At 73.2% G+C, this 50527-nt stretch carries 48 protein-coding genes and 2 pseudogenes; 27 read left to right on the top strand and 23 right to left on the bottom strand.

The features are described 5' to 3' along the window. Positions 1–166: 166 nt before the first annotated feature. From OP86_RS20740 to OP86_RS38845, 4 genes are all read left to right on the top strand, one after another. A complete protein-coding gene (locus OP86_RS20740; RefSeq protein WP_245231815.1) occupies positions 167–781 on the top strand; it encodes a TetR/AcrR family transcriptional regulator in 615 nt (204 codons plus the stop codon). Beyond that, complete coding sequence (locus OP86_RS20735; RefSeq protein ID WP_030061360.1) at positions 778–1689, top strand: SDR family oxidoreductase; 912 nt, start codon at positions 778–780, stop codon at positions 1687–1689. The genes OP86_RS20740 and OP86_RS20735 overlap by 4 nt, the downstream gene beginning before the upstream one ends. 266 nt (positions 1690–1955) lie before the next feature. Further along, positions 1956–2987, top strand: a complete 1032-nt coding sequence (locus OP86_RS20730; protein ID WP_033332728.1) for a glycosyltransferase family 2 protein — start codon at positions 1956–1958, stop codon at positions 2985–2987. Between the two features lie 213 nt (positions 2988–3200). Next, positions 3201–4472, top strand: coding sequence for an FAD-dependent monooxygenase (locus OP86_RS38845; protein WP_280921456.1), 1272 nt, complete (start codon positions 3201–3203; stop codon positions 4470–4472). 6 nt (positions 4473–4478) lie between these two features. Here the strand turns inward: OP86_RS38845 and OP86_RS35985 are convergent, their stop codons facing one another. Then, a complete protein-coding gene (locus OP86_RS35985) occupies positions 4479–4760 on the bottom strand; it encodes a hypothetical protein (RefSeq protein ID WP_030058845.1) in 282 nt (93 codons plus the stop codon). 139 nt (positions 4761–4899) lie between these two features. Here OP86_RS35985 and OP86_RS20715 point away from each other — a divergent pair, with 139 nt between their 5' ends. From OP86_RS20715 to OP86_RS20705, 3 genes are all read left to right on the top strand, one after another. Beyond that, complete coding sequence (locus OP86_RS20715) at positions 4900–5604, top strand: hypothetical protein (RefSeq protein ID WP_245231814.1); 705 nt, start codon at positions 4900–4902, stop codon at positions 5602–5604. A 171-nt stretch (positions 5605–5775) separates the two neighbouring features. Then, entirely contained in the window at positions 5776–6291 is a 516-nt protein-coding gene (locus OP86_RS20710; RefSeq protein ID WP_051830339.1) for a hypothetical protein, read from the top strand. A 240-nt stretch (positions 6292–6531) separates the two neighbouring features. Further along, positions 6532–7230: a hypothetical protein gene (locus tag OP86_RS20705; protein ID WP_078653630.1), complete on the top strand. Its 699-nt coding sequence runs from the start codon at positions 6532–6534 to the stop codon at positions 7228–7230. Between the two features lie 77 nt (positions 7231–7307). Here the strand turns inward: OP86_RS20705 and OP86_RS20700 are convergent, their stop codons facing one another. After that, on the bottom strand, positions 7308–8285 hold the full coding sequence (locus OP86_RS20700) for an AraC family transcriptional regulator (RefSeq protein ID WP_033332725.1): 978 nt from the start codon (positions 8283–8285) through the stop codon (positions 7308–7310). 196 nt (positions 8286–8481) lie between these two features. On the opposite strand from OP86_RS20700, the gene OP86_RS20695 reads away from it, so the two are divergent. Beyond that, positions 8482–9390 (top strand): MBL fold metallo-hydrolase, encoded by a 909-nt coding sequence (locus OP86_RS20695; RefSeq protein ID WP_030058857.1) that lies wholly within the window; start codon positions 8482–8484, stop codon positions 9388–9390. 116 nt (positions 9391–9506) lie between these two features. Here the strand turns inward: OP86_RS20695 and OP86_RS20690 are convergent, their stop codons facing one another. The 3 genes from OP86_RS20690 to OP86_RS20680 all read right to left on the bottom strand — a co-directional run bounded on the left by OP86_RS20690 (position 9507) and on the right by OP86_RS20680 (position 12023). Continuing rightward, positions 9507–10121, bottom strand: a complete 615-nt coding sequence (locus OP86_RS20690) for an FMN reductase (protein WP_030058859.1) — start codon at positions 10119–10121, stop codon at positions 9507–9509. Further along, positions 10118–11227: an LLM class flavin-dependent oxidoreductase gene (locus tag OP86_RS20685; RefSeq protein ID WP_033332722.1), complete on the bottom strand. Its 1110-nt coding sequence runs from the start codon at positions 11225–11227 to the stop codon at positions 10118–10120. Before OP86_RS20685 ends, OP86_RS20690 begins: the two co-directional genes overlap by 4 nt. A gap of 217 nt (positions 11228–11444) precedes the next feature. Further along, on the bottom strand, positions 11445–12023 hold the full coding sequence (locus OP86_RS20680) for a Dps family protein (RefSeq protein WP_030058864.1): 579 nt from the start codon (positions 12021–12023) through the stop codon (positions 11445–11447). A 276-nt stretch (positions 12024–12299) separates the two neighbouring features. On the opposite strand from OP86_RS20680, the gene OP86_RS20675 reads away from it, so the two are divergent. The 5 genes from OP86_RS20675 (at position 12300) to OP86_RS20655 (ending at position 17867) form a co-directional block, all read left to right on the top strand. Beyond that, the gene (locus OP86_RS20675; RefSeq protein ID WP_030058866.1) at positions 12300–13487 is read left to right on the top strand and encodes a low temperature requirement protein A; all 1188 of its coding nucleotides are present in this window, start codon (positions 12300–12302) and stop codon (positions 13485–13487) included. A 365-nt stretch (positions 13488–13852) separates the two neighbouring features. Continuing rightward, on the top strand, positions 13853–15739 hold the full coding sequence (locus OP86_RS20670; RefSeq protein ID WP_030058867.1) for an amidohydrolase: 1887 nt from the start codon (positions 13853–13855) through the stop codon (positions 15737–15739). 166 nt (positions 15740–15905) lie between these two features. Further along, on the top strand, positions 15906–16568 hold the full coding sequence (locus tag OP86_RS20665; protein WP_030058869.1) for a hydrolase: 663 nt from the start codon (positions 15906–15908) through the stop codon (positions 16566–16568). A 56-nt stretch (positions 16569–16624) separates the two neighbouring features. Next, positions 16625–17149, top strand: coding sequence for a DoxX family protein (locus OP86_RS20660; protein ID WP_033332718.1), 525 nt, complete (start codon positions 16625–16627; stop codon positions 17147–17149). Further along, complete coding sequence (locus tag OP86_RS20655; RefSeq protein ID WP_030058871.1) at positions 17130–17867, top strand: YoaK family protein; 738 nt, start codon at positions 17130–17132, stop codon at positions 17865–17867. Before OP86_RS20660 ends, OP86_RS20655 begins: the two co-directional genes overlap by 20 nt. A gap of 14 nt (positions 17868–17881) precedes the next feature. Here OP86_RS20655 and OP86_RS20650 read toward each other — a convergent pair whose 3' ends face one another. From OP86_RS20650 to OP86_RS20590, 13 genes and pseudogenes are all read right to left on the bottom strand, one after another. After that, on the bottom strand, positions 17882–20218 hold the full coding sequence (locus tag OP86_RS20650; protein WP_030058873.1) for an Orn/Lys/Arg family decarboxylase: 2337 nt from the start codon (positions 20216–20218) through the stop codon (positions 17882–17884). A gap of 90 nt (positions 20219–20308) precedes the next feature. Continuing rightward, positions 20309–20893, bottom strand: a pseudogene (locus OP86_RS39215) (ATP-binding cassette domain-containing protein); the annotation flags it as partial. A gap of 1100 nt (positions 20894–21993) precedes the next feature. Next, positions 21994–23769 (bottom strand): ATP-binding cassette domain-containing protein, encoded by a 1776-nt coding sequence (locus OP86_RS20640; RefSeq protein ID WP_245231813.1) that lies wholly within the window; start codon positions 23767–23769, stop codon positions 21994–21996. Continuing rightward, positions 23766–25058, bottom strand: a complete 1293-nt coding sequence (locus tag OP86_RS20635; protein ID WP_033332716.1) for a cytochrome d ubiquinol oxidase subunit II — start codon at positions 25056–25058, stop codon at positions 23766–23768. Before OP86_RS20635 ends, OP86_RS20640 begins: the two co-directional genes overlap by 4 nt. Next, positions 25051–26415, bottom strand: coding sequence for a cytochrome ubiquinol oxidase subunit I (locus OP86_RS20630; RefSeq protein ID WP_051830338.1), 1365 nt, complete (start codon positions 26413–26415; stop codon positions 25051–25053). The genes OP86_RS20635 and OP86_RS20630 overlap by 8 nt, the downstream gene beginning before the upstream one ends. Before the next feature lie 138 nt (positions 26416–26553). Continuing rightward, on the bottom strand, positions 26554–26940 hold the full coding sequence (locus OP86_RS20625; RefSeq protein ID WP_245231812.1) for an SsgA family sporulation/cell division regulator: 387 nt from the start codon (positions 26938–26940) through the stop codon (positions 26554–26556). A 159-nt stretch (positions 26941–27099) separates the two neighbouring features. Next, complete coding sequence (locus tag OP86_RS20620; RefSeq protein WP_030058886.1) at positions 27100–28092, bottom strand: AraC-like ligand-binding domain-containing protein; 993 nt, start codon at positions 28090–28092, stop codon at positions 27100–27102. Between the two features lie 109 nt (positions 28093–28201). Then, the gene (locus OP86_RS20615) at positions 28202–29017 is read right to left on the bottom strand and encodes a carbohydrate ABC transporter permease (protein ID WP_030058888.1); all 816 of its coding nucleotides are present in this window, start codon (positions 29015–29017) and stop codon (positions 28202–28204) included. Beyond that, positions 29014–29943 (bottom strand): carbohydrate ABC transporter permease, encoded by a 930-nt coding sequence (locus OP86_RS20610; protein ID WP_078653629.1) that lies wholly within the window; start codon positions 29941–29943, stop codon positions 29014–29016. The genes OP86_RS20615 and OP86_RS20610 overlap by 4 nt, the downstream gene beginning before the upstream one ends. Further along, complete coding sequence (locus OP86_RS20605) at positions 29915–31156, bottom strand: ABC transporter substrate-binding protein (RefSeq protein WP_030058894.1); 1242 nt, start codon at positions 31154–31156, stop codon at positions 29915–29917. The genes OP86_RS20610 and OP86_RS20605 overlap by 29 nt, the downstream gene beginning before the upstream one ends. A 145-nt stretch (positions 31157–31301) precedes the next feature. Beyond that, positions 31302–32066, bottom strand: a complete 765-nt coding sequence (locus tag OP86_RS20600; protein ID WP_245231811.1) for an alpha/beta fold hydrolase — start codon at positions 32064–32066, stop codon at positions 31302–31304. A 90-nt stretch (positions 32067–32156) separates the two neighbouring features. Continuing rightward, entirely contained in the window at positions 32157–34904 is a 2748-nt protein-coding gene (locus tag OP86_RS20595; RefSeq protein WP_033332713.1) for an ATP-binding protein, read from the bottom strand. Positions 34905–35186: 282 nt separating this feature from the next. After that, positions 35187–35912, bottom strand: a complete 726-nt coding sequence (locus OP86_RS20590) for an alpha/beta fold hydrolase (RefSeq protein ID WP_030058901.1) — start codon at positions 35910–35912, stop codon at positions 35187–35189. A 245-nt stretch (positions 35913–36157) separates the two neighbouring features. Between OP86_RS20590 and OP86_RS20585 the strand changes: the two genes are divergently transcribed. The 4 genes from OP86_RS20585 to OP86_RS20570 all read left to right on the top strand — a co-directional run bounded on the left by OP86_RS20585 (position 36158) and on the right by OP86_RS20570 (position 39187). Continuing rightward, positions 36158–36994, top strand: coding sequence for an alpha/beta fold hydrolase (locus tag OP86_RS20585; RefSeq protein WP_030058902.1), 837 nt, complete (start codon positions 36158–36160; stop codon positions 36992–36994). A 198-nt stretch (positions 36995–37192) separates the two neighbouring features. Then, on the top strand, positions 37193–37612 hold the full coding sequence (locus OP86_RS20580; protein WP_051830337.1) for a DUF8189 domain-containing protein: 420 nt from the start codon (positions 37193–37195) through the stop codon (positions 37610–37612). A 186-nt stretch (positions 37613–37798) separates the two neighbouring features. Continuing rightward, positions 37799–38398, top strand: coding sequence for a TetR/AcrR family transcriptional regulator (locus OP86_RS20575; protein WP_051830336.1), 600 nt, complete (start codon positions 37799–37801; stop codon positions 38396–38398). 66 nt (positions 38399–38464) lie between these two features. Continuing rightward, positions 38465–39187 carry a VC0807 family protein gene (locus OP86_RS20570; RefSeq protein WP_051830335.1) on the top strand — a complete coding sequence of 241 codons (723 nt, stop codon included), beginning with the start codon at positions 38465–38467 and terminating at the stop codon, positions 39185–39187. 109 nt (positions 39188–39296) lie between these two features. On the opposite strand, the gene OP86_RS20565 is transcribed toward OP86_RS20570, so the two are convergent. Both OP86_RS20565 and OP86_RS20560 read right to left on the bottom strand, forming a co-directional pair. Continuing rightward, entirely contained in the window at positions 39297–39749 is a 453-nt protein-coding gene (locus tag OP86_RS20565; RefSeq protein ID WP_030058907.1) for an iron chaperone, read from the bottom strand. A gap of 378 nt (positions 39750–40127) precedes the next feature. Next, positions 40128–40652: a nuclear transport factor 2 family protein gene (locus tag OP86_RS20560; RefSeq protein ID WP_245231810.1), complete on the bottom strand. Its 525-nt coding sequence runs from the start codon at positions 40650–40652 to the stop codon at positions 40128–40130. A gap of 122 nt (positions 40653–40774) precedes the next feature. Here OP86_RS20560 and OP86_RS20555 point away from each other — a divergent pair, with 122 nt between their 5' ends. The 4 genes from OP86_RS20555 (at position 40775) to OP86_RS20535 (ending at position 44163) form a co-directional block, all read left to right on the top strand. Then, positions 40775–41641, top strand: coding sequence for a LysR family transcriptional regulator (locus OP86_RS20555; protein ID WP_033332712.1), 867 nt, complete (start codon positions 40775–40777; stop codon positions 41639–41641). Positions 41642–41864: 223 nt separating this feature from the next. Beyond that, positions 41865–42683 (top strand): maleylpyruvate isomerase family mycothiol-dependent enzyme, encoded by an 819-nt coding sequence (locus tag OP86_RS20550; RefSeq protein ID WP_030058912.1) that lies wholly within the window; start codon positions 41865–41867, stop codon positions 42681–42683. 181 nt (positions 42684–42864) lie between these two features. Continuing rightward, a complete protein-coding gene (locus OP86_RS34985) occupies positions 42865–43341 on the top strand; it encodes an HAD family hydrolase (RefSeq protein WP_078653628.1) in 477 nt (158 codons plus the stop codon). A 180-nt stretch (positions 43342–43521) separates the two neighbouring features. Then, positions 43522–44163 carry a hypothetical protein gene (locus OP86_RS20535; RefSeq protein WP_030058916.1) on the top strand — a complete coding sequence of 214 codons (642 nt, stop codon included), beginning with the start codon at positions 43522–43524 and terminating at the stop codon, positions 44161–44163. A 140-nt stretch (positions 44164–44303) separates the two neighbouring features. On the opposite strand, the gene OP86_RS36740 is transcribed toward OP86_RS20535, so the two are convergent. After that, on the bottom strand, positions 44304–44657 hold the full coding sequence (locus OP86_RS36740; protein ID WP_157849794.1) for a hypothetical protein: 354 nt from the start codon (positions 44655–44657) through the stop codon (positions 44304–44306). Between OP86_RS36740 and OP86_RS39210 the strand changes: the two genes are divergently transcribed. Beyond that, on the top strand, positions 44641–44838 hold the full coding sequence (locus tag OP86_RS39210) for a helicase associated domain-containing protein (protein WP_425337763.1): 198 nt from the start codon (positions 44641–44643) through the stop codon (positions 44836–44838). The genes OP86_RS36740 and OP86_RS39210 overlap by 17 nt on opposite strands. A gap of 91 nt (positions 44839–44929) precedes the next feature. Then, entirely contained in the window at positions 44930–45802 is an 873-nt protein-coding gene (locus tag OP86_RS20525; protein WP_209440357.1) for a nucleoside hydrolase, read from the top strand. A gap of 380 nt (positions 45803–46182) precedes the next feature. On the opposite strand, the gene OP86_RS20520 is transcribed toward OP86_RS20525, so the two are convergent. Next, a complete protein-coding gene (locus tag OP86_RS20520) occupies positions 46183–47868 on the bottom strand; it encodes a rhamnogalacturonan lyase B N-terminal domain-containing protein (protein ID WP_030058920.1) in 1686 nt (561 codons plus the stop codon). 430 nt (positions 47869–48298) lie between these two features. Here OP86_RS20520 and OP86_RS20515 point away from each other — a divergent pair, with 430 nt between their 5' ends. From OP86_RS20515 to OP86_RS20500, 4 genes are all read left to right on the top strand, one after another. Beyond that, the gene (locus OP86_RS20515; protein ID WP_030058921.1) at positions 48299–48496 is read left to right on the top strand and encodes a hypothetical protein; all 198 of its coding nucleotides are present in this window, start codon (positions 48299–48301) and stop codon (positions 48494–48496) included. 502 nt (positions 48497–48998) lie between these two features. Continuing rightward, positions 48999–49229, top strand: a complete 231-nt coding sequence (locus tag OP86_RS20510) for a hypothetical protein (protein ID WP_030058922.1) — start codon at positions 48999–49001, stop codon at positions 49227–49229. 330 nt (positions 49230–49559) lie between these two features. Next, positions 49560–49727, top strand: coding sequence for a hypothetical protein (locus OP86_RS20505; protein ID WP_157849793.1), 168 nt, complete (start codon positions 49560–49562; stop codon positions 49725–49727). Between the two features lie 109 nt (positions 49728–49836). After that, positions 49837–50112, top strand: coding sequence for a hypothetical protein (locus OP86_RS20500; RefSeq protein ID WP_030058924.1), 276 nt, complete (start codon positions 49837–49839; stop codon positions 50110–50112). A gap of 7 nt (positions 50113–50119) precedes the next feature. On the opposite strand, the pseudogene OP86_RS37515 reads toward OP86_RS20500, so the two are convergent. Beyond that, positions 50120–50527: pseudogene (locus OP86_RS37515) on the bottom strand (hypothetical protein); the annotation flags it as partial.

Below are 50527 nucleotides of genomic sequence, written 5' to 3'. Positions count from 1 at the left end.
GAAGACGGCATACGAGATTTCTGCCTGTCTCGTGGGCTCGGAGATGTGTATAAGAGACAGCCCCTGTACCGCCCCCGTATCGCCCCGCCTCGCTCCCGTGTTTGCCGACGTGCGGTGTCCGGTGTTTAATAAATGAACAGGCATTTATTAACGAGAGGTGACGACGGTGGCACGCCCCCGAGGGGTCGACGACGCGGTGATCCTGCGCGCGGCGGCACGGGTCATGGGCCGGGTCGGGCCCGCAGGCCTCACCCTGGCCGCCGTGGCGGGCGAGGCCGGGGTCGTCCCGGGCACCCTCGTGCAGCGGTTCGGCTCCAAGCGCGGGCTGCTCCTGGCGCTCGCCGACCAGTCCGTCCGGGACGCCGACGAGCTGATCCGGCGGGTGCGCCGCACGCACGACGGCGCCCTCGCCGCCCTGGCGGAGCTGCTGACGGAGACGACGACGCAGCTGGCCACGCCGGAGGCGTTCGCCAACCACCTGGCCTTCCTGTGCGCGGACCTCGCCGACCCGCAGCTCCACGAGCGCGCCCTGGCCGTCCACCACGCCCAGGCGCGAGCGATCGGGGAACTGCTGGCGCAGGCGGCCGGCGCCGGAGAGCTGCGCGCCACGACGGACGTCACGGCGCTGACCCGCACCGTGCAGGCGGTCACCGCCGGCGCGGGCCTGACCTGGGCCCTCGACCGCGAAGGCACCCTCGGGCAGCGGCTGCGACAGGAACTCGACGCCGCCCTCTCGCCCCACCTCCCGCCCCACCCCGCCGACGACCCGGAGGAATCATGACGACCGACAAGCGCCCGCTGGCCGGAAAGGTGGCCCTCGTCGCCGGAGGCACCCGGGGCGGGGGGCGCGGCATCGCCGTCGAACTCGGAGCGGCCGGCGCCACGGTGTACGTCACCGGCCGCAGCAGCACGGGCGGCCGCTCCGGCCTGGACCGCCCGGAGACCATCGAGGAGACCGCCGAACGGGTCACCGCCGCCGGCGGCCTGGGCATCCCCGTCCGCACCGACCACAGCCGCCCCGAGGAGGTCCGGGCCCTCGTCGACCGGATCGCGGCCGACCAGGACGGGCGGCTCGACGTCCTGGTCGACTCCGTCTGGGGCGCGGACCCGCTGACCGACTGGGACCACCCCCTGTGGGAGCAGGACCTCGACACCGGCCTGCGGCTGCTGCGGCAGGCGGTGGACACCCACGTGATCACCAGCCGGTACGTGCTGCCGCTCATGGTCGCCCGCAGGAGCGGCCTGGTCGTCGAGGTCACCGACGGCAACACCGCCCGCTACCGAGGCTCCTTCTTCTACGACCTGGCGAAGTCGACGGTCATCCGCCTCGCCGTCGCCCAGGCCGCCGAGCTCGCGCCGCACGGCGTCGCGGCCGTGGCGCTCACCCCCGGCTTCCTGCGCTCGGAGGCCGTACTGGAGCACTTCGGCGTCACCGAGGAGAACTGGCGCGAGGGCGCGGCACGGGATCCGGACTTCGCCCAGTCCGAAAGCCCCGCCTACCTGGGCCGGGCCGTGGCCGCCCTGGCCGCGGACCCGCACGTCATGGCCAAGAGCGGGAAGGCGCTGGCCACCTGGGGCCTGTACCGGGAGTACGGCTTCACCGACGCCGACGGCACCCGGCCGGACTTCGCCGCCCACTGGGCCGAGAACCTGGAGGAGAAGTTCGGCCCCCTGGGGGACCCGCTCTGACACCTGCCCCGCCCTGCCCCGCCCACCTGCCCCGCCCGGCCCCGCCCTCGGGCGGTCCGGGTCGCGGCGGTCCGGGCCGCGGCCGTCCACGCGCGGTTGACGCCGGACACGCCTGCTCCACCGTCCGGCAGGCCCGACGCCACCCCCCGTTCGCCCAACGGCCGTATGCTGTCCCTACATTCGGGCCACTGCCGGTGATCGGTCGTCGGCGGCGCGCACCCGCCCGGCCCGCCCGGCCCGTCCGCTGCTGAGCGAAAGGCCGCCCGATGGCCCCGCGCCTGTCCGTCGTCGTCCCGATCTACAACGTCGAGCGCTACCTCCGGGAGTGCCTGGACTCGATCGCGGCCCAGACCTTCGAGGACTTCGAGTGCGTCATGGTCGACGACGGCTCGACCGACGGCGGCCCCGCCATCGCCGAGGCGTACGCGGACCGGGACCGGCGCTTCCGGCTGGTCCGGCAGGAGAACAAGGGCCTCGGCGCCGCCCGCAACACCGGCTGGCGCCACCTCGCCCCCGGCACCGCCTACCTCGCCTTCGTCGACAGCGACGACGTCCTGCCCCCGCACGCGTACGAGCTGATGATCCGCACGCTGGACGAGACCGGATCCGACTTCGCCACCGGCAACGCGATGCGCCTGCGCACCACCGGCCTCACCCCCTCGCACGCCCACCGCCGCCCGTTCCGCGAGACCCGGCTGCGCACCCACGTCAGCGAACTGCCCGCCCTGGTCACCGACCGCACCGCCTGGAACAAGGTCTACCGGCGCTCCTTCTTCGACGCCGCGGGCATCCTCTACCCCGAGGGCATCCTGTACGAGGACGCCCCGGTCAGCGTGCCCCACCACTTCCTCGCCGACCGGGTCGACGTCCTCGCCGACCCGATCTACCACTGGCGGGTCCGCGAGGACGGCGAGCTGTCCATCACCCAGAAGCGGACCGACCCGCGCGGCCTGGTCGACCGGGTCCGCTCGATGGAACTGGTCCGGGAATGGCTGCTCGCCCGCCCCGAGCCGGCGTTCGCCGAGCACCTGCGCGCCTACGACCGCAACTGCCTGGTCGAGGAGATCCCGATGTTCTTCTGGTCCGTCCCGGACGGCGACCGCGGCTACCGCGAGGCCTACCAGCAGCACGTCAGCCGACTGCTCCGGGCCATCGGCCCCGACCCCCTCGCCGACCTGAACACCCAGCTGCGCCTCAAGTACCGCCTGACCCTGGCCGACCGGATGCACCGCTTCGTCGCCGTCCAGCGCCTGCACCGCCTCGCCCGCCGCACCCGCCAGGCCACCGCCCGCACCTGACCCGGGCATGAAGGCGGGGGCGATCAACGTGCCGACGGCCGAGGCGCTCGACCGCCGCGGCCTGCTGCCCGCCGCCGAACGGGTGCAGCGGGACCTGCTCGCGCGAGTGGGGCCCCTCGCGAACCCGCCCGACGGCCATCAGCCCGGTACCGGAGACGGCCCGGCGCCGGCCTGCCGGCAGACCGGCCGCGCTTCACCGGGCACTTCGCGGGGATGGTCCTCGACCCCGGCCTCGTCGACTGGGCCGACCAAGACCTCGCCGCGCACACCGCGGTCGCCAGAGCACGGATGGTGCCGCAGCGCGAGCTGGAGGAGCTGCTGGCCGACCACGTCGCGCGGCTCGGCGTCCCGGTGCGCCGCGGGGTGGAGGTCACCGCGCTGGAGGACACCGGCGACGGCGTGCTCGTCGCCACCACCGCCGGCCCGGTGCGCACCGGGTGGCTGGTCGGCTGCGACGGCGGGCGCAGCACCGTACGCCGCCTCACGGGCATCGCCTTCCCCGGCACCGACCCCGAACTCACCGGACACCTGGCGGTCGTCGACATCGCCGACCCGGAGAAGCTCGCCGACGGATGGACGTGGTCGGCCCGGGGCGCCTACCGCTGCGGGCCGCAGCCCGGGCGGGTGGCCACCGTGGAGTTCGGCCGCGCGCCCGCCGACCGTACGGAGCCCGTCACCCTCGACGAACTGCAGGCCGTACTGCGCCGGGTCTCGGGCACCGACGTCACGCTGACCGCGCTGCGCGGCGCCGCGACCCGCTGGAGCGACAACGCCCGCCAGGCCGCCGCCTACCGCTCGGGCCGCGTGCTGCTGGCCGGCGACGCCGCGCACGTGCACTCGCCGTTCGGCGGCCAGGGGCTCAACCTCGGGGTCGGCGACGCGATGAACCTCGGTTGGAAGCTCGGCGCCGTGGTCGCCGGGTGGGCGCCCGAGGGGCTGCTCGACACCTACGACGCCGAACGCCGCCCGCTGGGCGCCTGGGTGCTGGACTGGACGCGCGCCCAGAGCGGGGCGATGCGCGGGGACGCCGCGTCGGCCGCGCTGCGGCAGGTCCTCGCCGACCTGCTGGGCACCCGGGACGGCGCGACCCACGCGGTCAAGCAGATCTCCGGCGTCACCCAGCGCGTCGACCTGCCCGGCGGCCACCCGCCGGTCGGCCGCTGCGCCCCCGACCTGTGGCTGACGGACGGCTCCCGGCTGGCCGACCACGGCCACGGCGGCGGGTTCCTGCTGCTCGACCGCACCCCGGACGGTACGCTCGCCCGCCTCGCCGGGGCCTGGAGCGGGCGGGTGACCGGCCTTGCCGACGCGGGCGGTGCCGGTACGGGAGGTGGAGACGCAGCACCGGCCGGGGTGCTGGTCCGCCCGGACGGGGTGGTCGCCTGGGCCTGCGACACCGGCCGCACCGCCGACGCGGCCGCGGGCCTCGAAGCCGCCCTGCACCGCTGGGCCGGCGCACCCTCACCCTCGGCCGGCGCGCGGTAGCCGCCGTCAGGCCGGGCCCGGGACGGCACGCGGGACCGCGCCCGGGGCGGCGTCGTCGAGCAGGGCGAGCAGCCGGGCACGGACGTCGGCGGCCGCCTCGCGGGTGACCGGGTCCTCGCTCTCCAGCTGCGGGGCGATCAGCTCCGCGGCCGCGGCCAGGAGCGGGAGGGGCACCTGTGCGGTGCGCAGGTGGAGGAGCTGGGAGGCCGCCCGCTCGCCGGGCGTGGCGGGGGCGGGGGCGCTGGGAATCAGGGCGGTGATGCCCCGGGGGAGTTGACTGCCGGTCACCCGCCCATTGTCCCGTGCGCGGACCGGTGGTGATCACCACCGCGCCAGCGAGCCCCCCGAGCCCACCCTGAGCCCCCGTGAAGCCCGCGTCCCGTAAAGGTGGTGCTCCCGGGTGGAGCGGGGCGGGAGGATGACCGGCATGAATGCGATCATCAGTTTGGACCTGGCCGGTTTCGTTCCGCGCGAGGACGAGGAGGACGCCGGCGGCGGAAGCCGGGTGTGGGACGACGAACGCGGGGTGGTCCTGTCCGTCCACGACTTCGCGCTCGTCCCGGACCTGGTGGCCCCGCTCGACGCGGGCGAGCGGCTGCTGCGCGAACTGGCCCGCCACACCGCGCGGAACGGGGCCGCGCTGATCGAGGCCGAGGTCCGCCCACTGGGCGGCGTGCCGGGGCTGTGGCAGCTCGCCAAGGCCCCCAAGGCGGCCGGCCCCGGGCAGGTGTTCGTCGGGGCGTGGACGGTGCCGCGGGACCGGTGCAGCGTGGTGCTGAAGGTGCAGGCCGCCGAGGGGCCGATCAGCGGCATGCGGGAGGCGGTGGTCGCCGACCGCGTCGGGTTCGACGCCTACTTCCGCCCCCACCCCTACGACCCGCAGCTGCGCGCACCGCTGCCGTACCACGTGGGCGACCTCCCGGAGTGGGACGCGCACTTCCCGTCCCACCCGCTGACGCTGGTGCGGGAGACGCTGGCCCGGGTCGGCGCGAGCGCGGTGCTGGACGAGCGGTTCCGGGCCCTGCCGCCGTTCACCGGACCGGCTGCCGACGGCCCGGCTGTCGACGGCGGGGTGGCCGACGGCGGGGCTGTGACGGAGGAGCCCCGGCGGCGGTGGTGGCGGGGCCGCTGACCCCGCAGGTCCGCGGTGAACCGGACGGCGCGCGGCCTCCGTTGGCATGAGCACAGGGGTGGAGGGGCTCCGTCCCGTCGGCCGGTGGACGGAACTCCGGGTCCGCACACCTCCGATGACACCGTGCCGCGGCCGGCCGGGTACCGGCGCCGCAGCGGAAAGAGGGGAACGATGAGGAACAACGGAACGGTCAAGCGCGCCCTGTCACTCGCCGGCGCCGCGCTGGCGCTGGCCTCCGTCGCCGGGCTGACGTCGGCGACCAGCGCGTCCGCCGACGTCAACAGCGAGTGGAACTGCTCGCGCAACCCGAGCGGCTGGGACCACATGGACTGGGGCAGCTGCCTGCTGCCCGGCGACTCGCTGTACTCCGCCAACCGCGCCTACCGGCTGACCTACCAGAGCGACGGCAACCTGGTGCAGTACGACAGCCGCGGCACCGCGATCTGGGCGACCGCCACCACCGGCGGCGGGGCGGGCAAGGCGATCATGCAGTACGACGGCAACTTCGTCGTCTACGACACCTTCAAGAACGCCAAGTGGTCCTCCGCCACCAACTTCAACTGCAACCCCAGCGCCAACTGGGTGCGCCTGCAGGACGACTCCAACCTCGTCGTCTACCGCCCCCACTCGGGCAGCCCCTGGACGCCGGTCTGGTCCTCGCGCTACGGCCACGTCGGCACCTGCTGACCACGGCCCGACCGCACGGTCCGGCACCGGCGCCGGCCCCCCGCGGCCGCCGGCGCCGTGCGTCGTCCATCGAACGGGACGGCCAGCCCCAAGCCTTCTGCCCTGCCGATCGGCAGGGCAGAAGGCTTTCCGGGCACGGCTTTTATGCCGATCGGCACATGGTCCGCAGGCGGGTGCACCGACCAGGCTTGGAGGCGTCAACACGGCGGCCATCGGGGCCGCCGGGGGGAGGAGCCCACCATGTCCCGCATCCGCACGCACATCCGCACGCACGCCCACGTCCGCACCCGCGCCGCCCGGGCCGCCGCCGCCGTCACGCTGGCCCTCGCGGCACTGACGGGCGTCGCCCCGGCCTCCGCCACCACCGCCTCTACCCCCACCGCCGCCACCGCGACCACCTCGCCCGTCCGCCAGGACGCGCGGCCCGCCCGCCCGGCGAGCGTCAGCGGCACCGCCCGGATCTCGTACGCCTTCGTCCCGGACGACGAGATCTGGTTCACCGTCGACGCCCAGGCCGTCCCGTACAGCCGCCGCTTCCCGGGCACCGCCCTGGCCGACGGCCTGCCCACCGACGCCCGGGGCACCGTCCGGTACTCCCACCGCACCGCGGCCGACGGGCAGGTCCACAGCGCCGAGGCCGAGGTGGACTGCCTGGCCACCGGCGGGCCGGTGGCCACGCTGACCGCCGTCGTCACCAGGTCGGACATCGACAACGTCGGCCAGCGGATCGGCCTGAGCGTCTACCAGGGCCGCGAGGGCGACGCGGGCGGCCATGGCGGCGGCCGCCTCGGGTTCTCCTGGGGCATAGGCAACATGGACGTGGACGCGAACGGCGCGCCCTACCAGCCGGTGGTCGGCACCTGCATGGCCCCGGCCCCGTTCGCCCCGGTCCTGCGGGGCGGATTCACCGTCCACCACACCGAGTTGGAGGTGCGCTGACGGCCGGCCGGCGCCCGGACCAGCGGGGGAGCGGCACTCGGGCGGACCGGGCTCTCAGGCCGCGCGGGGCGCCGGGGTCAGGCGGCGCGGGCGGCGCCGGTGGTGCGGTAGCGCCCGGGAGTGGTGCCGAACTGCCGGGCGAAGGCGTGCGAGAGCGCGTACGGGCTGGCGTAGCCGACCTTGCGGGCCACGGCCTCCAACGGGTCGGCGGTGTTCCGCAGCAGGCCTGCGGCCCGGGTCATCCGCCACCAGGTGAGGTAGGCCATCGGGGGGCGGCCGGTGAGCGCGGTGAAGCGGCGGGTGAGGGTGGCGCGCGAGACCCCGACCCGGGCGGCCAGGGCCTCGGCCGTCCACGGGTGGGCCGGGGCGTCGTGGACGGCGGCGAGCGCGGCCGCCACCACCGGGTCCGTCAGCGCCGCGCCCCAGCCGTCGGCGCCGCGCCGGGTGGTCCAGGCCCGTACCAGGTAGACCAGCAGCAGGTCGATCAGCCCGGGCACGGCGAGCTCGCCGCCGGGGCGCGCGGTGGCCAGCTCGGCGCTCAACAGCTCTACGGCGGCCCGCAGTTCGGGATGCTCGCCGCTGCGGGTGGGCAGGTGGACGACCTCGGGCAGCTCGCGCATCAGCGGGTGTCCGAGCCCGTGGTCGAGGCGGTACTTGCCGCACAGCAGATCGGCCATGCCGGGGGCGTCCGCAGCATCCGGGCCGTCCGGGCCGTCCGCGCCGTCCTGAGCGTCCGCAGTATCCGGGGCGCCGGCCGGTCGGCGGGTGTCGAGCAGGGAATCCAGCCCCGGCAGGCGCGCCGCCCGGGAGGCCGTCAACTCCTCGCCGGACAGGGCGTGTCCGCTGCCGTGCGGCAGCAGGACCGCATCGCCGGGCCCCAGGCGCAGCGGCTCGCCGCCGTCGGCCACCAGCCAGCAGCTGCCGGCCAGCACCACGTGGAAGCCCGCGCCCGCGTAGGACGGAATCCAGGCACCCCACCGTCCCGCCACACGCAGCCGGTTGGAGGAGGGGCGGCCCGCCCGTACGGCGGCGATCGCGTCGCTGACCACGTCCATCCGGCCATCGTAGCCGTCCCCGGCGCGCCACCCCCGGACGCCAGGATGAGCCGATCACGTATTCGGACGAGCCGACAGCGCATTGAGCGGCTCATCCACGCCTCCTAGGCTCAAGGAGCCGACAACGGACCGGACACCAGGCCGGGACAACACGCCGGCCGGCGAACTGACGACGAGACAGGTGGAGGGGCGAGCCGTGGAGCGGATCGTACTGGGGGACGTGGAGATCATCCGAGTGCTGGAGTACCAGGGGCCGTTCGCCCCGGCGGCGGCGATCGTGCCCGCCCTCGGCGAGCCGGCCTGGACCGGCGGCGACGCCGCCCTGGCACCCGAGCACTACGACCCCGCCTCCGGCGCCTACATCGGCGCGCTGCAGACCTGGGTGGTGCGCAGCGGGGGCCGGACGGTGCTGGTGGACACGGGCGTGGGCGCCGGGCGCGAGCGGCCGTCGACGCCGATGTTCCACCGGCGCGAGGGGCGCCTGCCCGAGCTGCTGGCGGCGGCCGGGGTGCGGCCGGAAGAGGTGGACGTGGTGGTGAACACGCACCTGCACGCCGACCACGTGGGGTGGAACACGAAGGAGGAGAACGGGAGTTGGGTGCCGACGTTCCCGAACGCGGTGTACTTCCTGCCGGCGGCGGACCGGGCGTTCTTCGACCCGGCGGCCGGGCACGCGGCGCGCAGCACCGCCGGGCTGGATCCGCGGCGGTGGGCGGAGTGGGACTTGGTGTTCGGGGACAGCGTGGCGCCGGTGCTGGCGGCCGGGCAGGCGAAGGAGTGGTCGGGCTCGCTGCGCATCGACTCGGCGCTGGTGCTGGAGGAGACGCCGGGGCACACTCCGGGCTCGTCCGTGCTGCGGGTGGAGTCGGGCGGTGAGCGCGCGGTGTTCGTGGGGGACCTGATGCACTCGCCCGTGCAGCTGGCGCACCCCTCGTGCAACAGCTGCTTCTGCCTGGACCCGGCGCAGGCGGCGGCGAGCCGGCTGCGGGTGCTGGAACGGGCGGCGGCGGAAGGGGAGTTGGTGATCCCGGCGCACTTCGCGGGGGCGGGCGCGGCGCGGGTCAGGCGGCAGGGCGCAGGGTTCGCAGCCGACTGGGTGCGGTGAGGAAGCCTTCCCCTCCGAGCCCCCCCTCCTCCGAGTTTGAGCCCCCTCCTCCGCCCCGCTTCCTTCCCTGAGCCGGGAGGAGGCGGGGCAGCCGCGGTGGCGGGGGCTGAGTGTGCTCAGTCCAGGCGCAGATCGGAGAGCTGCTTACCGGACACGGCGAGGTCGTCCCCGGGCCGGGGGTCGGTTGCCCTGGCGGCCAGGAGCGAGGCCATCTCCCGGCCCGCCCGGTTAATGCGTGCGGGCAGGCCTTCGGTGTGCGCGTCGCTGGCCGAACCCCAGTCCTCCGACGCCGCGTACACGGCGGTCGGGATGACCACGGTCCGCAGGTAGGCGAAGAGCGGGCGCAGCGCGTGCTCCAGGACGAGGGAGTGACGGGCGGTGCCTCCCGTCGCCCCGATCAGGACCGGCTTGCCGGCGAGGGCGCCCGGATCGATCAGATCGAAGAAGGACTTGAACAGCCCGCTGTAGGAGGCGCTGAACACCGGTGTCACGGTGACCAGGCCGTCGGCGCTGGTCACCGCTTCGATCGCGGCGGCCAGCTGCGGTGGGGGGAATCCGGTGACGAGGTTGTTGGCGACGGCGACGGCCAGGGCGCGCAACTCGATGACGTCCACCTCCGTCTCGTGCCCTTGGCCGGCGAGCTCGTCGCGGACCGTGTCGGTGAGACGGTCCGTCAGCAGGCGTGTGGACGAGGGGGTGCTCAGACCCGCGGACACGGCGACGAGCCTCATGCGGCCACCCCGTCCCCGGAGGCCTCGGAGGCCTCGGAGGCGGCGGCGAGCAGGGACCGGTGGGTCGGCGCCTCGGGTACGTCGGCCGGCCGGCCCTTCGCGAACTCCTCCCGCAGCACCGGTACGACCTCCTCGCCCAGCAGGTCGAGCTGCTCCAGGACGGTCTTCAGCGGCAGTCCCGCGTGGTCCATGAGGAACAGCTGGCGCTGGTAGTCACCGGCGTACTCGCGGAACGACAGGGTCTTCTCGATGACCTGCTGCGGTGAGCCGACGGTCAGCGGGGTCTGGTCGGTGAACTCCTCCAGCGAGGGCCCGTGCCCGTACACCGGTGCGACGTCGAAGTACGGCCGGAACTCGCGTACCGCGTCCTGGGAGTTCTTCCGCATGAAGACCTGGCCGCCCAGGCCCACGATCGCCTGCTCCGGTGTGCCGTGCCCGTAGTGGGCGTAGCGCGTCCGGTACAGCTCGACCATGCGCTTGGTGTGGTCGGCGGGCCAGAAGATGTTGTTGTGGAAGAAGCCGTCGCCGTAGTACCCGGCCAGTTCGGCTATCTCGGGGCTGCGGATCGAGCCGTGCCAGACGAAGGGCGCTACGCCGTCCAGCGGGCGCGGGGTCGAGGTGAAGCCCTGCAGCGGGGTGCGGAACTTCCCCTCCCAGTCCACCACCTCCTCGCGCCACATCCGGTGCAGCAGGCTGTAGTTCTCGATGGCGAGGTTGATGCCCTGCCGGATGTCCTGGCCGAACCACGGGTACACCGGGCCGGTGTTGCCGCGGCCCATCATCAGGTCGACGCGGCCGTCGGCCAGGTGCTGGAGCATGGCGAAGTCCTCGGCGATCTTCACCGGGTCGCTGGTGGTGATCAGGGTGGTGGCGGTGGAGAGGACCAGCCTGTCCGTCCTGGCCGCGATGTAGCCGAGCATCGTGGTCGGCGAGGACGGCACGAACGGCGGGTTGTGGTGCTCGCCCGTCGCGAAGACGTCCAGGCCGACCTCCTCGGCCTTCAGCGCGATGGCGACCATGGCCTTGATGCGCTCGTGCTCGGTCGGCGTCCGCGCGGTGGTGGGGTCGGGTGTGACGTCTCCGACGCTGAAGATTCCGAACTGCATGGTTTCCTCCGGATAACGAGTGATTCAGTGACTCTCGAACGGTAGGAGTCCACCGCGCGGCCGGGATGACTGTGCGTGCACGGGACGTGGTCCCACAACGTCCTTCAGGCCCGCCCGCCCCGGCCGTCCGAGCACACCCGCCCGCCCCGGCCGTCCGAGAGCAGGCGCAGGCACACCCGCCGGGGCCGCGGCCCGGACCGCGGCCCCGGGCCGTGCCTCAGGCGCGGACCAGCGGCGTGTCGACCAGGTGCTCGGCCAGGAACCACGCCTGCCGTTCGCCGGTCCGGATCACCTGGGAGACCAGCAGGTCGTTGGTGCCGTCGTCACCGAGCTCCGCGGTCCGGGCGGCGGCGTCGTGGGCGTCGATGAGGATGGTCTCGTGGGCCGCCAGCAGCCGGGACAGCATGGCCGGCACCTCCTCCACCCCGTCCGGGGGCCGCGGGATCGACGTGATCTCGGCGACGTGCCGGGGATCGCCCACCGCCACGCCGCCCAGCGACTGGACGCGTTCGGCGATGGTGTCGATGATTTCGAGCTGTTCGCCCGCGTGCTTGTCCAGGACCAGGTGCAGCTGGTAGAAGGTCGCGCCGCGCATCAGCCAGTGGTGCTTCTTGTAGAGGCCGTAGAGGATCTGGGTGTCCGCGAGGACCCTGTTCAGGCGCTGGCAGGAGTACATCCGCGCCTCGAAGGACAGGGCGACCGGGAACTGCTTGACGGTCCCGAACTCCTGGATCACCTCGCCCTTCTGGTGCAGCCAGGGCTGGCTGCTGTGGGTGGACGGGGGGTTGGTGGTCATGGCCGCCTCCTGCGGTGCCGGGTTGTGCGTACTCCGGCGACGCTAGGCGCCCGGTCGGGGCACCGCTTGACCCGCAGTGCATGCGCTGCTGCCCGCCAGCGCACGGGGGCCGGTGCCCGGGCCGGGCGTTCGCTCTCGGTCAAGCCCCCGTGCACCGGCGGACTCGGGCCGCTCCCCGGCAGCTCTAGCGTCGCGGGGAGCGGCCGCGTCCGGAGCGCCGGCACAACAGTGCCGGCACAGCGCCGGCACAACAGCGCCGGCACCACGAGGAGAGGCATGAGGACGAACGAGCGGACGCCCCCGGGCGCCGGGCGCCGCCGCACCATGGTGGGCCGCAACCCCGGCGAGCCGCACCGGTCCGCCACCTCGCTGGAACTGTTCTTCGACCTGTGCTTCGTCGTCGCGGTGGCGCAGGCCTCCGCGAGCCTGCACGGGGCGCTGACCCAGGGGGACCCGGCCGGCGGTGTGCTGCGCTTCGCGCTGGTCTTCTTCACCATCTGGTGGGCCTGGATGAACTTCACCTGGTTCGCCTCCGCCTACGACCCGGACGGCGTCACCTACCGCCTGACGGTGCTGGTGCAGATCACGGGATCGCTCGTCCTCGCCGCCGGCGTGCGCCGCGCGTTCGAGGACGGGGACCTGCACGTCATCACGCTCGGATACGTCGTGCTGCGCACGGCGCTGGCCGCGCTGTGGCTGCGTGCCGCGCTGTCCGATCCCGCCCGGCGCAGGACCGCACTGCGCTTCGCCGCAGGGGTGACGGCGTGCCAGATCGGCTGGGTGGGGCTGCTCGTCGTCCCGGCGCCGCTGCGGCTGCCGGGCATCGCGGTGATGATCCTGGCCGAGGTGTCCGTTCCCGTGTGGGCGCAGTCCGCCGGGATGACGCCCTGGCATCCGCACCACATCGCCGAGCGCTACGAACTGTTCACCCTCATCGTGCTCGGCGAGTCCGTCGCGGCCGCCACCCTCGCCGTGCGCAGCGCCTTCGACCGGCACCAGGGCACCGGTTCGCTGTACGCGTTGGCGGCCGGCGGCCTGCTCATGGCCTACGCCATGTGGTGGCTGTACTTCGCCCGGTCGGCGCGCACGCTGCTCGCCACGACGCACCGGGCCCACCGCAGACGGTTCCCCTGGGCCTACGGGCACTACCTGATCTTCGCCTCGGCGACGGCCGAGGGCGCCGGCCTGGCCGCGTACGCCGATCACCTCACCCGCCACACCGCGGGCCCGCCGATCGCTGCCGGCGCCGCGGTCACCGTTCCGGCGGCCGTCTTCCTGATCACGGTCTGGGCGGTGCACCTGCGGCCGCACCAGAGGAGCACGGCCGAGCGGATCCCGTTCCCCGTCGCCGCGGTCGGTGTCCTGGCGGCCGCCGCGTCCCCGGCACCCGCGCTCCTGGCCGGTGTGCTGCTGGCGGGCCTGGTCGTGGTGGTCACGGTACGGGAGCGCGCCGCGCGGCCGTGACACCGCCGACCGCCGGATGCCGGCCGTCGACCACCGGCCGTCGTACGCGACCGTAACCGTCCCCCCACGCACCGGAGTTGACCCCACCGCGGCGCACGGACAGGAAGTGCGCTGTCGGAACGCAGCCAGTGCACTGCCGGGACACACGGACACGTCGGCCCGACATAGCCTGGCGGCACAGCAGTCGACGTTCACCCGGGCCGGGCCCGTGCACCGCACGGAAGACCCACCCGGAACGCGGACCGGTTCGGCTCGGGCGCAGTGACTGCGCATTCCCGGGCTCCTTACCGTCCGCCGCTGTCGACGCACGAGGACGTCGGTGCAGACGCATCCGACGCCGTTCATCCCGCAGGAGGTCGTCGAACGTGTCCACGATGCCGGTCGGTGGGCTGGTTCCCCGCGCCACCGACAACGCCGCGGACCTGGTCGTCCGCAACGCCAAGATCCACACCGGAGACCCGGTCCGCCCCCAGGCCGAGGCGCTCGCCATCCGCGACGGCGTCATCACCGTCGTCGGCGACGACAACGACGTCGCACCCCACGTCGGCCCGGACACGAAGGTGGTCGACGCCCTCGGCCGCCGGATGGTCCCCGGCCTCAACGACGCACATCTGCACGTCATCCGGGGCGGTCTCAACTACGTACTGGAGCTGCGCTGGGACGGTGTTCCCACCCTGCGCCAGGGCCTGGCCATGCTGCGCGAGCAGGCCGCCCGCACCCCCAAGGGCCAGTGGGTCCGGGTGGTGGGCGGATGGTCGGCCGAACAGTTCGCCGAACGGCGGCTGCCGACCGTCGCCGAGCTGAACGCCGCCGCCCCCGACACCCCGGTGTTCGTCCTGCACCTGTACCAGTCGGCGGTGCTCAACCGGGCGGCCCTCAAGGCCGCCGGATTCACCCGGGACACCCCCGACCCCAAGGGCGGCCAGATCGTACGGGGCCGCGACGGCGAGCCCACCGGGATGCTGCTGGCCGCCCCCAGCGCCCTGATCCTCTACGCGACCCTGGCCAAGGCCCCGGTGCTGGAGGGCGAGGACAGGAAGACCTCCACCCGTCACTTCCTGCGGGAACTGAACAGGTTCGGCCTCACGTCGGCGATCGACGCGGCCGGAGGGTTCCAGAACTTCCCCGACAACTACAGCACCGTCGTCGAACTGGCGAAGGCCGGCCAGCTGTCGCTGCGCATCGCCTACCACCTCTTCCCGCAGACCGCCGGTCAGGAGATCGACGACCTCACCCGCTGGATCGAGATGGCCAGCCCCGAGGACGGGGACGAATGGCTCCGCCTCAACGGCGCCGGCGAGAACCTCACCTGGGCGGCCGCGGACTTCGAGAACTTCGCCCAGCCGCGCCCGGACCACCCCCCCTACGAAGCCGAATTCGAGAAGGCCGTACGCCTGCTCATGGAGAACGGCTGGGGATTCCGGCTGCACGCCACCTACGACGAGACCATCCGCCGGGACCTCGCCGTGTTCGAGAAGCTCGCCGCGGAAGGACTCTTCCCGGCCGGCAACCGGTGGCTGTTCGACCACGCGGAGACCGTCTCCGCGGACAGCCTCGACCGCATCGCCGCCCTCGGCGGCGCCATGTCCGTGCAGAACCGGCTGTCCTTCCAGGGCGAGGCGTTCCTGGCCCGCTACGGCCCCGGCGCCGCCGCGGACGCCCCGCCGATCCGGGCCATGCTGGAGCGCGGCCTGACCGTCGGCGCCGGCACCGACGCCACCCGGGTCTCCACCTACAACCCGTGGGTCGCCCTGCACTGGCTCATCACCGGCCGCACCGTCGGCGACCTGGTCCTGCGACCCCCGCACAACCGGGTCGACCGCCGGACCGCACTGGCGATGTTCACCGAGGCGGGAGCCGCACTGACCGGGGAGGAGAACCTCAAGGGCGTCCTGCGCCCGGGCTTCCTCGGCGACCTGGCCGTCCTGTCCGAGGACTACTTCACCGTGCCCGAGCAGGAGATCGCCCACATCGAGTCCCTGCTGACGGTCGTCGGCGGCCGGATCGTCTACGCCACCGCCGAGTACGAGGGCCTGGACGAGGAACTGCCGCCGGTCAGCCCCGAGTGGAGCCCGGTGGCGCACTTCGGCGGCTACCAGGCCCTGCCCGGCACGGGCCTGTCCGGCGCCCGCCAGGCCGAGTTGCTCGGCCAGGCCGTCGCCGAGTCGGAGCAGCACCGCCAGTGGCGCGTCCGACGCGGCCAGGCCTCGGAGGCAGCGGGCGAGTTCTTCGACCCCTGCTTCTCCCTCTGACCCCCCGGGCGGGGGCCGGTCACGAGCCGCCCCCGCCCGGGACACCCACCGACCCGCGCCCCCCGGCGCACGGTCGGCCGCGACCGACCCGCGCCACCCTGCGCACGGTCGCCCCCGACAGCGGACACCCGTCCGCGATCACGACACACCCGGAAAGGCCCCTCTCATGGTCAACATCTCCGCAGTCACCGCGGCCCCCAGCCCCGACCTGCTCACCCCCGACAACTGCGCGGTGCTGTTCATCGACCACCAGCCGCAGATGTTCTTCGGCACCGGCAGCGGCGACCGCACCGCGATCATCAACGCGACCGCCGGCCTGGCGAAGTCCGCCAAGGCGTTCGACGTGCCGGTCGTGCTGAGCACCGTGGCCGCCGAGTCCTTCTCCGGCCCGATCATCCCGCAGCTGTCCGAGGTCTTCCCCGACCAGAAGATCATCGACCGCACCACGATGAACGCCTGGGAGGACGTCGACTTCGTGGAGGCCGTCAAGGCGACCGGCCGCCAGAAGCTCGTCATCGCCGGCCTGTGGACCGAGGTCTGCGTCGTGCTGCCCGTGCTCTCCGCCATCGCCCAGGGCTACGACGTCTACGTGGTCACCGACGCCTCGGGCGGCGTCAGCCCGCAGGCCCACGAACACGCCATCCAGCGCATGGTCCGGGGCGGCGCGGTCCCGGTGACCTGGGTGCAGGTGCTGCTGGAGCTCCAGCGTGACTGGGCCCGCAGCGAGACCTACATGTCGGTCATGGACGTGGTGCAGGAGCACGGCGGCACCTACGGCCTCGGCGTGGTCTACGCGCAGGCCTTCATCGGGGACCACGCCGCCGGCTGACCCCCACTCCCTCGCAGAGCAGTAAAGGACCGAGTGTCAGGAACAGGCAGGAAACGATGAACGCTGGACTGCTGGCCCTACGACTGGTGGTGGGACTCCTCATCGCCGGCCACGGGGTCCAGAAGGTGAGCTTCCGACTCGGAGGCCACGGCCTGGCGGGCGGCACCGAGGAGTTCCGCCACGACGGGTTCCGCGGCGGCCGGCTGACCGCGATCGCCGCGGGAGCCAGCCAGATCGGCGCCGGCCTGTTCCTGACCGCCGGACTGCTCACACCCCTGGCGGCGATGGCCGCCATGGGCGTGATGACCGTCGCGGGCACCGTGAAACGGCCCAAGGGCCTGTGGGTGCAGAACGACGGCTACGAATACCCGCTGGTCCTCGTCGCCGTCTGCGCGGCGCTGGCCCTCACCGGGCCCGGCCGGTGGTCGCTCGACCACGCCCTGGGCATCACGCCCTGGCCGCTGTGGATCGTCCTGCCCGCCATCGTTTTCGGCCCGGTGAGCGGACTGCTCACCCGCGTCGCACTGCACCGCCCGCCCGCCGCAACGGAAAGGAAGCAGCATGCGCAGGCTGCTGAATGACGCCGCCCGCACACTCGTACCGACCGCAGAGGACCGCCACGGCCCGCTGCTGCCCCTGATGCTGACGCTGACGGTGGTCACCGGACTGGTCGACGCGGTGAGCTACCTCGCGCTCGGGCACGTCTTCGTCGCCAACATGACGGGCAACGTGGTCTTCCTGGGATTCGCCCTGTCCGGCGCCGCGAAGCTGTCCGTACTCGCCTCGGTCGTCGCCCTGGCGGCGTTCCTCGTCGGCGCGTTCACCGGAGGCCGGCTCGGCACCCGGTTCGCGACGCACCGCGGAAACCTGCTGAAGACGGCCACCGCCCTGCAGACCGTGCTGGTCGCGGTCACCGTGGCCACCGCCGCACTCACCGACGGCCGGGTCACCACGGGCGTCCAGTACACCCTGATCGTGTTCCTCGGGATCGGCATGGGCCTGCAGAACGCGGTCGCCCGGCGCCTCGGCGTCCCGGACCTCACCACGACCGTCCTGACCCTGACCCTGACCGGGCTGGCCGCGGACTCCACCCCGGCCGGCGGCCAGGCGCCGCGCCCCGGCCGCCGCATCCTGTCCGCGCTGGCGATGCTCCTCGGCGCCTTCGCCGGAGCCCAACTCGTCCTGCACGGCCACCTCGTGCTCACCCTGGGCCTGATCCTGCTGCTCCTCGCCCTCGTCGCCGCGACCACCCACCGCCTCTCGGCCGGCGCCCCGGCCTGGACCCGGCCACCGTCCTGACCGTGGGCGCCGGTTCAGGCTTCCGGCCGGCGGACGCACTCGATGAGGTAGTCCCCGGTGGCAGTGTCGACGGTGACGCCGTGCGCCTCGCTGTGGAAGCCGGGGAAGGCCCGGTCGAAGGACTCCAGCGCGCGCAGGTAGCGCAGGAGCGGTCCGTCGGCGGCACCGGTCGACTCGCCGGGCATGAGCACCGGGATGCCCGGAGGTGTCACCGTGACCATGGCGGCCGCGACCCGATCGGCGGCCGCGCTCAGGCGTACGCGTTCGGTGCCCCCTCGGATCAGCCGCTGGTAGCAGCGCTGGGGCGGTTCCACGGGCTCGGGGAGCTGCTGGAACGCGGTGTCGAGTGCGGTGATCAGCTCCGCGCGGGTGAGGTGCTCGTGCATCCGCTGACACAGGTCGCGCAGCGTCGTGCCCGCGTACCGGGACGGGAACTGGCCGACGAGGCCGGGCAGCACCCGCTCCAACGGTGCATCGGTGTCGTAGAGGGATTTGAAGTCCATCAGGGCGTCCAGCAAGGTGCCCCACTTGCCCTTGGTGATGCCCATGGAGAACAGGATCAGCGTGGTGTAGCTGTCGGTCTTCTCCACGACGATCCCGCGGGTGGCCAGGTACGCCGTCAGCACGCGGGCGGGAATGCCCCAGGGCGAGGTCGCGCCCTTCGCCGTCACCCCGGGGCAGGTCAGGGTGACCTTGATCGGATCGAGCATGCAGTAGCCGTCACCGAGGCCCTCGAAGCCGTGCCAGTCGGCGCCCGGTTCCAGCAGCCAGCAACTCGCCTCGTCGCGCAGCAGCGCCGCGGGGGCGTCGGCGAAGGGCATGCGCCGGCCGGTGGCCGGATCGGTGACCTCGTCGGGCTGCCAGATACCGAAGAACCAGTCGGGCCGGTCCCCGGCGTCGACGATCCGGCGTCCGGTACGGATGACGGCCTGGCGGAAGCGGATGGCCTCGGTGAGCGCCTCGCCGATCAGCCACCGGCCCTGCGGGCCGTCCATCATCGCGGTCGCCACGTCGAGGGAGGCGATCGCCGGGTAGAGCGGTGACGTGGTGCCGTGCATCATGAACGCCTCGTTGAAGCGCTCGTGTTCGACGGGCGCGCGGGGCGAGGTCCTGACGTGCACCATGGCGCCCTGCGACAGCGCGGCGAGCAGCTTGTGCGTGGACTGCGTGGCGAACACGGTGGGCCGCTGCGGGCCGTCGAAGGTGTCCGGGCCGACGGCCATGCCGTAACGGCGGGCGTAGAGGGGGTGGAAGCGGGCATAGGCGAACCACGCCTCGTCGAAGTGCAGGCGCGGTGTGCTCGGGGCGAGCGCGTGCGCCGCAGCGAGGGTGTCGTAGCACAACCCGTCGTAGGTGGAGTTGGTCACCACCGCGTACTGGGCCCGGTCGGACACCGCCCCGGCCGTCAGCGGGTTGGCGGCGATGCGGGCGGCCACGGCGTCCGCGGCGATCTCGGCCGGCGGCAGCGGGCCGGCGAGACCGTAACCGTTGCGGGTGGGAACCAGGTACACGGGACGGGCACCGGAGATCACCAGGCCGTGCAGCACGGACTTGTGGCAGTTGCGGTCCACGAGCGCGATCTCGTCGGCGGTGACGCAGTAGTGCCCCACCATGCGGTCCGCGGTGGAGTTGCCGTGCAGGACGAAGTACGTGCGGTCGGCGCCGAAGACCCGGGCGGCGTTGCGCTCGGCCTCCCCGATCGGCCCGTTGTGCTCGAACAGCGACCCGAGCTCTCCCACCGAGATCGACAGGTCGCTACGGAAGAGGCGCTCGCCGAAGTAGTCGAAGAAGGCCCGCCCCGCCGCAGACTTCAGGAACGCGACACCGCCGGAATGCGCGGGGGTGTGCCAGGAGTACTCGTGCGCGTCGTCGAAGCGGCGCAGCGCCTTGAAGAACGGCGGAAGGACGTCCCGGTGGTAGGCGCGGGCGGCGGCGGTGACCCGGCCGGCGATGAAGGCGGCGGTGTCCTCCAGCGGCCAGATGTAGCCGACCACGGCCTCCGAGACCCACAGCGGCAGCCGCTCCAGGTCGTGGTCGGACTCGTCCGCCATGAGCAGGAAGACCGGGAGGTCCTTGAACCGGCGCTGGATCAGCCGCAGGACGTCCGCGCCGCCGCCCTCCTGGTCGCCGCCGTCGTCGCCGTCCCCGCCCGGCAGGTCCCAGGCCACCACGGCCGCCGCGAGCCCCGACTCCGTGCGCAGGACCGCCCGCGCGTCACGGGCGGTGGCCGCCCAGCGCAGCGCCAGACCCTGGTTCTCCAACTCCTTGCCGATCCGCCGCAGTTGCTCGGTGCTCACCCCTCCTTGCAGCGGGTTCTCGCGCAGCGCCAACAGCACCGTGCCGCTCACCATGGCAGCTCCCCTCCGTGATCCCCTGCACCCTTCGGCGCCCGGCACAGTCTCGTCCGGCCAGGGCACGTCAACGGCGGTATTCGCGCCGCTTCACCCGAAGGCGGTAACACTGGCGGGTTCGGCCTCCAGCCGCAGGGTGTGGGTCGCGGCGAAGGGCAGCAGGTCGTCGTGCCGGTCCGGCAGGGCGATCACCAGGGCGGTGTCCGGCAGGGCGCGACGCAGGCCCGTCAGCATCCGCACCGCCGTACGGTCGTCGAGGCCGGCCGTCGGTTCGTCGAGCAGGAGCACCGCGGGTGCCCGCAGCAGCGCTCTCGCGATCACCAGGCGGCGGCGCTGGCCCTGCGAGAGCGCGCCGCCCAGCGGGCCCGTCGGGGTGTCGAGGGGCAGCTGCTCCAGGGCCGCGGTCGCCAGCGCGGCCCGCAGGGTGTCGTCGTCCGCGCCCGGGGCGGCCTGGCGCAGGTTCTCGGCGACGGTCGCGTCGGCGATCCAGTCCTCCGCCTCGACGAGGGTGAGCGAATCGGCGAGCGCACGGGCGGGCAGGGACTCGACGGGGACGCCGTCGAGCAGCACCGACCGGGGCTCGGTGGGGCGGATGCGTCCCGCCAGTGTCTCCAACAGGGTGCTCTTGCCACTGCCGTTGGGCCCGGTGACCAGGACGACGCTGCCGGGCCCGATCACCGTGGACCACCGGGTGCGGGCGTCGCCGACGCCCACCGGCACGTGCTGGGCCACCAGGGTCGCCCCGGCGGCGCCGGTGAGCGGCGACGTCGACGTCGACGGGGACGGGGACGGGGACGCGGTCGGCGGCCCGTCCGGGAGGCCGCGGTTCGCCAGATCCGTCAGCCGCAGGGCGGCGTCGGCGGCCAGGCCGCGGTCGCGGAGCACCTGGGGGAGCGTCTCCATCAGCTCGTACGCGGCCGCGACCAGCAGCACCTCGCCGATGGCGTCGGCAGCCGGCTGGGCGAAGACGGGACCGGACAGCGCCAGGACCAGGACGGTCGTCTGGCCGGCCGCGGCCAGCAGCCGCAGGAGCAGCTTGGAGCGGCGCAGCACCGACTCCGCCGCGGCCTCGGCCCGACGGGCCCGGCCGACCGCGTCCGCGACCCGGTCGCGGACCGGATCGACCGCGTCCAGGCAGCGCAGTTCCGCCAGCGCGGAGCGCGCGCTGAGCAGCCCGGTGCGGGCGGCGGTCCACGCCTCGGCCGCCGTGCGCCGGTGGTCGCGGGTGCGTCGTTCGCCGGCCACGGCCGTGGCCGTGGCGAGCGCGAGCAGCAGCAGTTCGGCCGCACCCGACGGCGGACTCGCCACCGTCAGCAGAGCGACGACGACGGCGGCGGTCAGGCCGATCCCGGCCAGCGGCGGGACGACCCGGGCGGCCATGGCGCCCACCGCGTCGACGTCGCCGGTGAGCCGGGCCATCAGGGCGCCGTCCCGGTGGTCGCGCAGTTCGCGCGCCGGCACGGTGGTCGCGGCGCGGACCAGCCGCGAGCGCAGCGAGACGGTCGCGCCGAGCAGAGCGCCGTGGCCGACCAGGCGTTCTCCGTAGCGCAGACCGGTGCGGCCCAGGGCGAGCGCGCGGACGGTCCCCGAGGGGTACATCCACGACCAGGTGGTGTTCGCCTGTGCGGTGACCACCGCGCAGGAGGTCAGGAACCAGCCGGACACCCCCAGCAGAGCGGCGGCACACAGTTCGGCGGTACCCGCGAGCACCATGGCGAACAGCAGGTCGCGGCGCGCCCGGTGGTCCGCCGCGCTCCACAGCAGCCTGAACGCGGTCACAGCGCCTCCTTGATCCGGGACACCCGTCCCCGGCTCAACCGCACGACGTCGTCGGCGATGTCGAGCAGTGCCGGGCTGTGTGTCGTCAGCAGCACGGTGCGGGTGCGCGCGAGCGTGCGGACGGCGCCGATGACGCGGGCCTCGCCGTCCGGGTCCAGATGGGCGGTGGGTTCGTCCAGGCACAGCAGCGGTGCGTCGCGCAGCAGCGCCCGGACCAGCACCAGTTGCTGCATCTGCCCGGAGGACAGCCCCAGGCCCCGTTCCCCGACCCGGGTCGACAGCCCCTGGGGCAGTGCGGCCAGCAGGTCCTCGAAGCCCAGTGCCGCGAAGGCCGCGGTCAGCTCCTCGTCCCCGGCGTCGCGCCGGGCCAGCAGCAGGTTGTCGCGCAGCGTGCCCGGGAGGAGGTAGGAGGGCTGTCCGGCCCATGCCGTCATGGCGGGCGAGGCGGGCACGGTCACGGAACCGACGCAGTGCAGGCACCGTCCGCGGTCCGGTTCGCGCAGACCTGCCGCCACGGAGAGCAGGGTGGTCTTGCCTGCGCCGCTGGGCCCGCCGATGGCCACGACCGCACCCGGCGGCACGGTCAGCGTCACGTCGTCCAGGGCCAGGTCGTGGCGCCCCGGGTACCGGACCGTCACCCCCTCCAGGACCACCCCGGCCGGGCTCGGCGGGCTCGGACGACGCGCGGCGGGCACATGCGCAGCGGGACGGCCGGACGGTCCGGCCGGAGCCCGCTCGATGATCCCCGCGATCAGCTCGGCCGCCGCGGATGCCTCGGCGCGGGCGTGGTAGCCGCGCGCGAGTTCCCGGGCGGGCGCGAAGTACGCCGGGGTCAGGACCAGGACGAACAGTGCGGTGCCCAGGCTCATGGTGGACGGGACCACCGGCAGGTCGAGGTAGCCGAGCAGGGCGAGCCCGCAGTACGTGGCGACGACCGCCATGGCCACGGTGATGAGCAGCTCGATCCAGGCGGTCGAGAGGAAGGCCACCCGCAGGACGGCGTTGGTGCGTCTGGCCAGTTCCCGGTCGGCCGCCTCGGTCGCGCGCACCGCTTCCTCACCGGCTCCCAGGCCGATGAGCGTGGGCAGTCCGCGCAGCTGGTCCAGCAGGTGGGTGCTCAGCTGCCGGGTGGAGGTGAGCTGGGCGTGCACGGCGGCGCGGGTGCCCATGCCGATCACCTTGAGGTTGAACGGCAGCAGCGGGGTCGCGAGCACCAGCAGCAGCGCGACGGCCCAGCTGCCGGCCAGGATGGCGGCCAGGACGATGCCGCTTCCCAGCAGCATCGTGCGCCGGGCCGGGACGTACGTCGTCAGCCACGGGGTGAGCCGGCCCACCTCGCTCTCCAGCGCCTCGCCGAGAGCGGCGTCGGGCACCTCCTCCGGTGGCGTGCCCGTGGACGGGAGCGCGGCCAGGAGCAGGCGGGCGCGCAGGTGGTCCCGGACGGCGGCCGCCCCGCCGTCGGCGACCCGGTCGGCCGCCGCGAGCAGGGCGGCGCGCAGCAGCAGCCCGGCGGCGACCAGGGCCGCACCGGAGAGCACCGGAGCCAGGGCCACACCACCCCCGTGCGGGGAGCCCAGTGCGGCCTGCGCCGCCCGGCCCAGCCCCGCCGCCCACAGCACATGGCCCGCGGCGGCCAGCCCGCGCAGGGTGCCGGCCCGCCGGAACGCCGGTTCGCCGACCGCCGCCCAGCGGGCGAGCAGCCCCGCTGCCCGCTGCCGGCCGTCTTCGTCGTCCCGGCCGAGCCGGGCGAGGTGGTCGGGGATGTCGGTCACTGGTCGGCGGCCCGGAGGTCGAACTCGCCGGCGGCCGCCGAGCGGCGCTCGGACCGGATCCACACGGCGAGCGCGGTCACGGCGAACAGGGCGACACCGGCCGGGCCGATCCACACCCGCACGCCACCGAAGACGTCCTGCGAGACGGCGGCCACCGCCACGGCCAGCAGGGTCAGGAGCACCCGCCGGGCGACGACGACCGCCCACGGGCCGCCGCCCGCGGCCGGAGCCACCGCCGCGGGCCGCTCCACGGCAGCCGCGGTGCCGGCCGGGCCGTCCGCGACGGAGACGTCCGCGACGGAGACGTCCGCCGGCCGGGAGAACTTCCCGCGGAAGACCCACCACGCGTAGACGTTGTAGGCCAGCACGACCGGCATGCACCCGCCGACCCCGATGAGCAGGAACAGCTGCGAGCCGTGCGGGCCGGCGGCCGCGTGCACGGTCAGGTCGGGCGGGACGACGACGGGCGCCGTGGCGGCGACGAGCGCGAGCAGGCCCGCGGCCTCCGTACCGGCCACGGCGGCGAACGGACGCCAGTCGGGCCGGCGCCCGAAGCCGTACCAGGCGATCCCCGCGCAGACCACGGCCACGGCCACCGCGAGGCCGAACAGGGCCGCGCGCAGCGGCTGGTCGAAGCGCAGGGGCTGCGGGTCGGCGAAGCGGAGCCCGAAACCCAGGACCAGGCCGGCCGCCCCGACCGCCAGGATCAGCGGTCGGCCCAGCCGGCCCGCCCACGCGTGGGCGCTCCCCGTGGTCTTGTCCTGCAGCCACGCGGCCCCCGCCAGCAGGTAGACGGCCACCAGCCCCAGGGCGCACAGCACGCCGTAGGGCGTCAACCAGTCCCAGGTGCCCCCGGTGAACGTCTGGCCCGAGTGGCGCAGTCCGGACAGCACGGCCCCGGCCACGAGACCCTGGCACACCGTGGCCACCAGCGAGGCGAGCCCGAAGACGAGGCCCCAGCCGCGCCGGTAGCCGGGGGCGGCGCTCTGCAGCTCGATGGCCGTGCCGCGCAGCACGATGGCGAGCAGCATGACGACGAGCGGCAGGTAGGCGCCGGGCAGCACGGTGGCGTAGACGCCGGGCAGGCCCGCCCACAGCGCGACACCCGCCAGGACGATCCAGCTCTCGTTGGCGTCCCAGGCGGTCGCGATCAGCTCGTTGTACTCCTTGCGCCGCCGGTCGCTGCGGTCGAACAGGCTCAGGATGCCGACGCCCAGGTCGTAGCCGTCGAGCAGCACGTAGGCGCCGAGGGCGAGCAGGACCAGGGCGTATGACGCGTACTCAAGCATGGCTGATCTCCGTGGAGTGGGCGGTGGTGCCCGCGTCGGTCACCAGGTGCTCGGGGCCGGTGCGCACCGTGCGCACGATGTAGCGGATCCACAGCCCGAGCAGCAGCGCGTAGAGGGCGACGAAGCCGGTGAGGCTGGCGATCGCCGCGCCGAGGGAGAGGTGGGAGACGGCGTCGCTGGTGCGGATCAGGCCGTAGACGACCCAGGGCTGCCGGCCGGCCTCCGCCGTGATCCAGCCGCCGCTGATGGCCAACACGCCGGCCGGCGTCATCCACACCATCAGCCGCAGGAACCGCCGGGCCGTGTACAGCCTGCCGCGCAGCCGCAGCACCAGTCCGGCGAAGGCCATGGCGAACATCGCCAGGGCGGTGAAGTACATCGCCCGGAAGCCGTAGAAGGCGGCCCACATGTTGGGGCGTTCGTCCTCCGGCGTCTGCAGAAGTCCGGGGACGTGCGCCTGCCCGGACAGGTCCTTGCCGATGACCGCGCCCAGGTGCGGGATCCCCACCTGGAACCGGTTCTCGCCCTTGTCGGTGTCGGGCACCACGAACAGGTTGTAGCCGTTGTTGTCGGTCTTCCAGTTGCCTTCGAAGGCCTCCAGTTTCGCCGGCTGGTGCGCACCCATGAACCCGGCGGTGGCGTCGCCCACGTACAGCTGTACGGGCATCAGGATCGCCAGCACTCCCAGGGCGATGGACAGGGTGCGGCGCGCGAAGGGCAGCGCCCGCCGCTTGACCAGGTACCAGGCGGCGATGCCGCCGATGAACCAGGCGGCGCTGATCAGCACCGCGAGCAGGATGTGCGGGTACCGGTAGGCGAACGCCGGATTGAACAGCACGTGCCACCAGTTGCTCGCCCGGAACTGGCCGTCGACCTCGGTGAAACCGGCCGGGTCCTGCATCCAGCTGTTGGCGGACAGGATCCAGGTCGTGGACAGCAGGGTGCCGACGACGAGCATCCAGCAGGCGAGCGCCATGGTCCGGGGGCGTACCCGGCCGTCGCCGTAGAGCATGATGCCGATGAACCCGGCCTCCAGGAAGAAGGCCGTGATGACCTCCATGCCGATCGTGACACCGAGGATCGGGCCGACGGCGTGGGCGTATCGGCCCCAGTTGAGGCCGAATTCGAAGGTCATGACGGTTCCGGCGACCACGCCGAGGCCGAATCCGACCGCGAATATCTTCTTCCAGAAACGGAATATCTGGAGGTACAGCGGATTCCCGGTCCTGAGGTGGAGCGTGTACGTCACGGCCAGGAACAGGGAGAGTCCGACGGTCAGTGCGGGAAAACTCATGTGGAAGACCGCGGTGACGGCGAACTGCCATCGCGATATCTCCACCACTGCGGGCGATGCCACGGTGTTTCCTCTCGATCGGACGACTCCTTGGGGGCACCGTAGGACCGGTCGGCGGGCGCCCGTTGCCTCTCGGCGCACGGCACGTGTCCCCACAGCGCAACGCACCCGGAGGCGGCAGGCCTGCGCGAGCGGGCCGGTTCAGTCCAGCCGGCCGGTGAGCTCGGCGAGGGCGCGGTCGATGTCGATGTGAAGGCCTTCCGTCCCCGGCGGCACGAGCGCGTCCGTGCGCCGCAGGAACGCCGCGACGGCCGACGCCGCGATGTCGATCAGTGCGGTGCCGGTGGGGGACCTCAGGACGACGCGCACGGTGCGCGGACGGCCGCGGGGCAGGGGAGCCACCAGCACGTCCCCGGTACCGGCGGGCCCGCACAGGCCCTCCGCGAGCAGCGAGCGGGCGAACACCCACTCCACCGGGCCGGCCGAGGGCGCGCCCAGGCAGAGGCGGACGGCGTAGGGGTCGGCCGGGTCGTAGTGCAGCTCCGCGGGCAGCGGGGTCGGCGGCTCCTCCGGGACGCTGACGTGCACGGTCACCGAGCATCTGACCGGCGATGGAGGCTGGATCATTTCATTCCCCTCATTCCCCGACAAGGCGGTAGGGTCGGATTTCCTTGAAATGACCATAAAATCCCGCGGTGGGGGAACATTGTCGCGGAATGCATGGAATGTGGTACGAGAAAGAACCCGCTACAGCGCCGCGCCCCGGGTGCCGCGCCATTCCCGGGGGGCCATCCCGTAGCTGGCCCGGAACGCCCGGCTGAAATGCGCGGCACTGGTGAAACCCCAGCGGTGCGCCACCGCGGCGATCGTGGTGCCGTTGCCGCGCGCCAGATCGCGCCGGGACTCCTCCAGGCGGCGCCGCTGGATCCACCGGCCGACCGTGGCGTCCTCGTTCTCGAACAGCTTGTGCAGGTAGCGCAGCGAGATGTGGTGGGCCCGGGCGATGATCTGCGGGGTCAGGTCGGGATCCGCGAGATGCCGGTCGATGAAGGCCTGGATCCGCAGCAGCAGCGCCCGGTTCCCGCCGGGCGTCTCCGCGCCGGACCGGCCGAGGACCTCGGCGGCCATCACGCCGAGCAGGTCCACGACGCTGCGGGCCATCAGCTCGCCGGTACGCGCCGGGTAGGTCCCCGCGCCGTCCACCAGAGCGGACAGGAACGGCGAGAGTAGGCCGCCCAGGGGCGTGTCGGGGCCGAGCGGGGAGGCCGTGACGTGCGCCATCTCGGACTCGCTCAGGCCCAGGACGTCCCTCGGCAGGACGAGGGACTTCGTCCGGAAGGACTGGGGGAGGTTCAGCCGGACGGGGCGCGCCATGTCGTAGACGAAGATGTCCCCCGGCCCCAGGAGCGCTTCCCGGCCGTCCTGCTCCAGGCGGGCGACCCCCCGGTCCAGCAGTTTGACGACCACGTACTCGTCCTCACCGCCCTGCGCGACCAGCTGGCGGGTGCGCAGCGCGGACAGGCAGTCGCCGGCCACGGTGACGGCCTGGAGCCGGCCGAGCGGTGTCGCACGGATCGTGCCGGAGTACACCTCGTCGGGGACGGTCATGTCCACGGCGCCGAACGTTTGGGACAGGGCGTCGCGCCAGTACCGCCGCCGGTGGTCGACGGGCAGCGAATCGGTGGTGTGGAAGCTGCCGGGGGCGATGCTTCGTTCCTGGACCAGTGCGTCAGGTGCCATCAGATCCGTCCCTCTTCGATCGGTGCGCCTTCTCGTACACCGTGCCAGGGGCCCGGGCCGCGGCACATCGCGTGAATCCGCTAGATCGCAGGTGGGGCCGGGGACGGCCTCATTCGACGGTGCCGCCGGCGGCGCCGGCGGTGACGTAGCGCTGGGCGAGGACGAGCAGGACGGCGGCGGGGACGGAGGCCATGACCGCGGTGGCCATGATGGCGTTCCACTGGTTCGTGTGGGCGCCGATGTACTGGTAGACGCCCAGAGTGATCGGCCGGACGTCCTGCGTGGTGGTCAGGGTGAGGGCGAAGAGGAAGTCGCTCCAGGTGAAGAGGAAGGTGAAGACGCCCGCGGTGATCAACGCGTTCCGGCTCATCGGGAGCACCACGGAGCGGAAGGCGCGCAGCTGCCCGGCGCCGTCCACCTGCGCGGCCTCGATGACCTCCCCGGGAATGCTCAGCATGAACGCGCGCAGGACGATGATCGCGAAGGGGAGCCCGGCGGTGGAGTCGGCGAGGATCAGTCCGGCGTAGGAGTTCAGGAGCCCCAGGTCGCTGTAGGTGCCGTAGAGCGCGTCGGCCACCACGATGCCCGGCACCATCTGGGTGATCAGGATGCCGAAGAGCACGAGGCCGGCTCCGCGGACGCGCAGCCGGGCCAGCGCGTAGGCCGCCGGCGCGGCGAGCCCGAGGCTGAGGGCGACACTGCCGAGGGCCACGACGAGGCTGGTGAGGAGGTTGCGTCCCTGATCGCGCAGTGCGGTGACGTACCCGCCGAGGTCCGGACGGGAGGGGAACCAGCCTCCCCGCAGGGTGTTGCCCGCCGGCTGGAGGGAGGCGTTCACCATCCAGTAGACGGGGAACAGCATCAGCGCGACCAGCACGATCCCGACGACGGTGGACAGCAGGCCACGGCCCGGTGCGCGCCTCACGCGATCCCCTCCCGGACGCTGCGGGCGCGACGGCCGGCGCGCAGGTAGACGAGGGCGAAGGCGAGCGAGATCACGATGAGCACGTTGCCCATCGCGGCACCGCGCCCGAACTCGAACTGCCGGAAGGACAGTTCGTAGGCCTGGGTGGCGAGGGTCTCGGTGGCGTCGGCCGGTCCTCCGCCCGTCACCACGAGGATGATGTCCACCACCTTGAGCGTGTAGACCACGCCCAGCACCAGCACGACGCCCACCACGGGCCGCAGCAGGGGCCAGGTGACATGGCGGAACGAGCGCACCGGGCCCGCGCCGTCCAGCTTCGCCGCCTCGTACAGGTGCGGGGGGATGTCCTGGAGGCCGCCGTACAGGATCGCGGTGTTGAAGGGGATCCCGACCCAGACGTTGACGAGGATCACCGACACCAGCGCCTGCGAGGTGCCGGTGAGCCAGGGGATCCCGGACGACGAGAGGTGCAGGCCGCGCAGCACCGCGTTGACGACCCCGGTGTCGGGGTCGAGCATCCACCTCCACGTCGCTCCGGAGACGACCAGCGGCAGCAGCCACGGCAGCAGCAGCAGCGAGCGCAGGACGCCGCCGAGCGGGAAGCGGCGCCGGAAGAACAGGGCGAGGCCCAGGCCGATGACGAACTGCCCGCACAGGGAGCCGGCGGTGAACAGGGCCGTCGTCAGCAGGGCCTTGGGGAACAGGTCCGACGTCAGGACCTTCGCGTAGTTCTGCAGCCCCACGAACGGCGCGGAACCGGTGTAGAACGTCGTGGCCGTGTACTGCTGGAAGCTCATCACGACGTTCTTGACGACCGGGTAGCCGAAGAACAGCAGCAGGTACACCGCGGCCGGCGCGAGGAACATCCACCGGGCCGCCCGCTCCCCGGAGCGCGCCTCAGCCACCGGTCGCGATCTGCTGCGCATGCCTGAGGGCTTCCTCCGGTGTCTGCTGGCCCGTCAGCGCGGACTGGATCGCGGTGTAGATGCCGGTCGCCGCCTGGGGCCACCTGACGCCGAGTTCGCCGGTACGGGCCCGTGCCGCCTCCACGCTCTCGACGAAGGCGGCCATCGACGGGACCTGCTGGGCGTACCGGGCGGCCACGGCGGTGCGCGAGGGCACGGTGAAGTGCTGTTCGGCCAGGGCGAGCATGGTCGAGGGGCTGTTCAGGCAGGCGAGTACCCGGGCGGCCTTCTCCTGCCGGGCCTTGGAGGCGCTCTGCGGGACGGTCCACACCTCGCCGCCGAGCGGTGTGACGGGGGTCTGTCCCGCCCGGGGGACGGGGATGGGGGCCACCGCCCAGTGCAGGTCCTTGTCCTTGTCCAGGGCGGGGATCCGCCAGGGGCCGTTGATCATCATGGCTGCCCGGCCGGCGGCGAACTGGTCGTGGACGTCGGCCTGGGTCCAGTTCAGCACCGACTTCGACATGGACCCGCTCTTCACCAGGTCGACCCACAGCTGGAGCGCCTGCGCCGCCTGCGGGGTGTCCAGCTGCTTCTCGTCGCCGCCGTTGGACCACAGGAAGGGCATGAACTGCCAGGTGCCCTCGAAGGTGGCGTTCGCGTCGAGCGCCAGGCCGTAGCGCCCGGGGCGGGTCAGCCTGGCCGCCGCCGCCTTCAGCTCGTCCCAGGTCCTCGGCACCGCGACACCGGCCTCGGCGAGCATGTCCTGGTTGTAGAAGAGGGCGACGGTGCTGGCGTAGGGCGCCAGCCCGTACACCTTCCCGTCGTAGGTGCCCGTCGACAGGATGCCCGGGGCGAAGCCGCTGGAGTCGATGCCGTACCGGTCCAGCGGGGTCAGCGCGCCGGTCTGGGCGATCTGCTGCAGGTCGGGGTTGTCCAGCATCAGCAGGTCGGGAAGGGTCCGCGACGACGCCTGCTGCAGGACCTTGGGGATGAGCGAGGCCCCCGGGACGCTGGTCTGCTCGACCTTCACCCCGGCGGTCCTGCCGCAGTCGGAGAGCGTCTGGGCCCATTGGGTGTGCTCGGGCTCGTCGGTGTAGTAGTCGAGCACGGTGATGGAGGTGACCTCGCCCGGGGCGGGCCCGCCGCCGCAGCCGGCGGCGGTCAGCAGCAGGGCGGTGGCCCCGGCCAGGAGGGCGGCGATCCGTCGCGCCGGAGGTCTGGCCGGTGAGATCATGCTGCGCCTTTACCGATGTGCCGAGGGGCGGGACGTCTGTGGTCGGGGTCGGTCGGTGTCGTGGGGGTGAGCGGGCCCGGGGCGCCGTCAGGACGGTCCGTGCCGGCGTCTTCCGTTCGAACGCATGCTATCGGGTTCCACGTGCTCAGAAGGCCTGCCGGAGCGCGTCGCCGTCCTCGCGCCCGCTGCCCCGTGCGGCGGCCTCCCGGATCATCGCCGCCACGCCGGCGGGCTGCGACAGCAGCACGGCGTGCGAGCCGTCCAGCACGTACTCGGTGGCCGCCATGCGCTGGGCCATGAAGCGCTGGGCGGTGGGGTTGAGCAGCCGGTCGGCGGTCGCGATGGCGTACCAGGACGGCTTGGAGGCCCAGGCCGGCGGGCCGGATCGGGAGGTCAGCGCCTTTTGGGCGATCGGGCGTTGGGCCACGGACATCACGTCCTTCACGTGGGGCGGCAGGTCGGCGGCGTACACCTGCGGGAACCGGTCCCGACGGATGTAGAGCTCGTTGCCCGGGCCGCCGGGAACGTGGGTGGGCAGGGCGGCGGTGACGGTCGCGTCGGCCACCGGCGCGGGGGCGAAGCGCTGCGTGATGTCCAGGACGCTCTCGCCGGCGTCGAGGCCGAACCCGGCGACGTAGCACAGCGCCACGACGTCGTCGGCGTCGGTGGCGGCCTGGGTGATGACCGCGCCGCCGTAGTCGTGGCCGACCAGGACGACGGGCCCGCCGATGTCGCGCACCACGCTCTGGACGTAGGCGGCGTCCTGCGCCAGGCCGCGCAGCGGGTTCGCCGGGGCGCGCACGGTCAGCCCGGCGGCATGCAGGAGGTTGATGACCCCGGCCCAGGACGAGGCGTCGGTGAACGCCCCGTGCACGAGCACGATGGTGGGTGGTGGGGGGACAGGTGGCATGGCGGTGCCCTCCGATCGGGTTCGCTTCCCAGCCAAGTGGGTTCGGGGGCGCCGGGCATCGCGCGAACGTACCAATCACCCACGGTGGGCTCAGTCGTCGGGCAGGGCCGCGACCAGGTTGGCGAGCTGGACCCGGGAGTTCACCGACAGTTTGCGGAAGACGGCGGTCAGGTGCGTGTTCACGGTGTGCGGGGAGACGACCAGGGCGTCGGCGGCCGAGCGGTTGGTGTGGCCCTCGGCGATCAGGCGCGCGACCTTCTTCTCCGAGGCGGTGAGGGCCTGCCACCCCTGGACGGGGCGCTGCGCGGTCGCCGCCCTGCGGCTGCCGGCGCCCGCACCGTCCAGATCGTGCTGGAGGCGGGCCGCTGCCGCGTGGGCGCCCGCCTCGGTGAACGTGCTCCGGGCGCGGGTCAGGGCGGCCAGCGCCTGGGGCCTGCGGCCCGCCGCCAGGAGGGCGTGTCCGAGGTCGGCGTGGGCGGCGGCCCGCACCAGCGGGCGGGGGCACGCCCCGAGGATTTCCACGCAGTGTTCGAGCATGGCGGGATCGTTCTTCACGAGCCCGAGGGCCTGGGCCGCGATGCCCGTGGCGGTGGGCACGGCGGGATTGCGTTCGGCGTGGGCCTCGGCCTGTGCCGCCAGGTCCTCGGCGAGTTCGTGGTCCGCGCCGCGCAGGGCCATGCGTATCGCGCAGTCGACCCAGTCGCGCAGCAGCCGCCAGCGCATGAAGGAACCTTCCTGCTGGACCTGGCGGATCCTCTCGACGGCAAGCCCGGTGTCCCCGTCGGCCTGCGCGTGGACGGCCTCCAGGAAGCGCACCGCGGCCGTGTTGCCCTGGTTCGGTTTGACCGCCAGCCTCTCCCGGGCTGCGACCAGGTGCTCTCGTGCCGCTTCCCGGTCGCCGCGCAGCAGGGCGATCCGGGAGCGGATCACGCGGGCGTTCACCTGCTGGACGGGTGCCTGCACGTCGTCCTCCAGGCGCTCCATGGTGGCGAAGTCGGCGTCGGCGTCATCGAGCCGGCCGAGCCCCAGGTCGTGCTGGCCCTGGGCCCACAGCATCATCGCCTGACGGATCGGCCCGGTGTCGTCCGCGGCCTGCAGGAGCAGTCGTCGCCCGGCCGCGAAGTCGTCCATGTGCAGGTGCGCGACGATCTCCTCGGGCAGGAAGGCGGAGTCGATGGCGCTGAGCGCGGTGAAGCGCTCCAGCGCGACCGCGTTCTCGCCCGCGTTCTGCGCGATCTCGCCGAGCCCGGACAGGGCCAGGACGTGCGCCTCCCGGTCACCGATCGCGGTGGCGGCGCGCAGCGCGGCCTCGCCGGCCTCGCGCGCCGCGACGAGGTCGTGGCCCCGGGACAGGGCCAGCGCGCGCAGCGCGGACAGTCTCGCCCCGACCTCCGGGTCGGCGCCCCCGATCCCGAGGGCCGACTCGGTCCGGCGGCGCAGCTCCTCGGCCAGGTCCAGGTTCCACAGTGCCCCGCCGAGGGCGGCCTGCAGCCGGCCGACCACCGCCAGCGGCGGCCGGCAGGCCAGCAGCCGGTCGCCGGTCGACAGCGCTTCCCGGTTGCGGCCGGCCCGGGTCAGGAAGAGGATCGCCTGCTCGCCCGCGTCGAAGCTCAGCGGCCGTGCGGAGGGGACCAGTTCCAGGGCGCGCGTCATGAGGTCGGCCGCCAGGCCCGGGGTGACGGTCAGCACGTCCTCGGCGGCCCGGCGCAGCAGCGCCACGCACTCCTCGTCCCCGGGCAGGGCGCCCCTGAGGATGTGCGGCACCGCGTCGACCGGTCGGCGGCCCGCGGCGACGAGGTGGCCGGCGGCCTCCCGGTGCAGGGCCTTGCGGGCCGACGGCGGGATGTCGACGTAGACGGCCTGGCGCAGCAGGTCGTGGCGGAAGACCAGGTCGTCGCCGTCGTCGTCCAGGAGTCCGGCGTGCATCGCCTCCTCCAGCGCCGGGATCAGCGTGGCGGGCGGTCGGCCGTACAGCGCGGCTGCCTCGTGGAAGCCGAACCTGCGTCCCAGCACGGCTCCCATCTGCAGGAAGCGCAGGGTGTCGGGCTGCAGGGACTTGAGCCTGCCGCGCACACCCACCACGAGCGTGGGGGGCACCGGATCGCCCGGGGCCTCGGCGGTGCCCAGTCCGGCGAGCATCTCGACCGCGAGGAACGGGTTCCCTCCGGCCCCGTCGAGCAGGTCCCGGACCCGCTCGACGGCGGCCGTGCCCAGGGTGTCGTCGGCCAGTTGGCCGATGGCGGCGCCGGACAGCGGCCCCAGGCGCACGGTGATCGTCGGGAGCTCGTCGGCCGCGGCCGCGACGATCTCCTCCGTCGGCCCGGCGGGATCCGGTCGTGCGGCCAGCAGCCACAGGACCGGCGAGGTCCGCAGGCGTGCGGGGAGCTGTTTCAGGGCGAACCGGCTCAGCGGGTCGGCCCACTGCACGTCGTCCAGGGCGATCAGCACCGGCGTACGGCCGGCTCTGGCTTCGATCGCCTCCGCGAGGCGCTCCACCAGCCAGATCCGCTGGTCCTGGTTGCGGGCGAGAGCGGCGAAGGCGTCGCCGGACAGCAGTGGCCGGTCGCCGTGCAGGATGCTGGCCGCCAGTGACGACAGCGGCACGATGTGGTGCAGCTCGTCGGCCTTGCCGAGGCCGGCGGAGAATCCCGCCGTCCTGGCCCGGGAGACGGCCTCGGTGAGCAGGGTGGTCTTGCCGATGCCCGGTTCGCCCTGGAGCAGGGCCAGGGCGCCGCTGCCGGTGCGGGCCACCGAGGTGATCAGCGCCTGGAGTTCTTCGAGTTCGGCTTCCCGGCCTCGCAGACCGCTACGGGTCAGCGGTTCGCCCGACCCCGCCACGTCTGCCCCTTCCTGTCCGTGCTCGCCCGCCGAAGCCGGGTTCGGCGCGTGCCGATCGGTGACCCCGTGCCCGGGCGCCGCCTGCCGGTGCCGGAAGGTCCCGTCGCCGGGTGGGTCGGCGAGCGCGTCGGACAGTGGATCGACGGTGAGCGTACGGCCTCCGTCGGTGGGGAAACGCACGGGGGCGGGGGCGAAGTCCCGCGGGGCGCGGTTCCCCGTAGGAACACCGTGCGGGTCCGCCCCGCCGCAGGTCAAGCCGCTCCCGTCCCCGAGTGCTTCGGCTCAGTGGGCGGTGGCCCGGACGGCCTCCTCGATCAACCGGACGACGGGCTGCGGGTGGGCGAGCATCACCAGGTGCGAGGAGTCGACCTCGACGGTGGTCATCCCGGCCCGCCAGTAGCCGTAACGCTGCACCCCGGGGTTGACGGCGTGGTCGGCGGTGGCGACCAGACCCCACGCGGGCTTGGTCCGCCACGCGGCCTTCGGCGCCTTCTCGGCGAAGGCCTGCGCGGCCAGCGGGCGCTGGGAGACGGCCATGGCGGCCGTCAGGCGGGGGTCGACGTCGGCGGCGAGGACGGACGGGAACCGGTCGATCTCGACCGACACGTCGGTGCCGGGAGTGGGGGAGCCCTCGATCGGGAACGGCGTGCGGACCAGCGCGGTGGCGAGGTCGCAGTCCGGGAAGCGGCCCTGCAGGTCGTCCAGGCTCTCGCCCTGCGCCAGGGCGTAGCCGGCCAGGTAGACCAGCGCTGTGACGTTGTCCTCCACGCCGGCGACGGTGATGACGGCACCGCCGTAGGAGTGTCCGACCAGGACGACCGGTCCGGGGATCGCGCGGACGATCGAGGCGAGGTAGGCGGAGTCGCCGAGCAGGCTGCGGTTGGGCACCGCCGGGGCCACCACGTCCAGGCTGCGGGCGATCAGTTCGGGGATGACGAGGGCGAAGCCGGAGGCGTCGGCGAAGGCGCCGTGGACCAGCACGACGGTGGGGCTGCCGGAACGGGACAAGGCACAACTCCCTGCTGATGTCGTCGGGGCCGTGGTGACCGGCTGATGCGGGACGCAGGCCCGGACAGCAGACTAGGGGTGGCCGGTTCAGGCGCCTTGTCTGCCGGCGCACCGCCTTCCTGACACTTCCAGGCAAGTGGCGATGCGCTGGAGGACAACAGGCGGCGAGGCGCCCGCCCTAGCGTGGCGACATCCCGTGCCGCGCATCTGCCGCGCCAGTCACTCCGGACGTAAGGAACGACACCATGCCGTACATCACCGTGGGCCAGGAGAACTCCACCTCCATCGACCTCTACTACGAGGACCACGGCACCGGGCAGCCGGTCGTCCTCATCCACGGCTTCCCGCTCGACGGCCACTCCTGGGAGCGGCAGAGCGCCGTGCTGCTCGACGCCGGCTACCGCGTGATCACCTACGACCGCCGCGGCTTCGGCCAGTCCAGCCAGCCGACGACCGGCTACGACTACGACACCTTCGCGGCCGACCTGAACACCGTGCTGGAGACCCTCGACCTGCGGGACGCCGTCCTGGTCGGCTTCTCCATGGGCACCGGGGAGGTCGCCCGGTACGTGTCCACCTACGGCTCCGCCCGGGTCTCCAAGGTCGCCTTCCTGGCCTCGCTGGAGCCCTACCTGCTCAAGACCGACGACAACCCCGGCGGGGTCGCCCCGAAGGAGTTCTTCGACGGCGTCGTCGCGGCCGTCAAGGCGGACCGCTACGCGTACTACACCGACTTCTACAAGGACTTCTACAACCTCGACGAGAACCTCGGCACCAGGATCAGCGAGGAGGCCGTGCGCAACAGCTGGAACGTCGCGGCGGGCGGCGGCTTCTTCGCCGCCGCGGCCGCGCCGTCGACCTGGTACACCGACTTCCGGGCCGACATCCCGGCCATCGACGTGCCGGCCCTGATCCTGCACGGCACCGGCGACCGGATCCTGCCCGTCGACGGGACCGCGCGGCCGTTCCACAAGGCGCTGCCGTCCGCCGACTACGTGGAGATCGAGGGCGCCCCGCACGGCCTGCTGTGGACGCACGCGGAGGAGGTCAACACGGCGCTCCTGGCCTTCCTGGGGAAGTGACCCCCACCGCAGGCCCGCCGGCCGGGCCTGCGGACCGAGGCCGCCGTCGGGACCACCCGGGAACGGGGATCCCGGCGGCGCCCGCGCGCGGTCGCGTCCTGCCGCGTTGAACCCGCCGGTTCCGAGCGCCCGTCACCTCGACTGAGGGGGCTGCCCGGTGGACGGGCGGCCCCGGTCCGTACCGACCGAGGAGTGCTCGTGAAGAAGATCAAGACGGCGGTGGCCGCCGCCGTTCTCGCCGGTGTCGCGCTGACGGCGGCGCCCGCCGACGCGGTGGCGGAGCCGATGCACTGCACCAGCCCCATCTGGGGCGGCGAGTACCTCTGCGGCGCCGAGTACGGCCAGCCCGGGATCGCGGAGTACGCCTACCGGGACGGCCGCCGGCAGGCGTTCGTGATCGGCACCGACCACGCCGTGTGGACGCGTTCGAGCAGCGCGTCGGGCAAGAAGGGCGCCTGGTCGTCCCTGGGCGGCTACCTGGTCGGCGGGGTCGGCATCGTGGCCTCCGACATGGGCGCCGGCCAGTTCGAGGTCGGCGCGAGGGGCACGGACGGCGGCCTGTGGTCCCGGGTCCACACCACGGACGGCAGCTGGAGCGCCTGGCGCCGGATCGCCTGACACACCACCGGCCGGGCCGGGCGGGCGCGCAACCCCGCGCCCGCCCGGCCCGGTTCGTCCCGCCCCGGGCCCCCGCACGCCCACAGTTTTGCTCGCCCGGGCAAGTTCTTGCTCGGGTGAGCAAACTGCCGTACAGTCCTGCTCAGGCAAGCAAGAGCTTGCTCACATGGGCAAGGAGGCGTGGGGATGGGCCGGACGTTCACCGAGTCGGGGCGCCGGGCGCAAATCGTGCAGGCCGCCATCGAAGTGGTCGCCGAACTGGGCTACGCGAAGGCCTCGTTCAGCCGGATCGCGAAGCAGGCCGGACTGAGCAGCACCGGGATGATCTCGTACCACTTCGCCGGCAAGGACGACCTGATGCACGAGGTCGTCGCCGAGGTGACCCGGGTGACCGCCGGGTTCATGGCGCCCAGGGTCGCCGCCGCCGAAGGCGCACGGGCCCGGCTGCGCACGTTCATCGAGTCCAACGTCGAACTGCTCACGGTCTGCCCCCAGCACCTCAAGGCGCTGATCGAGGTGCTGCCCAACCTCGGCGGCGACGACCCGACCAACGTGGGCTACCAGGCCTCGATGCAGCAGGTGATGGAGAGCCAGGAACAGGCCGTCCGCGCAGCCCAGGAAGCAGGCGAGTTCCGGGAGTTCGACCCCCGGCTGATGCTCGTCGCGCTGCGCGGGGCGATCGACGCCGTGGTGATGCGCTGGGTGGGCGATCCGACCTTCGACGCCGCCGCGGCCGGCCGCGAACTGGCGGACACCTTCGACCGGGCCACCCGCGCCGAACCGTAGCGGCAACACCCGGACCAGCAGGCCACACACGACAGGGGAGAGGCAGTCATGGGAGGGGCGAGTGTGATGGGGGAGATCGTGAACAAGCCGGCCGGACAGGAAACCCAGCAGGAGACCGGCCCGCAGGCCGCCGCGTCCGGGCCCGCGGCCGGACCGAGCACGCAGCAGAAGTCCCGCGCCGCCAAGCGCGCGCTGGCCAAGTCGCTGGTCCTCGAACTGGCGCTGCCGCTCGGCGGTTTCTACCTGCTGACCGGCATGGGACTCAGCCAGTGGGCCGCACTCCTGATCAGCAGCCTGCTGCTGGTGCCGTGGCTGGTGCTCGGAATGGTGCGCAGCCGCCGGATCGAGGTGATGCCGGTCTTCACCCTGCTGATGATCGTCGTCGGCGCGCTGATGTCGATGGTCAGCGGCAGCCCCCGGGTACTGCTGGTGCGCGACAGCTGGGTGTTCGGCGTCCTCGGGATCTGGGTGCTGGGCACCCTGGCCACGCAGCGCCCGTTCATGCTGACCGCGGCACGGTCGATCGTCGCCGCCAAGATCGGCGAGGCGGGCGCCGAGGAGTGGGTGGGCCGCTGGCACCACGACGCGACCTTCCGCCGCCACCTGCGCACCCTCACCGCCGTCTGGGGCCTCGGATTCGCCGTGGACGCCGGGATCCGGGTGGTCCTGGCCTCCACCCTCCCGGTGGACCTGGTGCCGCTGGTGAACTCCCTGCAGTGGCTGGCGGTCCTGGGCGGGCTGTTCGGCTTCCACTTCTGGTACGTCACCCGCCACGGCCTGAAGGTCTGAAGCCCCGACCCCGCGGCCGCCCGCCCCGCCAGGCCGCCGACCGGACTGCTCGCCAGTCCGGTCGGCGGCCGTCGCGCATCAGCCCGCGCCCGCCCCGCCCCCGCCGTCCTCAGCCGACGGCACGCTCCACCAGGGCCGCGATGCGCGCCTCCACCTCCGCCGTGACCTCGACCAGCGCGAAGTAGGCCGGCCACATCGGGCCCTCGTCCAGCTGCGCCTGGTCGCTGAAACCCAGCGTGGCGTAGCGGGACTTGAACTTCTCGGCGCTCTGGAAGAAGCAGACGACCTTGCCGTCCAGGGCGTAGGCGGGCATCCCGTACCAGAGCTTGGGGTCGAGGGCGGGGGCGGCGGCGGTGACGACGGCGTGCACGCGCTCGGCCAGGACGCGGTCGCCGTCCTGCATCTCGGCGATCTTCGCGAGGACGTCCCGCTCCGCCTCGGCCGCCTTCTCGGCCTTGGAGGTCCTGCGCGCGGCCTTCTTCAGCTCCTGCGCGTGGTCCTTCATCGCGGCCCGCTCGTCGGCGGAGAAGCCCTCGTGCTTGATGCCCGCGTCGCTGCTCATGGTCACCCCTGTTGTCGTGAGTCACGGTCGGCGGTCGTGCCCGGTCGGGCCCGACCGCCGTGATCACATCCTCCCTGTCCGGGGGGCGGGCTGCTGCCGTATCGACCACGGAGAGCGCCGCGCAGACGGGCCCCGGCGGGCGCCTGAGGGATCCTCAGGCGCCCGCCGGAGCCTGGTCGGGCAGGGAGGTGTCCGGTCTCACCGCCCGGTGGTACGGCTTGGTCAGCCGTTGCTCCAGGTGGCGCCGGCGCCGTTCTGGTTCGCGACGAAGTAGCACCCGGGATCAGTCGGGCGGAGCAGACCCGCAGCCCCCCGGCAGGAGCCACCACGGCGCAGTGTCCCTCCCGCGGGCCGGCGGTCCCGAACCGCGGGTCGTGCTCAGGCGCCGAAGACGGCGGCGGGGTCGCCGGTGAGCCAGGTGTTGTCGATGCGCATCCGCCGGATGAGCCAGCGGCCGCCGTCGCGCACCAGGTCGACGGTGTAGGGGTTCTTGAGCAGGGCGTGGGTGCCCGAGCCGTCGGTGAGCAGGTGCTGGGCCTCGACCAGCGCGGTGAGGCGGGCGGTGTTCCCGTCGATGCCGATGCGCGGGTTGGTGACCTGGTGGGTGGTGTCCACCCGGCCGGTGAACATGGCCAGGATGGTGTCGACGATGGTGTCCCGGCCGGTCATCAGGGGCGGTTCGGCGCCCCAGCGGACGGCGGCCGGGCGGAAGTCCAGCTCCGCGTCGGCGGTGAAGGCCGAGGCGAAGAGCTCGCGGTCCTTCAGGTCCTGGCCGAGGGCGAACCGGTGGAGGGCGTCGGTGATCTCGGCGCGGTCGCGCAGTTCGGCGACGACGGCGGCGGTGTCGCCGGGCTGCGCGGCCAGGGCCTGCAGGGGGTGGGTGGTCATGGAGTGGGTGGTCATGATGTCCTCCGCGGGGTGGGGGAGTTCGGGGCCGACGCCGTCCACTCTGCCGCCGTGATCGTTGGCGAACAACGGCCGTCTGCGCAATGATCGTGAACTCGGGCTTAACGACGGGGTGGCGTGTGATCGAGCGGTACGAGGCGGAGTCGTTCCTGACGCTGGCGGAGGAGCTGCACTTCGGGCGCACCGCGGAGAGGCTGCGGGTGTCCACCGCGCGGGTGAGCCAGACGATCCGCAAGCTGGAGCGGCGGGTGGGGGCGGCGCTGTTCGAGCGCACCAGCCGCCGCGTCGAACTCACGCCGCTCGGGCGCAGGTTGGCGGACGAGCTGGGGCCGGCCTGGGAGGCGGTCGGTGCGGCGCTGCAGGGGGCCGTCGAGGCCGGGCGGGGCCTGTCCGGCAGTCTGCGGGTCGCCTATGCCGGTGCCGCCGCCGGTCAACTCCTCGTCGGGGTGGCCGAGTTGTTCCGGGAGCGGGCGCCGGGCTGCGAGGTGCTGCTGCGGGAGGCGCGGATGACGGAGACGGTGCGCTGGCTGCGCGAGGACGAGGCCGACCTGTGCCTGGTGCCCCTGCCGGTGCCCGGCCCCGGCATCGCCTGCGGCCCGGTCCTGGTCCGCGAGGCCCGGATGCTCGCCGTCCCCGCCGGCCACCTCCTCGACCGCCCGGACGGCGCCTCGGCCGCGGACCTGGCGGCAGTGCCAGTGGTGCGACTGCCGGACGGCGCCCCCGTGGAACCACAGCAGGAGGCCCCGGCACCCGGCCCGGCCGCCGAGACCGTCGCGGAGGCGCTCACCCTCGTCGCCGCCGGGCAGGGCGTCCTGCCCGTCGGCGCCCACACCCGGCGCTACTACCCGCGCCCCGATGTCGCCTACGTCCCCCTCCACGGCGCGCCACCGCTCGAATGGGCCCTGATCCGGCGGGACGGCGACCCCGCCGCCCGGGTCCGCGCCTTCACCGAGGCCGCAGCCGACCTGGTCGCCGACGGGCGCTGAGAAACAGGGCCCCGCCCGTTACCGCGCCGGCAGGTCGTCCGGCCACTCGATCCCGTCGGTGCAACACCCTTGGGGTTCCCGGCCGTTCAGGAACGCCGAACGCGCGGAGCGGCCGCCCCGGGCGGCCCCGTACGGCCCCCGGGCCGTTGCCCGGTGGCGCGTGGCCTGCCGGCCGTGTCGTGGGTCTGGACAGCGGTGCCGGGGTTCGGACAATGTCACCTTCATGACCCTCCCGCTTCCTCCGTATCCTTCCGGTGCCGCGCGCGCCGCGCTCTTCGAGGCGGTCGCCGAGGTCGGTGCCGAGGCCGTGGCCCTGCTCGCCGGCTGCCATGGCGACACCCCGATACCCGGCGCGGACTGGACGGTGGCGGAAGCCGCCGCCCACCTGGCGATGGCGAACGAGCTGATGGCCGCGCTGGCCGCCGGTGAGGAGCGGCCGTACGGCGACGGCACGCCGGGGTCGCTGGCCGCGGCGAACGCGGTCTCGCTGGCCGAGCGGCCTGGGCGGGACCTTGCCGTCCTGGCGGCGGAGATCGCTTGGTGGGCGCGGGAGTTCACGGTGGCGGCCGCCTCACGGGCGGGTAACGAGCCGGTGGTGACCCCGATGGGCCCGATGGACGTGGACACCCTCGGGGCCTACCTGCTGACCCACATGCTGGGCCATCTCTACGACATCGCCGTCGCCCTGGGGCGCCCGCACCCGGTGGACCGCCACCGGGTGGCCCTGGCGATGCCGTTCCTGCGGACGGCGATGCCGCGGGTGGCGGACGCGCGCACCGCGGCCGGCCACAGCGCCTGCTACCGGCTGCGGGTGCGCGGCCTGGACACCTTCACGGTGACGTTCACCGACGGCGCCGCCGTGGTGAGCCGGGAGTCGCCGCGCCGCCCGGACTGCACGATCCTCACCACGCCGGTGGCGTTCCTCCTCATCGCCCTGGGCCGGCGCAGCGCCACCCGCGCCCTGACCCGGGGCGAGGTACTGGCCTGGGGCCGCCGCCCGTGGCTGGCCCTGGGCTTCCCCTCGCTCTTCACAGCCCCCTGATCCCGCCCCGGCGGGAAAACCCGGCCGGCGCGGTCGTCCTCGGCCTCGCCGCCGCCCTGCTGCCGCGCACCGCCCCCACCCGGCGCCCGGCCCTGGACGGGATCGGCATCCTCGCCGTCCCCGGCTCACTGGCCCTGGCCCTCGTCCCCCTGATCCTGGGCCGGAGCGCGGGCCGGCCGATATGGGCCTGGGTGATGCTCCCCGCGCCGGCCTTCCCCTGCCGACGGTCCAGGTCTACGGCGAGGACGTCCTCAACGCCAAACCACACCCGGAGCCCTACCTACCGGCCGCAGCCCGCCTCGGGATAGAACCCGCACAATGTGTCGTGGTCGAGGACGCCCCGGCCGGCATCACGGCAGCCAAGGCAGCAGGCTGCACGGTCATCGGAATCACCACCACCCACGAGGCCACCCAATTGCTCCACGCGGACGCCCACGCGTCCTCCCTGACAGACCTGAAGCGCCACCTCCTCCCACTCCTGCAAGAAGACCCAGGCCACCCGCACCAGTCAGCTGGTCTTTCCTCTCGTCGCGGCCCTCGGGTGCCGTCCCGTGCTCACCCACGTCATCGCCCGGGCCTCCACCGGAAGCTGGGTGGCCCGCGCACAACGCCTGCGTCAGGCCCGGCAGGAGGCGGCGGCGTCGATCGGCTGGCATGAACCGGAGGAACCGCGCACAGGTGTGTAGACGGCGGTCGGCGGAATGATCAATCCGGGACGGAGCATCGGGCTGACGGTCCACCGTGCGTGCTAGAACCTTCGACGGCAGTGAACGCTCACCCGCGTCCACCGCCGTCAGCACCGTGCATCCATCGGCAACTCCTCCACCGAAGGAGAACCATGTCCGTCGCACGAACCACACGAACCACACGAACCGCACGAACCGTCCGATCCGCCCTGCTCGCGGCCCTCGCCGCGCTGGCGCTGCTGCTCTCCGGCGCGGCCGCCACCACGCCCGCCTCCGCCGCCACGACCACCACGACCGCGACCACCGGTCTGGACGGCGTGTGGGCCTGTGACGTCCCGGCCGGCTATGTCTACGACCAGGTGTCCATGAACCGCAGTTGCAGCGGCGGCGGCACCTGGAACTCGCCGCAGTTCCACCTGCGCACGCCCGTCGACGGGCTGACCGCGTGTATCAGCACGCCGGCCTTCGTCTACGACTCCATCTCCTGGGGCTACGCGTGCAGCCAGCAGTCCGGCGTGATCTCCAACGCCTACCACCTGCGCACCCCGTACGACGGCCTCACCGCCTGCGTGGGCACCCCCGCCTTCACCTATGACTTCGTCGGCCGCAGCACCTCCTGCAACCTGTCGTACGGAAGCGGCATCCCCTCCACCACCTTCCACCTCCGCACGCCGGTCAACGGCATGTGGGCGTGCGACGTCCCCCGCGGCTGGACCTACAGCGCCACCACCTCGAACCTGGACTGCGCCAGCATCCAGGGTGTGCCGACCACCAAGTTCCTCCTGGTCGGCTGAGTCCGAGCAGAACCCGTGGAACAGGCGGGCGACCCGGCGACGGCCGGGTCGCCCACCCCGCCTCGCCCTGCCCCGCCCTGCCCCGCCCTGCTCAGACAGTCCTACCGGCAGGGCAAGGTGTCCTGGGTCATCATCCCGGTCTACCTGCCGACGCCGAGATCGAGGCCTCCTCCTTCCACACGATCCGGCGGGTCCTGCGCGCCCTCGCCGCGCACGACGCCCGGGTGGTCGGCCGGATCACCGAACTGCGCGCCCACCGCTCGCAGGGCACCGCGCACACCACCGCGGCCAAGCCCGCCGAGGGCGAGGCCGCCGAGGCCCCGGTTGAGTCGCCGATCGAGTGGCTGCGGATCAACGCGAAGCAGCACGCGGCGCGGATCCTCCAGACCGTCAAACTTCGCGCGTTCAACCCGCGCGCGGTCGAGTGGCAGCGGATGCACGCCGTCGCGGCGGGCGTTCCACCACCAGCACGGCCCTCTGGCGATCCCCGACACCGCGAAGCTCGACGACTACGCGGTAGGCGCGTGGATGCGCCGCCAGCGCAAGGCCGACAACCTCACCAACGGCCAGGCCGCGAAGCTGGACGCGCTGGACTGTGGCGCCTGGAGCCGGACTGGAACCGCTCCTACATCCACACCACCCTCGACAGGCGCAGTGAGGCGGATGAGGACGTGACGTCGCCGCCGCCGAAGAGGAGGCGGCCGAACGCGCTCGTCCCGCCGATATTCCGTTGGTGACGCTCCGTCGGGTCGGTACGGTCGCGGGCATGGCAATCCCGATCGTGTTCGACATGGAGACCGGCGACCCCGACGACGTCTTCACCCTGTGTGCCCTCGCGACCCATCCGTGGGCACGCCTGGTGGCCGTGACGGTCATGCCCGGATCGGATGAGCAGGTCGGCATCGTCAAGTACCTCCTCGGGCGCCTCGGGGTGAGCGCGCCGGTCGGCGCGTACCGGCCCGGCGCCGACGTGAAGCCGGTGTCGGGCTTCCACCGCCGATGGCTTGGCAGAGTTCCGGCTCGCGAACCCGACGCCGAGGCCTGGCAGCTGCTGCGGGACGCCTTCGCCGGCGGGGACGCGACGCTGCTCACGGGGGCGCCGCTGAAGAATCCCGGCGTGCTCCTGGAGCGGGAACCGGACGTGCGCATCGCCCGCTGGGTCGCGCAGGGCGGCTTCGCCGGCGACTGCGTCGTCCCGCCCGAACACCGTCTCCCCAAGTTCGAGGGACGCGAGACCTGCCCGACGTTCAACTTCAACGGCGCTCCGGACGCCGCGTTGAAGCTGCTGGAATCGCCCCACGTCGGTGAGCGGGTGCTGGTCTCGAAGAACGTCTGCCACGGCGTCGTCTACGACGGCGCGATGCACGCCGCCCTGTCGGCGCGGCGGCTCACACCCGGGATGGCGCTCGTGCGGGAGGGCATGGCGGTCTACCTGGCCAAGCGCCGCGCCGGCAAGGCCTTCCACGACCCGCTCGCGGCGGCCGTGGCGCTCGACGAATCCGTCTGCGCGTTCCGCGAGGTCGAGGTGTACCGCGAGCGCGGCGCCTGGGGAGCGCGTCCGGCGGCCGGCACCCGGACGCGGATCTCGGTCTCGGTCGACCACGCGCGATTCCTGGACGTCCTCACGGCTACCGGGTGACAGCCATCGCTCCGAGCGAGCTTGAAGGAGCCCCCCCGGTGCACGCGCACCGGGGCGAGCCGCCCGGCGGAGGACCCGGAAGCGGCGCTCGACTCCCTGCACGGGTGCTCCGGCCCGGCGACGACGACCGCAGCCCGTACATCACCGGCCCGTCCTGGCCCGACGGCGACGGAGACCCCGACAACCCGCCCTTCTGACAGGCCGACCACGCCCGTGCGCCGACCCGCCGATCCGGGCCTCGTTCCCCGGGTACGGAGATGGGGGCGGCGCGTTTTTCGGGACTGCCGATCGGGCCGGGCGGTTGGGGCCGCCTCCCGGGGGTGCGCGGAGGCATCCAGTGGAGCCGCCCGTGGCTGGGGCGGCTCCGCCTGATGTCGGGCTCAGGTGAGCAGTTCGACGCAGTCGTAGGCGAAACCGGGGCTGAGGAATTGCGAGCCGCTGCTGCCGGAGACGACGGTGATGGTGAGCGTGTTGGTGCCAGGCCGGAGGGCGGAGGCGGGGACGGTGAAGGCGTAGGTGTGGTTGTTGCCGCGGTAGGAGCCGACCGTGAGCGAGCGGGTGCTCGGTTCGGGGTGGGGTTGGAGGACGGGTGAGGTCCAGTCGTTGAGCCGGATCCGGGGGCGGGCGTTGAGGTAGGCGGTGGTGATGCCGACGTTGAGGGTGCGCGGGTGGTCGGCCTGCTCTGCTGTCAGGTCGAAGGTGACCCTCCGGCCGTCGTTGACGTCCCGCCACTGGTAGGCGGGGAAGTCGGCGTCCCTGGACCGGCCCACGGCGAAGTCGCCGGTCCACGGCTCGGCGCGCACGTCCGAGGGGTGTGCGTGGGTGACCAGGTCGGCATTGCGGAAGCCGGCCGGGGTGCCGTCCCAGCTGCCGATGCGCCAGATCGCCGGAGCCTGGTCCGGGTCGTCGGCGGGGGTGAGGGTGATGGTGTGCAGGGCGGTGGTGCTTCCGGGCCGGACGGTCACGGCGCCGGTGCGGACGGCGAGTTCGCCCTGGTAGATCGTCCAGGTGTAGGCGCCGGGCAGCATCCGGCGGGCGGCGTACGCGCCGGTGCCCGGATCGGCGGTCGCCCAGTACTGCGCGTCGGCGTTGGCGAACCCGACGGTGTAGGCGAGGGCCGGGTTGCGGCCCGAAATGCCCACCCCGGCCACGGCTCCGCGGCCGCTGTCGCCGACCCAGCCGGCCAGGCCGAGCCCGTCCACCCAGGAGGTGTCGATGCGGTCGTGCCACAGCTCTGATGAGGGTGCGCCGCCGTCGGTGAAGGCGAGCACGTACGGCCCCTGGAGGCCGAAGCGCATCGGCTCGGTCTGGTTCTCGCCGTAGTAGAGGATCTCGTACAGGCCCGCGCCGGTGTCGTAGGAGTGGCGCATCAGGGAACGGTAGAACGGTCCGCCGGATGCCTTCTCGTGGTTGCTGCGCACCATCCACAGGCCGACGCCGGGCTTGCTCCAGCCCACATACCGGTAGTCGATGACCCGTTGGTTGGAGTAGTGCTTGGACCGGGTGGTGCCGTCGGGTCGGCGGCGCACGTCCTGGGCCTCGATGAGGACGTCCTGGGTGGCGTCCCAGGAGTCGGGGTTGTGATTGGGGAAGAGGCCGGGGCGGACGCGCACGATGTAGCGGGTGACGGTGATCGAGTCGTCCGCCTTGTCGGTCCACAGGTAGACGTTGTTCTCGCCCTGGCGTGCGGCGTAGTAGTGGCGCAGGGTGCCGTGGACGACGCTGACCAGGATGGTCCGGCCGTGCCGGGCGATGCTCACCGTGGACGGGCCGAGGCCGGATTCGACCTGGGAGTTCTGCCCGTTGTAGCCCTGGTACTCGGTGCCCTGGTAGACCAGGGAGGTCAGGTCGCCGGTGCTCCTGCTGACCCGGAAGACCAGATCGGCGCCGGTGTGCACGGTGTACTCGCGGCCGTCGTCGGTGTAGCCGAACGTGCCGCTCGCCGTGGTGGCGGCCTGTGCGCCGGACAGGCCGGCGCCGGTGCCGGCCGCCGCCCCACCCAGGGCGATGCTCGCCGCTCCGGCCCGGACCAGGAACCGGCGGCGGCTCTGACGATGCGTGCTCATGCTGCGATGCTTCCTCTTCGCTCGACGGATGTCACAGGTTCGGGTAGGTGGGGAAGCTACAGGTGGGCACTGCACCGCTGCCAGTGGGCAGGGCGGTGACGGTGACGCCGCTGCCGCTGGGGGGGTGAGGTTGCTGTTCCAGGTCCGGAACCGCAGCCGTCCTCGCCCTCACGACCCCACGGGTCGGACCACCGCTGACCCTGTGCCGGCGGGTGTTACCGGCGATCGTTGTGCTGGGGAAACTGGTCTTCGAAGTCGCCGGCGGCGATGGCCTGGTAGTCGGCGGCCCATGCGGAGGTGAGAACGCGGGCGACGCCGTCGGCCAGGCCGGCATCGGTCCGTCCGCGCCGGTGACATCGCAACGGACCTTCCGCCGGGTCACAGGCGGGATCTATGGTGATCGTCCGGTCACCTGGAAGAAGGGCTCACCATGGCACGCACGATCGCCGACGCGTTCCTCTTCGACTCCACGTGGGGCGATGGCGGTCCGACGCCGAAGGGCCCGGCGTTCGACTTCCCTCCTCAGCATCCCCTCGACTGGGCGCAGCTGAACAAGATCCTCCGGGACAACCTCGACGGCGAGCTGAGCATCATCGTGGACGCCAAGGGCAACCTGCGCCTTCGATGACCTCCGGCCACCGAGCAAGCGTGGCCCAGAACCCGTCCGCCCACACGGCATGCGCGGCCTGACGCTCGGCCTCCTCCAATCGCGCCTCAGGGGGCGCTCGGCCTAGGGTCTTGGTCGTGACCCTTCCCCGGACCGGGATGGACCGCGAAGGGCGAAGTCACGCCGGCCGTCCCGTTGGGCAGCGAACTGACGGTCACGGCGGCCCGCGAGGTCAACGCGGTCTTCGACGAGGCGAAGATGTCCCTCCACCACAGCGGCCAGATCCACGTCTACGTCGGCCCCCGCTACCGGCGGAACCGCCTGCCCGCCGTGCACGGCAAGCCCTTGGACGACCCGGCCGGCGGACACGTCGCCTCCATCTGCTTCGGTCTCGCGGGGCTCCCGCTGCTGGAGCGGGCGCCCGAAGTGACCACGGTCAAACGCCGACTACCAGGTCCCGGCCCCAGGCCAGGGCACCTCCAGGCTCAACGTCGCCCTCTTCACCGGCACCGACGAGCAGAAGATGCGCGACCGATACGAGTTCCTCCAGCAAGTCCCGCTGTTCTACTTCGAGCGGGAAGGGATGGACCACCGCCTGTACTTCGGCATGCGATGCGGCTTCTTCGACGGACCGGTCCAAGGCCCCCCGGGCGTCACGGTGATCGGAGGGTGGGGCCCCGGGACGAACGCCGCCCAGGAAGTCCCGATGGTCTCCCTCTGGGTAGGCTCGGACTCGGCAGTGCCCGTGAGCTGACCTCCGACGGCCGGGTATCGACTCGGAGCTCATGCTCGGTTGCCCGGGCCGCCCGAGCCGGCGCGCCTTCCGCCGCGTCGTTGAGATCCGTCAAGTGGCTGACTGTCTTGGGCAGGGTCTTGGGCCGGGTACACGTGCGGGTGACATTCCGGGCTCGGGCCGGCTGAGGCATCGGGCGCACCGGTACGGTCCCCGAATGGCCAGGACCTTGCGGTTGGCGGTGGCGCAGAGCACGGTGCCGGAGAATCCGGGGAGCGGACGGCGATCCGGGCGGCGGGTGAGGAGGTCCGGGCGCTGATGCGCCAGGCCGCCGGGGCGGGGACGCGGCTGGTGCAGTTTCCGGAGGGCGCTCTCGTCCACCCGGACAAGCGGGTGGTGGCGACAGGGCCCGACGGGACCAGGGTGCCGGCGGACTGGGCCGGCGCGGCGTGGGGTGTCCTGCGCGAGGAGGCGGAGCGGATCGCCGCCTTGGCGGGCGAGCTGGGTCTGTGGAAGTGATGACGCCATCTGATGGCGTGTCGTCCCTCCCGGGTCCATGGCGCCGGGACCCGGAGGCTGACCACCTCGCCGACGCCGGGCTCAGGAGGGCCTCACGTTCCACTCCCGGGTGTCGGCGGCGCGGGACTTCGCCGGCAGCCTGCTGGAGACCTCTCAGCGGCTGAAGGACGCGGACCGCCCGGAGCGGATCTGGGCGAAGGCGGTCGCCGGCACCGACCGCCGGGCCGCGTTCGCCGACTTCAAGGCCCACACCGGCGAGGACGGCGAGGAGTGCGGCATCCTCTCCAACGCCCGCCTCCTGTCGGAGGGCATCGATGTCCGAGCGGTGGACGCCGCATGGTCCCCGGCCTGCGGCACTCCCGTGGTCCAGCCCGTTGGCGTGTGACGGCCGTTCAGTTGGTCAGGCGTTCCAGGAGCGCGGGATGGTCGGCGAGGGCCTGGTGAAGATTCTTCTGGCGCTGGGGGGCGTACTGGCCGGGGTTGGCGGCCTCCCAGTCGATCGGGCCGAACGGGGGCTCGGGGTCGTACTCGACGAACAGCTGGACCTTGCGGGCGATGTCCTGGCCGGCGAGCTCGCCGACGAGGTGGAGTGCCAGGTCGATGCCGGCCGACACCCCTGCGGCGGTGATGACGTTCCCGTCCCGGACCCAGCGCTCGGCCACCGGGATCGCCCCGAACTTGGCCGGCAGGCTGCGGTAGTTCCAGTGAGCAATTGCCAACCTGAACGTGCAGGTCACGGGGCTGGTGTGGGCCGGAGGCGGGGTGCTCGGGCTGGTCGGGGACGTGATTGCTAGCAGGAG

The organism is Streptomyces novaecaesareae (genome assembly GCF_000716875.1).
Lineage (GTDB): Bacteria > Actinomycetota > Actinomycetes > Streptomycetales > Streptomycetaceae > Kitasatospora > Kitasatospora novaecaesareae.
The sequence above is the reverse complement of the archived record's forward strand: the minus strand, read 5'-3'. Positions and strand labels throughout refer to the sequence as shown.

Excerpts from the sequence above, each read along its gene's own strand:
- OP86_RS20560 (WP_245231810.1), bottom strand. The coding sequence starts at position 40,652 with ATGACCACCCACTCCATGACCACCCACCCCCTGCAGGCCCTGGCCGCG.
- OP86_RS20650 (WP_030058873.1), bottom strand. The coding sequence starts at position 20,218 with ATGGTGAGCGGCACGGTGCTGTTGGCGCTGCGCGAGAACCCGCTGCAA.
- OP86_RS20635 (WP_033332716.1), bottom strand. The coding sequence starts at position 25,058 with ATGCTTGAGTACGCGTCATACGCCCTGGTCCTGCTCGCCCTCGGCGCC.
- OP86_RS20680 (WP_030058864.1), bottom strand. The coding sequence starts at position 12,023 with ATGACCACCAACCCCCCGTCCACCCACAGCAGCCAGCCCTGGCTGCAC.
- OP86_RS20705 (WP_078653630.1), top strand. The coding sequence starts at position 6,532 with ATGTCCCGCATCCGCACGCACATCCGCACGCACGCCCACGTCCGCACC.
- OP86_RS20700 (WP_033332725.1), bottom strand. The coding sequence starts at position 8,285 with ATGGACGTGGTCAGCGACGCGATCGCCGCCGTACGGGCGGGCCGCCCC.
- OP86_RS20550 (WP_030058912.1), top strand. The coding sequence starts at position 41,865 with ATGACCCTCCCGCTTCCTCCGTATCCTTCCGGTGCCGCGCGCGCCGCG.
- OP86_RS20565 (WP_030058907.1), bottom strand. The coding sequence starts at position 39,749 with ATGAGCAGCGACGCGGGCATCAAGCACGAGGGCTTCTCCGCCGACGAG.
- OP86_RS34985 (WP_078653628.1), top strand. The coding sequence starts at position 42,865 with ATGGGCCTGGGTGATGCTCCCCGCGCCGGCCTTCCCCTGCCGACGGTC.
- OP86_RS20585 (WP_030058902.1), top strand. The coding sequence starts at position 36,158 with ATGCCGTACATCACCGTGGGCCAGGAGAACTCCACCTCCATCGACCTC.
- OP86_RS20605 (WP_030058894.1), bottom strand. The coding sequence starts at position 31,156 with ATGATCTCACCGGCCAGACCTCCGGCGCGACGGATCGCCGCCCTCCTG.
- OP86_RS20515 (WP_030058921.1), top strand. The coding sequence starts at position 48,299 with ATGGCACGCACGATCGCCGACGCGTTCCTCTTCGACTCCACGTGGGGC.
- OP86_RS20685 (WP_033332722.1), bottom strand. The coding sequence starts at position 11,227 with ATGCAGTTCGGAATCTTCAGCGTCGGAGACGTCACACCCGACCCCACC.
- OP86_RS38845 (WP_280921456.1), top strand. The coding sequence starts at position 3,201 with ATGGTCCTCGACCCCGGCCTCGTCGACTGGGCCGACCAAGACCTCGCC.
- OP86_RS20620 (WP_030058886.1), bottom strand. The coding sequence starts at position 28,092 with ATGGCACCTGACGCACTGGTCCAGGAACGAAGCATCGCCCCCGGCAGC.
- OP86_RS20610 (WP_078653629.1), bottom strand. The coding sequence starts at position 29,943 with ATGCGCAGCAGATCGCGACCGGTGGCTGAGGCGCGCTCCGGGGAGCGG.
- OP86_RS20660 (WP_033332718.1), top strand. The coding sequence starts at position 16,625 with ATGAACGCTGGACTGCTGGCCCTACGACTGGTGGTGGGACTCCTCATC.
- OP86_RS20690 (WP_030058859.1), bottom strand. The coding sequence starts at position 10,121 with ATGAGGCTCGTCGCCGTGTCCGCGGGTCTGAGCACCCCCTCGTCCACA.
- OP86_RS20575 (WP_051830336.1), top strand. The coding sequence starts at position 37,799 with ATGGGCCGGACGTTCACCGAGTCGGGGCGCCGGGCGCAAATCGTGCAG.
- OP86_RS20570 (WP_051830335.1), top strand. The coding sequence starts at position 38,465 with ATGGGGGAGATCGTGAACAAGCCGGCCGGACAGGAAACCCAGCAGGAG.
- OP86_RS20510 (WP_030058922.1), top strand. The coding sequence starts at position 48,999 with ATGCGCGACCGATACGAGTTCCTCCAGCAAGTCCCGCTGTTCTACTTC.
- OP86_RS20675 (WP_030058866.1), top strand. The coding sequence starts at position 12,300 with ATGAGGACGAACGAGCGGACGCCCCCGGGCGCCGGGCGCCGCCGCACC.
- OP86_RS20520 (WP_030058920.1), bottom strand. The coding sequence starts at position 47,868 with ATGAGCACGCATCGTCAGAGCCGCCGCCGGTTCCTGGTCCGGGCCGGA.
- OP86_RS20710 (WP_051830339.1), top strand. The coding sequence starts at position 5,776 with ATGAGGAACAACGGAACGGTCAAGCGCGCCCTGTCACTCGCCGGCGCC.
- OP86_RS20665 (WP_030058869.1), top strand. The coding sequence starts at position 15,906 with ATGGTCAACATCTCCGCAGTCACCGCGGCCCCCAGCCCCGACCTGCTC.
- OP86_RS20600 (WP_245231811.1), bottom strand. The coding sequence starts at position 32,066 with ATGCCACCTGTCCCCCCACCACCCACCATCGTGCTCGTGCACGGGGCG.
- OP86_RS20715 (WP_245231814.1), top strand. The coding sequence starts at position 4,900 with ATGAATGCGATCATCAGTTTGGACCTGGCCGGTTTCGTTCCGCGCGAG.
- OP86_RS20535 (WP_030058916.1), top strand. The coding sequence starts at position 43,522 with ATGTCCGTCGCACGAACCACACGAACCACACGAACCGCACGAACCGTC.
- OP86_RS20730 (WP_033332728.1), top strand. The coding sequence starts at position 1,956 with ATGGCCCCGCGCCTGTCCGTCGTCGTCCCGATCTACAACGTCGAGCGC.
- OP86_RS20655 (WP_030058871.1), top strand. The coding sequence starts at position 17,130 with ATGCGCAGGCTGCTGAATGACGCCGCCCGCACACTCGTACCGACCGCA.
- OP86_RS20525 (WP_209440357.1), top strand. The coding sequence starts at position 44,930 with ATGGCAATCCCGATCGTGTTCGACATGGAGACCGGCGACCCCGACGAC.
- OP86_RS20735 (WP_030061360.1), top strand. The coding sequence starts at position 778 with ATGACGACCGACAAGCGCCCGCTGGCCGGAAAGGTGGCCCTCGTCGCC.